The following is a 42860-nucleotide window of genomic DNA, read 5'->3' as shown; positions in this document are numbered from 1 at the left end:
ATATAAAAATTAAAATCTCTTGCTTTGCTTTCTTACCCCGATTCTAGTTTACATAACATTATTATGTATTACCGATTATCTATATCATTCAATAAAACATATTATTTTATAGTATAAAACATATTATTTTATAGTATAAAACATATTATTTTATACTATACGCATAATAATTTTAATTCAAACAATTCAGAATTAAAATCCAAAAAAGATAGAAAGTAAACAATCTTACATTATCATCTACTCCCTATCTCTTTTATCATCAATTATTTTTCAAACAAATAATACGTAATTTCTCCTGGATAATGTAATACAGTTACCTTCCGCTCCCCCTTTTTAAAACTAACAGTATGCCCGTTTTCCCCTAAGTTCTCCCATCCACTCGCCTTTGTAATTGGCATTACACTTATATATTGATAATCCTCTTCCTTATCATCGTTAATATGAATTGCTGACATTGGTACTGGAAAACCTTTAATTTTAGATTCTTTATTCATAAATATGAATGCAATTACACCAACTAATAACATAGCCATTGAAATACTTGAAACTAGTTTTCTTCTATTCATTTTCACTAAAAACCCTCTTTTCTCACATATAACTTTCATCATTTTACTAACTTTAATTATTTATGTATAGAAAAGACATAATTTAAATCATTTCCAACCTATTTTCTCTACTCCAAACAACATTATTGTTATATATTATAATTATAAGTTTTTAAATTTTGGAGGCGTTACATATTGCAGAAATTACTTTTTACTAAATGGACAGTTATTATTTCTATTTTCATCATTTTCGGTACAATTTTCTACGTTACTAATGTTAAAAATAACAACGAAAAAGCACCTGTAGAAACAGCGGATACAAAAACTTTCAAAACGAAATTACAACCTAAAATTAATGAATTGACTACTAATTATAATGAAATCATTGAAAAAGATTGGTTGCCTGCCTGGGAAGAGATTAACACGAATGGAGATTCAGTAGATCGAAATAAACTATTAGTTACAATGAATGCCGTTTCCAAGCAGTATGAAACAATTATGAACGAAATAGACACACTTAAAATTGAAGAAAACATAACAGATATAGATATACAAAAACAACTACTTCAATTCACAACTCAGTTTAAATCCGCATCAAATTTCATGAAAAATGCAGCAAATTTGATTATAGACGGAGCAAATAACTCTACTCCAACCAATGAAACTATTGAAAAAACAAAACAAGCTTTAGGACTTGCGGATCAACATATTGTCATCGCTTTATCTACTTTAAATGAAGTTGAAGATAAATTAGGACTTACAAAAAAATAAAACTATTTACTATTTTAAAATAAAAAATGATTGCAATTTACAATTTGTCTGTCTATAATATTTTTATTGATTTACAATCAATGTGTTTGTAAATTTTATAATTCGGATGAACCATTCAGGAGAAGGTCTATTGATCTACCGACGGGGCAAAAAGTTGTTATACCAACTTTGAAACTCTCAGGTCTTGGTTACAAGTAGAACTGCATGGGGACGAATCTCTGGAGAGACTCCCTCTCGCTTTTATAGAGCGCAGAGGAAAACGAGCACCGAAGGAGCAAATCCGCTACTATAGCGGATAATCTCTCAGGTAAAAGGACAGAGACAAGCGAAAGAAAATGCCGATTTGTATCGGTTTATTTTTCTATCCCTTGTTTCTCCAGAGACCATTTCATTTACTTGAAGTGGTTTTTATTTTTTTCTAAAAAAGGAGAATACAGATGGAGACAGTAAGTAAAGTGTTAGAACAAATCAATCACTATGTGTGGGGACTACCAACGTTGTTGTTACTCGTTGGTACTGGTATCATTCTCACAGTGCGTTTAAAAGGTTTACAGTTTAGTAAACTATTATACGCTCACAAACTAGCTTTTAAAAAATCAGAAGATACATCTTCTTCTGGAGATATTAGCCACTTCCAAGCGCTTATGACAGCTATGGCGGCAACGATTGGTATGGGAAATATCGCTGGTGTTGCAACAGCTGTGACAATCGGTGGTCCCGGTGCAATCTTTTGGATGTGGATTACTGCTTTGTTCGGGATGGCAACAAAGTATGCCGAAGCAATTCTTGCGGTGAAATACCGTGTTAGTAATGAAAATGGCGAATATTCGGGTGGACCAATGTACTATTTAGAACGTGGTTTAGGAAAGAAATGGCTTGCTGTTTTATTCGCCATATTCGGTACAACTGCTTCTTTCGGTATCGGTAATATGGTGCAATCTAACTCAGTTGCAGAGGCAATGCGAATTAATTTCTCTTTCCCCCCTGCTCTAACTGGTATATTGATGTCGTTTTTAATCGCTATTGTTATTTTAGGCGGAGTTAAAAAAATCGGGAAAGTGACAGGATATATCGTTCCTATTAAAGCTTTCTTTTATATCATTGCTGGCCTTATTATTATTTTCTATCACTACGATCAAATTCCAGAAGCATTTTCACTTATTTTTTCTGGTGCATTTACTGGTACTGCAGCTGCTGGTGGTTTTATCGGAGCAACAGTTGCATCAGCTATTCAAATCGGAATGGCGCGCGGTGTATTTGCGAACGAGGCTGGTTTAGGGAGTGCCCCTATTGCCGCGGCGGCTGCAAAAACAGATTCACCTGCAAAGCAAGCATTAGTTTCTATGACCGGTACTTTTCTAGATACGTTTATTGTATGTACAATTACAGGACTTGTATTAATTACAACAGGTGCATGGAAATCAGGTAAAACTGGCGTTGAAGCTACAACACTTGCATTCCAATCTGTATTCGGTACTGCTGGTAGTATGATTCTCGGTATCGCAATTATTTTATTTGCCTACTCTACTATTTTAGGCTGGTCGTATTATGGAGAAAAATGTGTAGCTTATTTATTCGGAGAAAGTGCTGTTAAATATTATAAAGCAATCTTTATCATCATGATTGCTATTGGTGCGAATTTAAAATTAGGCATCGTATGGACATTTGCGGATATTGCAAATGGACTTATGGCAATTCCAAACTTAATTGGTCTAATTGGATTAAGTAGTATTGTTGTCGCTGAAACGAATCGCTTTTTACAAGCAGAGAAATTAAAAGAAAGTCATAAAAAACAGGCAAGTTAATCAATAATAAAGGAATGACTCATACATAATGAGCATTCCTTTTTTTGTTTTCTTACTCAGTAAATATCATTAAAAATATATTTATATCAATCTTTCCCTTTTTTATTCCACTAAAAGTTTTTCACATAAATGACATAAATCGTATGGTCTAACTATATAGTTGAAAAGGAATGCGACATTAAAGCGTCGCTGAAAAACTTATCCAAGAAAAGGGAGGAAAAATCTTTTGAAAAACAAAATCATTGTTTTCCTATCTGTTTTATCATTTATTATTGGTGGTTTCTTCTTTAACACGAATACTTCAAGCGCTGAAACATCATCTACTGATTACGTTCCTAACCAATTAATCGTTAAGTTCAAGCAAAATGCATCTTTAAGTAACGTGCAATCTTTTCATAAATCTGTCGGAGCTAATGTCTTATCTAAAGATGATAAGTTAGGTTTTGAAGTCGTTCAATTTTCGAAAGGTACTGTAAAAGAAAAAATAAAGAGTTATAAAAATAATCCAGATGTAGAATATGCAGAACCGAATTATTACGTTCACGCCTTTTGGACTCCGAACGACCCATATTTTAAAAATCAATATGGATTGCAAAAGATTCAAGCTCCACAAGCTTGGGATAGCCAACGAAGTGATCCTGGTGTAAAAGTAGCTATTATTGATACAGGAGTTCAAGGCTCACACCCTGATTTGGCTTCGAAAGTAATTTACGGGCATGATTATGTTGATAACGACAATACATCTGATGATGGTAATGGTCATGGTACACATTGCGCTGGAATTACTGGAGCCCTTACGAATAACAGTGTCGGAATTGCTGGTGTTGCCCCACAAACTTCAATTTATGCTGTCCGCGTATTAGATAATCAAGGAAGTGGTACACTTGATGCTGTAGCGCAAGGTATTCGAGAAGCTGCTGATTCGGGGGCAAAAGTAATTAGTTTAAGTTTAGGAGCTCCAAATGGTGGTACTGCATTACAACAAGCCGTTCAATATGCATGGAATAAAGGCTCTGTTATAGTTGCAGCTGCTGGAAATGCTGGAAATACAAAAGCTAATTACCCTGCTTATTACAGCGAAGTAATTGCAGTTGCTTCTACAGATCAAGCAGATAAGAAATCTTCATTTTCTACTTATGGTAGCTGGGTAGATGTTGCAGCACCAGGTTCAAATATATACTCCACTTATAAAGGAAGCTCGTATCAATCATTAAGTGGTACTTCTATGGCAACACCTCATGTTGCAGGAGTCGCTGCTCTTTTAGCAAATCAAGGATATAGCAATACACAAATTCGCCAAATTATTGAGTCAACTTCTGATAAAATTAGTGGTACAGGTACGTACTGGAAAAATGGTAGAGTCAATGCATTTAAGGCTGTACAATACGCTAAGCAATTACAAGAAAATAAAGCTTCTTAAGAAAACTTTAATCAGTCGATCTACCATGAATGCGGAATAAAATAGAAGGAGAGACTTCTATAATTAAAGCCTCTCCTTCTTACAAACTATATTACTCTCCCTGCTTTTTAACCATATGTAAATACAGTACAAAATCCATCATTGTCGACGAATGACCAAGTTGACGAATCATCGCTGTTATATTTCCTCTATGATATGTACCATGATTTACGACATGTTGTACTAACTCTAAAATTGAAGTTTCTAATGCCCCTGCATATGGGTTCTCAATAACAAATACAGCATTCACGTCTTGTATTGTAATTAAAAAGTCTTTATATTGATTTGCCATGTTTTCAAACATTTTTTCTAATTCATGTAACGATTTAGTTTCAATTTGTTTTCGTAAATCTTCTCGGTCTTGTATTGCTTCATTCATACTTTTACCATGCAATATGTGTAACCACACTTGATCTGTAATATAAATATGCACAAAAGTATCCTTAATGGATGGGAATACACTCTGTATCTGCTCATTAAAAATTGTCTCATAGTTTGGTAACTCTTTTAATCGATTGAATAATCTAGTATTAGCCCAAGCATGGTAATCACACTGTTTTAATATATAATCTTTCAATTTATATTACCTCCTTATTGTATGAAACGAATGGTTTGTTTCTTCATTTCCGATTCTCTATCAGCCTTTGCAATCCCTTTTCCTTTCATTTCATGTTTATTTATCGTTTTATATTTTACATACGTATGAAATTCCGTTTGAAATGGAAATGGTGTAATCCGAATTGTTTCCTCGTCCACCCATTCAGCTTGAATAAGTTTCTCCTCCTTACTATTAAACATTTCTGTTCCTTCAAAACCATCTTTAAATAAATCAATTTCATCTTTCTTTTTTACACCAGGCTTATTCATACATACGTATAAAGAAAGTTCATCACAAAACTTTAATAATCTATAATATTTATCAAACATCGCAAACTGTTCCTTTGTTAACGTTTTCAAAATTCTTTTTTGTCGTTCTAATTCATGTTTATAAAATGACATCATCTCTTCATCTTCCTCGTTTAGTGGAAATGATAAAAAATGTTTACTGCAAAGCAATGCCCCGTATGGATTAGAATTTTCAATTTCATTCAAACCAATCGTATAAAAAACAAAACGTAATGGGCTTGGACAATCCATAAATGTATATGGAATATTTTTAGCATCATTCAAAATTGGTACTTTATCAAGCTCTATCCATCCTCTGTCATGCTCATATATTGCATCAACTGTTTCTTTTAAATATGTTTTACCTTCAAAAAAGTCCTCTTTTATATGCTTTGCAATCTCTCCAGCTAAAAAACCATGATCATGTTGACGAATTAATATACTTTCCTTCTCATTTTTTTCACGAAAAATCATTCCTATACTCCCCCTCATCCTCATACTTAAGCTTTTTATATGCATCGATTCTTAATTAATCCCTAAATAATAGAAGGGATTCAGTCTCTTGCAACGAAATTAACATAATTATATAGTATTCTTTCTAATCATAGTGATAGCTTTATCTTTACTATCTATTATACTAAAACATTCATTCCAAAAATTTTTTTATGAGGTGAAAACATGAACAAAACAGAATTAATTAAAAACGTAGCACAATCAGCTGATATTTCTCAAAAGGACGCTTCTGCAGCTGTACAATCCGTATTTGACACAATTGCTAATGCATTACAATCTGGCGATAAAGTTCAATTAATCGGATTTGGAACTTTTGAAGTGCGCGAAAGATCTGCTCGTACAGGACGTAATCCGCAAACTGGCGAAGAAATTCAAATCGCAGCTGGTAAAGTTCCTGCATTTAAAGCAGGTAAAGAATTAAAAGAAGCTGTTAAATAAACAAGAAACCAGCCATTTTATAGGCTGGTTTCTTGTTTTTATTTAAGCAATTGCTTTATATTCTCTGCATGGTACACTTCACAAATATAAAATACACATTTGCAGTTACTTACAATTTGATACTTTCTAGTTGGATACACATTCGCTGTAACAGAACATCCATCAAACAATTCGATAATATTTCCAGATGGCTGATATCCTTCATATAATACGTTTCTTCTTACTTCCATCTTTTCTATAAGCTTTTCAACAGGAATATTTCCACTCTCTAATTCACTCTTTATTGCGTCCGGTAAAAACGAAGTGTCTGCAAAAATTAGATTTTCAGATAAAACCTTACCTTTATAACTAACATTAGATACACGGTAAAGAAATGTTCCATCTTTATCAAAGAAATTCTTTGCTTCTTTCGGAATGTACTGTCTACCAAGTGCCTCTTGTTCAAGAACATCAAACTGAACTGTATCATTTAAAAGCTTTTCTAAAGCGTGAATGGATGATGTATCTCCAGAAAATAAAATATTTTTAATTGCTTGTATATTATAAGTGAATTCATTCTTTCTATTTTCCGCCACTAACATGAGGAACACCTCTTCTATAATTTTTTATTTAAGATTTAAAAGTGCTACCGCGTCTAATTGCGTAATTTCAGTCACTTCCTTACTGAATATTGCAACAGAAGCCATATAATCTAAACTAGGCCTTACATCTTCCATCATTGTATTATTTGCCAACTCTTGCTTATCCTTAAAAACTAACAATCTTGGAGGATTATTTGGAGCTGATACTGTAATATGTACTGGTGGAATCATTAGTCCTTCACCTGTCGCTTTCAACACCGCTTCTTTTCGAGTCCAATATGTTAAAAAACCTTCTATTTTCTGTTCATTTGGCAGTTTCATAACTTGTGCTATTTCAATGTCTGTTAATACACCTTCTGCCATTTTCATAACATCTACATTTGGATTCATTTGTTCTACATCTATGCCAACAGGTGCAGATTTTGTAAATGCAACGACAACCCACTCACCTGAATGCGAAACAGATAATTGCGGCATACCTTCTGGTAATTGTGGTCTTCCATGCTGCAATTTACATACGGAACACATTCGATCAATTGGTACTTGGACTGGTGACATAGAAAGTATCTTGCCGAGAACTAATCTACTAATTACGCAACCTATTATAAAACGAGCTCGATCTGCCGAATGATGATACGAATTTGCTTTCTCTCGCTCTATATTATTTAGTAAATTGTAATGCCATGATTGTAAATCTGAAATTCTTGCCCACCATATTTGACAATCATTCTCATTCAAAGTTGGAATAGAATCTACAACTTTACTTTCTATCATGTAAACTCTCCTTTATTCAACGAATATCAATTTTCATAAAAAAGCATACGTATATTGTTATTCATTGACAAGTACTTTCTCTTTTTCTGATACTGATAATGTTTTTTCTTTCTTCTTTGACATTACCTCTTTATCGGAAATACGTAAAGAAAATAGTAGTGCTATAAGCAAAAATATTGCTGATCCAATTAATGCTGCTTGATATGGTAAAAAATCGGATTGAACGTTATTACTTCCAAAACCAGCTAGTATACTAGCTAAAACAGCTACTCCTATTGCTGAACCTAATCGATTTTGCACATTGAATATAGTAGTCGCTCTCCCCATAGAAGGCGGCGTGATATTGTTAAAGGCAGAAAATTGAACCGCACCGACAGATTGACCTAAGAAAATACCAATGCCAAACAATAATGCCCGGATTTGCCACGGATTCGTATCGTGATTTACAAAACTCAATAAAACAAATATAACCGCCGTACATATTAATCCAATAGAAATTACCTTTCGAGCTCCTAATTTCTTATATGACCATGGCACAATTTGTGAAGAAATCATTAATCCAATCGCCTCTGGAAATGTCGTAAGTCCTGATTCTAGCGCGGAAACTCCTATCACATTTTGATACATAAGTGGAAAAACAAATAACATTCCTAATAAACCAGCTGATGAAAATAATGATATAATGCTCATCTTTCTAAATACTGGTTCTTTTAATAAGCGTAAATCTAACATCGGTTGCTTTACTTTCAGTTCTACGATTATAAACAACGCAATGAATACAAGCCCAGCTACCCCGGTACTCATAATTTCTGGAGAAATCCACCCTTTTGATGGTCCCTGGCTGAGTGCATATATGAGCATCGCAAATCCTGGTGCTGATAAAATAAAGCCAAGAGAATCAAAGCGACCAGCTGATTTTTCAACATGCTCTGCTAAAAATAGAAGTCCAAATAGCAATGCAACGATTCCAAACGGTACATTAATATAAAATGCCCAACGCCAAGACATTTGATCTACAAAGAAACCACCGATGATAGGCCCAACTGCTGGCGCTACAGCAATTGGAAGTACAATGAACCGGGAAATCTTCGGTCTTTCCTTTGGTGAAAATGTTCGAAATAACATCGCCATTCCGACCGGTGTTAAAAGCCCTCCACCAGCACCTTGAATGATACGAAAAATATTCAATGAAGTAATATCGTTAGCCATTCCGCATAAAGCAGAAGCGATTGTAAATACGAAAAGAGCAATTAAAAATACTCTTTTCGTCCCAAAACGATCTCCTAACCAACCAGAAATCGGAAGGAAAACAGCTAAACTAACTAAATACCCAACATTAACCGTCCCCATTGCAGATGCAGGTACTTGTAGTTCTCTACTTATCGTTTGCAGTGCTACATTTACAATCGTTGCGTCCATCGCAGCCATAAACATCGCAGTTATATACACGATACTTACAACTACTTTTGGATTTAGTTTTGCTTTCATTATCGTTTTCCTGCTAATGTTTTTTCGCGAACTTGATTACTTTTCGGATTCAAATCTTTCCAGTTATATTCAACATATTCCAAGCAGCTCTGCCTACTAGCTTCTTCATATACGACATTCCAGCCAATAGGTACATCGAGAAAAGCAGGCCAGAGAGAATACTGGCCCTCCTCATTTATTAATACTTTATATGTGTAATTATCATTTTCAAATGGATTCGTCATACTCTACTTACCCCTTTCTTATTCTGCAAATATTTCGCTAATACTTGTCCAATTTCCGTGAGTGGACCTGGCTGACATAGATCTTTATGTCTACAATCAATATCGTGCTGCACAATTTGCCCGTCTAAATAATTTAGCCACGTATTTGGAGAAATAGGATCAAACCAATCTGGTATAACAGTAGATCTAAAGAATAAGATATCTCCGTTATAAACTTTCGGTACATACTTCCCTAACAACCCTACTGAATTTACATATGTTTCTTTCAAATTCAATATAGTCTCTTCTTCAAGACTTGCTAATGCACTTCCATCTTTACGAAGGATTTCAACTGCACTTTCCATTGTAAGTGGTTTACCATCCATGTTATCTGGGTCATATCCGCCTAAAGCAAGTAATGCTATTAACGCTTCCTCTTCAGTAGGCGCTTCCGTATTCGGTAAGAAGTGTCCAGGATAAGAATCAAGCATAACGAGTAATTCTACTTCTTCCCCTCCATTTTGTAGTTGCGCCGCCATTGCATGCACAACATTTCCTCCAAGCGACCAGCCTAGTAAACGATATGGTCCATGAGGCTGTACTTCACGAACGTGTTTCAAGTAATCCGCCGCCATCTCCTCTAAAGTTTTTGGAAGTTCTTCATTTTTAGCAATACCACGTGCTTGTACACCATAGATTGGATAATCTGTTCCTAAAGATTTCATAAGTCCTGCATAGCACCAACTTAATCCACCTGCTGGATGTACACAAAATAGTGGTAATTGATCCCCGCTTGCTCGTAATGGAAGCAACACATCAAGTGCACTTTGACCATTCCCCATCTCAAGTCTTTCAGCTAACCCTGCAACAGTCGGTGCTGCAAATAAAGTGCCAATGTTTAGTTCCACTCCAAGCGCCTCTTTAATGCGGCTCATAAGCTGTACTGCAAGGAGTGAATGCCCACCAAGATCAAAAAATCCGTCATCAATTCCAATTTGAGGTACACTTAGCACTTCTGTAAACAAGTCACATAACATTTCTTCTTGCGGTGTTCTTGGACCACGACTAGAAGATGATGCGATAAATTCTGGAGCTGGCAATGCCTTTCTATCTAATTTACCGTTTGGAGTTAAAGGTAACTCATTTACTACTACAAAAGCGTATGGAACCATATAATCTGGTAAACTACCACTAGCAAACTGACGCATTTCATTCGTATCAATCTCTTCATCATTTGATGCGACGATATAAGAAACTAACCGTTTATCCCCTGGTTGATCTTCCCGTATAATAACGGCTACTTGCTCAACTTTAGGGTGCTTCATTATGACTGCTTCTATTTCTCCTAATTCAATTCGGAATCCACGAATTTTTATTTGATGATCTGCACGTCCTATATAATCTAGCGTCCCATCTTTACGCCAGCGAGCTAAGTCTCCTGTACGATACATTCTTGTACCTGGCTTGCCAAATGGATCTGCGATAAAGCGTTCAGCCGTTAATCCTGCTCTTCCTAAATATCCACGCGCAAGCCCTGCACCTGCAACATACATTTCTCCAACTACTCCAGGTGGCACTGGTTGTAAATAGTTGTCTAACACATACACTTTAAGGTCAGGTATACTGCACCCAATTAAACTATTTGCTCGTAAAGAGACGATAGTTTCATCTAATTCAATATAACTAACATGCACTGTCGTCTCCGTAATACCGTACATATTAATAAGCTTTGGTGCATTATGAGGATGTCGACTATACCAATCTTCTAAGCGACTTAGCTCAAGTGCTTCTCCTCCAAAAACAACATATCGTAAAGATAATTTTTGGCCAATCTCTTCATTTTCACGATCTGCTTGCATCAATTGATAGAACGCTGATGGAGTTTGATTTAAAACCGTAACCTTTTCTTTAACAAGAAGCTGTAAAAATTCTTTCGGCGAGCGACTTACAGTATGTGGCACTACAACTAAACGCCCTCCGTATAATAAAGGTCCCCAAATTTCCCAAACCGAGAAATCAAAAGCGTATGAATGGAACATCGTCCAAACATCGTTTCCGTCAAACTGGAACCAATGATCAGTTGCCCCTAAAAGTCTTACTACATTTTGATGAGGTATCATAACGCCTTTCGGTCTACCCGTTGAGCCTGATGTATAAATAACGTAAGCAATATGTGATGGAGATAATGGCTTAATTCGTTCCACTTCATCAATATTGTCTTCACTATATTTCTCAACTTCTGCTATTACTTTCACATCATCAACTAAAACTTTTAGTGCCTCGTCACATTCAATTTCCACTTCTGAATTCGTTAAAACACATGATGGTTTCGCATCGTGTAGCATAAATGAAATACGATCTGCTGGGTAATCTGGATCTAACGGAAGGTATCCAGCACCCGCTTTAAGAACAGCTAATAAGCTTACCACCATGTTTAATGATCTTGGCATCGCTAAAGCAACGAGTTGATCAGGACCAATCCCTTTTGCTATTAGGAATCGAGCTATTTTATTTGCTTTTCTATTTAACTCTTCATAAGTTAATTTCTTATCTTCAAAGACAACAGCAATAGAATTTGGATTTATATGAGACTGTTTTTCAAATAATTGTGGCAATGTCATTTCTGGTGCAATTTGAAAACCACCATTCCACTTTTCTAATACTGTATTTTTCTCTGCTAAAGTTAATATTTCTAATCTGCCAATGGATTGATCCGGATTTGTCGCCGCATCATCTAATAACAAAATGAATCGTTCTATTAGTTTTTGAACCGTTTCACGTTTATATAAATCGGTACTAAACTCTAGTAATCCATGTAAACCGTTCGGAGTACCATCATCCCCGTTACTCTCACTAATTTCAAATGTTAAATCAAATTTTGCAGAACCGACGCTTTGAATTTCAAGGCTCGCTTCTAAACCTGGTACATGAAACGTTGCTTCTGGTGTATTTTGAAAAGCTAACATAACCTGAAACAACGGGTGGCTGTTTCGAGTACGTACTGGATTTAACACTTCAACAAGCCTTTCAAATGGAACATCTTGATTTTCATAAGCTGCAAGATTTACCTGCTTCACTCTATTTAATAATTCTTTAAAACTTGGATCTCCTGAAGTATTTGTACGTAACACTAATGTATTTACAAATAAACCAACAATATCTGAAAGTACATCATCATTTCTTCCAGCAATGGGACTTCCAATTGGTATATCAGTGCCTGCACCTAATCTTGTAAATAGTGCACTAAGCCCTGCTTGTAACACCATAAACAAACTAACTCCATTTTTACGTGCAAGCTCTACTAACCTACTATGCATACCTTCATCTATATGAAAATGAATTGTTTCCCCGCGGTAACTCGTCTCAATTGGACGCTGGAAATCTGTAGGTAACTCCATTTGATCTGGTAAACCTTTAAGTTCTTCTTTCCAAAAAACTAATTGTGTTGAAATAAGACTCTCTGGTGTCGTTTCATCACCTAGCAATTGTTGTTGCCAAAGTGCATAATCTGCGTATTGAACTGGAAGTGTCTCCAGCTGAACTCTGTCACCTTGACATCGTGCTTTATACGCCGCTGTAAAATCTCTCGTTAACGGCTGTAATGACCAGCCATCACCTACAATATGATGTAATAAAATTAATAATACATGTTCGTTTTCACTCACTGTAAAAAGTTGCAAACGAACTGCCGGCTCAATATCGAGGTTAAAACTATATCTTACCGCCTCTGAAAGTACACTTTCTAATTCATCTTTACATGTTTTTGTTATAATCATTTCTAGATTTAAGTTTTCCATATCTAAAATTTTCTGATAGGAACTACCTAATACGTTAGGGAAAATTGTTCTAAGTGTTTCATGTTTCTCAACTACATCATAAAAAGCACCTTGTAATGCTTCCTCATTCAATATTCCATTCATACGAATGACTAGCGGAATATTATAAGTAGGACTTGGACCTTCTAAACAATTTAAGAACCATAACCTGCGCTGTGCAAATGAAAGTGGAACTTCATTTGGCCTACTTGCTTTCTGAATAGCTGGTCTTGCACTTTTTGCATGGTTTAATTGTTTCGCCAGTTCGGCAACAGTTGGTGATTCAAATAGTTTCCCGATACCTAATTCCACACTTAACGTTTCACGAATTCTTGCCATTAAACGAGATGCAAGAAGGGAATGTCCACCCATTTCAAAGAAATTATCATCAATACTAATTCGAGAAACACCAAGTACTTCTGCAAATAAATCACATAATATTTCTTCTTTCGGATTTCTAGCAACCCTCTCATTGTTCATTCCATTAAAATTAGGCGCAGGTAATTTCTTTCTGTCAACCTTACCATTTGGCGTTAATGGTAATTCTTCTAGCACAACAAATGCCGATGGTATCATATAATTCGCTAAACTTTCTGAAACATAAGAACGAATTTCTGAAAGATTAATCGGTTCCTTTTCTTCTGCAATGATATATGCAATGATGCGTTTATCATTTGGACGATCTTCTCGTACCATTACTACCGCTTGTTGAATATTTTCATGTCGTTGTAATACCGTTTCAATTTCAGCTAATTCAATTCGGAATCCACGAATTTTAATTTGATGATCTGCGCGACTAATGTACTCTAACGCACCATCACTACGCCATTTCACAAGATCTCCTGTACGGTACATGCGCTTCCCTGATTCTCCATAAGGATTTGCAACAAACCGTTCAGCTGTTAACTCAGGTTTTCCTAAATATCCGCTTGCAAGTCCTTCCCCTGCAATATATAATTCACCAATAACTCCAGGTGGAACTGGTTGTAACCCTGCATCCAATACATACACTTCTGTATTGGAAATTGGCTTTCCAATAGGAGGTATACCCTTTTCACTTTCATCAATGTTCATGAAAGTAGACCAAATCGTCGTTTCAGTTGGTCCATATAAATTAGTTATTGAGCAACCTAATTCTTTTAATTTATTTGCTAAATGCGCTGGAAGAGCTTCACCACCAACAAGTATGTTTAGCCCTTGTAGCTTCTCTGGATAATCAGTTACTAACGCCTGCCAAAGCGTCGGTGTAGCCTGCATAACGGTCACTCTTTCTTCTTGTAAAAGTGTCGTTAATGCAGAAGGCTCTTGTATGTCTTCTTTTTGCGCAATTGTTAAACTTGCACCACTAATAAGAGGTAAATAAATTTCTAGAGCAGAAATATCAAACGCAAAAGTTGTAACTGCTAATAAATGATCATTTTCATTTAACGAAAACTTTTGTTGCATAGCCATTAAAAAGTTACTTAAACCTCTCATAGGAACAATTACACCTTTTGGGTTTCCTGTTGAGCCTGAAGTATATATTGTATAGGCTGGGTTTAAAAGTAATACATCATTCTTACATGCTATATTCATACGAGAATATGTATGTAACGCTAGTTTCGTTTCTTCGCCATCTAATACAATTTTTTTCATACCATTTTCTATAACTAACTTAGATGAAACAGATGAATGTGTTATGATACAAACTGGTTTTGCATCATCTACTATATAATTAACTCTTTCTGCTGGGTATTCTGGATCTATTGGTAAATATGCTGCACCAGCCTTTAAGACTGCTAGCATACTAACTACCATTTCTATTGATCTAGGGAATACTAAAGCTACAAACTGATTTGGTCGTATTCCTTCTTCTACTAAATAATGTGCTAGTTCATTCGCTCGTTCATTTAGCTCTTTATACGTAAGGTTTATACCGTCACAAGTAATCGCTAGTTTATTTGGATTTTTTTGCACTTGTTTTTCAAATGATATAGGTAGACTGATTAACTCATCATCTTCCTTCGTTTCATTCCATTCCAATAAAACCTTATGATTTTCTTCAGGCAGAGTAATATTTATTTTTCCAATCGACTCGTTTTTCTCATAATTCTTTATTACTAATTCAAATAGATTCATAAATCTTTCTTTATGCAATGCTAGCTCCGCGCCATTATATACTTCGGGATTCGCATCAAAATGAATCATTAGCTCATTTTGATCAAAACGTTTATATACATTTATCGATAAATCATCTACAGGTCCTGCTGATAAGTTATGCGTAATACCACGATTTCCAGCAAAATTAAGCCCGTAATCAAAAGGCATAACATTCACTAACGGTCCAAACAACCTTTGATTTTCACCTAGTAACTTTAAGTCTCTTCTTAATTCCTCGTGACGGTATTTATGATGACGACGTACATCTCGGATTTCTTTAGAAACTTGCTGCAATAATTCCGCAAGAGTTATATTTGGAGTTACAGTGAGACGCAGTGGTACTAAATTCATTACCATACTTGGTGTATGAATAGATACAGAACCTAGACGCCCCATCATCGGTAAACCTAAAACAATATCATTTTCACCTGTTAATTTATGCATATAAATACTTGTTACAGCGACAATGAATTCCGGCCAACTTGTTAACGAAATATTGATATCTTCTAGTAAAGTTTTCGTGCTAGAACTAGATAAATAAGCTGTTTCTCGTGAAAATCCATTTGATGTTCTCGGTGCTCGTTCTGCCAAGCTTACAACTTCTGGTTCATCAGCAAACTTTTCTAACCAAAAAGTACGATCTTCCTGAAATTGTTTAGACTCACGATACTCAATATCTTCTTGTACAACTTTTGTAAGAGAACCAAATGGCTTTTCATTCTTGTTTGTTTCTTCTATAAGTGATGTATACTCATTCGCTACCTTTTGGCTAAGAAGTGAAAATCCATAGCCATCCATCACAATGTGATGGATGCGCTGATACCAAAAGAAACGATTATTTTCAACTTGAATAAGTGCTTCCGTAAATAAAATATCTTTTTTCAAATCGACGGGCATAGATAAATCATTTTTCATCCATACTTTAGCAGCTTCTTCAGGGTTTTCTTCTTTACGAACGTCAATAAAATGCATATAAAACTGTGATTCTTCAATAACTTGCCATGGGCCAATTTCATCCTCTTCGAAGCGAACATGAAGTGCTTCTGCTTCTATTACAACTTTACGTACAGCTAATTCGAAAATTTCTTGATGAATATTTCCGTTTATTTCTACATATTCCCCAGTATTATAAATTGGGTTAAGCGGATCTAATTGTTGCGCAAACCACATACCAGACTGCGCAGATGATAACGAATGACGAATCTTTTGACTGTTAGGCATTCTTTACTACCCCTTTATTATGTAGTCTATTTGTTACAGCACCTGTGCTGTTTGTGAAGATAGTAAACTGTACCAACCTGCAACAGTTGGATGTTCTGCTAAATCTGCAAAAGTGATTTCTTTCCCTTCACGACGCCACTTCTCTACTAAACTCATAATTCTGACCGAATCAAGTCCTCTATTTAATAAGTCCTCATCAAAATCAATACTTTCTATTGGCTCACGAAGTAGTTGTGCAACTAGTTCATGCACTTCCTGTATAGTGATTCCTTCACTCTCATCACCTTTTACACTTTGCAAATCGTTTAACAGTAGGTTTGTTGATGTCGTTACTGCACATCTATTAGATGCATACTCCAATGCTTGTTTATGATGCTCTAGTGAAAAATCAGCAACTGCATCTGCTACAAAGAAGGGCTCTATACCATCCATAAATGCTTCACAAGCTGTTAAAAGACAGCCAATATGCGCATAAATACCGCAAATAATAAGTTGATCTCTTCCTTGTTCATTTAAAATTTCTAATAGATTTGTCTTTTTAAATGCACTATATCTCCATTTTGTTAGGAATATATCATCTTCATCAGGAGTAAGTTCATCAACAATTTTCTTTTTATCCGGTCCAGCAGGAATACCGTCACCCCAAAAGTCTTGTAATAAACCTCGTTGTTCTAACGTTTGCCCACCAGGTTGTGCTGTATAAACAACTGGTATACCAAGTTCCTTACATTTTTCTCTTATCATTTTAATATTTGAAATAAGTTCTACTTTTGGTGATTCTTTATCGCTATATGCATCAAGAAAATATTCTTGCATGTCATGAATTAAAAGTACTGCACGTTTCGGATCTGGTGTCCAATTCACTTTATTTTTTGGTAGTTCTGATTCAATTGGCATTTTATATACTGAAATAGATGGGATAGCCATCTAATCACTTCCTTCCGGTTTTTATTATTGTTTTACTGTAATAAGTTTTTCAGCAATGACTTTACGTAGTTCTTTTTTGCTGACTTTTCCGACTCCTGTTTGCGGGAATGATTCAATAAATTCAATTCGATCTGGAATTTTATAAGCCGCTATACCACGTTCTCTTAAAAACATTTTTAATTCACTTACAGTTGGAACTTGTCCGCGAGCTATAACAAAAGCACAGGTGCGTTCACCTAAATAATCGTCAGGCATAGATACAATTGCTACGTCATGAACCGCATCGTGTGCTAATAGATGATTTTCAACTTCTTCCGCAGCAACTTTCTCACCACCACGGTTAATTTGATCTTTATCTCTTCCTTCTACAATGATGTATCCTTGTTCATTTACTTTTACAAGATCTCCTGTGCGATAAAATCCATCCTTTGTAAATGATCGTGCATTATGCTCTTCGGCTTTATAGTAACCACGAATTGTATATGGACCTCGTGTTAATAAACTACCTACTTCGCCAGGTTTTACATCGTTGTCATTTTCATCAACAACTCGTACTTCATCGTGTGCAGACATTGGTCTACCTTGTGTATGAATAATAATTTCTTCCGGATCGTCTAATCTTGTATAGTTCACTAATCCTTCCGCCATACCGAATACTTGCTGTAACGTACATCCAAATGTAGGGCGTATACGTTTTGCAACCTCAGCACTAAACTTAGCACCACCTACTTGAATAACCTCTAGGCTCGATAAATCGGCATTACGAGAAGATGCAGCATCAAGCCAAATCATTGCTAATGGCGGAACGAGCGCTGTAATTGTAACTTTTTCTTCTTCGATAAGAGCAAATGCCTCATCTGGGCTACCACCAGTTGCCAATACCACTTTTCCACCCGCATAGAAAGTTCCAAATGTTCCTGGAGAACTCATTGGATAATTGTGTGCTACTGGAAGAACTGTCATATAGACGCTTTCTGCATTCAAATTACAAATTTCAGCGCTAACACGTAAACTATAAATATAGTCATCATGTGTTCTAGGAATTAATTTAGAAAGACCTGTTGTCCCTCCTGATAATTGGAGAAATGCAACATCACTGGGCTGAACTTCTGGCAATGAGATAGGATCCATATACAGATCATTTATGTTCACAAACTCTTCCTCTTCTCCCACTACAATTACATGTTGTAAAGTTGGCACTTTCTCTTTCACTTCTCTTGCTAGTTTTCGATAATCAAAACCGAGGGCCTTATCTGAAATAACGTAAGCGCTCGCCTCACCAAACTCACAAAAATAACTAATTTCACTACTTCGATGTGAAGGCAGTGCAAAGACAGGAAGCGCTCCAATTCGAAATAGTGCAAAACATATTTCGAAAAACTCGATAATGTTAGGTAACTGGATTACAACTCTGTCCTCTTTCTTTATTCCTAAATTCAGTAAACCTGCTGCTAAACGATCTACCTTTTTATCAAGTTCACTGTACGTTACATGCGTCTTACCGCTTACAACCGCGATTTGATCTCCATATTTCTCAGCTCGCTCTCTTAACACTCCTCCAAATGTTTCACCAAGCCAACACCCTTCTTCTCGATAACGATCGGCAAATTCTTTTGGCCATTCCCTATAACCTACTAGCATTCTTTCTTCCCCCTATTTTTCATTAAGTGAACTATCTCTTAACCCTAAAGCTTTTAACATTGTTTGGAACTTAGCTGATGTTTCTGCTAACTCATCTTCTGGTTTTGACTCAGCAACAACTCCAGCTCCTGCATATAAACGAAGTGTATTTTCTTGTACTTCAGCACAACGAATTGTAACAATCCATTCTCCATCTCCATTTAAATCGCTCCATCCTAGCATTCCTGTAAAGAACTCGCGGTCAAATGGCTCAATATACTGTATAGCCTCTCTTGCCTTTTCCATCGGAGTTCCGCAAACTGCTGGCGTAGGATGAAGGGCAATTGCTAATTGTAAAGAAGAAGTATTTGGATCCTTAAGTTCACCTTTCACTTCTGTAGACAAATGCCACATCGCTTCACTATGAATAACTGATGGCTTTTCTGGAACATGTAATGTATGACAATACGGACGAAGTGCAGCGGCAACCGCTTCAACTACTACCGCATGTTCATGTAAATCTTTTGGAGAAGAAAGTAATTCCTCTGCTCTTCTTTTATCTTCTACTGGGTCCTCACTACGTGGCCTCGAACCAGCTAACGGGTTAGAAATAACTTGCATACCATTACGTGAAACAAGTAATTCAGGGCTTGCTCCAATTAGCGTCTTACTGTTCTCTTTTTCACCTTTCGGTAAATTCACAGCAAATGTATAACCATGCTTATTATGCTCTGCTAATTCTCGCAGAAGTTTTTGCTTATCAATCTTTTCGGAAGATTTAACATCTAACGATCTAGATAGAACGATTTTCTTCAAATCACCGTCCTGTATTTTTTTAATTCCTTGCTTCACACCATTCATATAAACTTCAGGTTCTGGTACTGGCGTCATTTCAAATGTTACGTTCTCATTTGTTTCAAGCTGATTGGTTGTATCCAATTGTAAACGCTCAGAAATTCTACTATATTCTGGTACGATAAGTTGGACTTCTTTTCTACGATCAAATGGCAAAGCACCCATAACAATAGGATTTGGATTTCCAGCTTGTTTCGCATTACTTAATGTCGCTTGCACAAGCTCTGGGAAACTTTCAATTTCACGATGCTTTACTGTAGTAAACTCTCCTTCTGCTAATATCGTTCGAGTTGGTGAAGCAAAAAAGAACGAAGATTCAGTCTTATAATCTTCTAAAAGTTTTTCTGACAATTCCTTTACAGCTGTATGTTCACTCATAATATAATAACCTCCTGATTTTTTATTAAACTCCTAACGTAGCACCGCCATCGACACATAAATTGTGCATTGTAATATGACTTGCTCTATCTGAAGCTAAAAATAACACTGCTTCAGCAACTTCTGAAGGTTGTGCAATTTTTTGTAATGGAATTCCGAGTCTATATGTATTTTGAGAACCAGCAATTATATTTTTAGCTCCATTCTCATCAGCCCATAGTAATCTTTGCATCTCAGTTTCAGTAGAACCTGGAGAAACTAAGTTGCAGCGTATATTGTATGCTGCAAGCTCTAATCCTAAACACTTCATAAACATCGTTGTTGCAGCCTTTGACGCAGCATACGCAGCCATCTCCATTCTCGGCGTATTTGCCGCATTTGAACCGACTGTAACAATTGCCCCTGATTTTCTTAACATCATATTTTTACTTACCGCTCGGGACATATTGAAAACCCCTGTAGTATTTACAGAGAATGTTTTATTCCAATCTTCATCACTTAACGAATGAATTGCTCCCATACGTAAAACCCCTGCAACGTTTACTAAAATATCTATTGGCGCTATTTCATTTGCAATATGATTTACAATGTCTTCAACAGCAGTGCTATCACTCACATCTAAACGAAACGTTTTCATACGTGTTTTATTTAATTCATTTTGATTTAAGAGTACATTTAACCCCTCTTCATTTTGATCAACCGCAATAACTGTGGCTCCTCTTTCTAAAAACATTTTGGCAACGACACTGCCTATGCCTTGTGCTGCACCTGTTACTAAAACTGTTTTCCCATCAAATTCCCCTAAGTTCATTTTCTCTATCCTTTCACATAAACATTAATTTCATTAAGTAACACCAATAATAATGATATTGATTTTCATTATCATCAGCGTTGTAAAAAATAATACACTTACTAAACTAATTGGTCAAGTGCGCATTACTTTAAAATCTATTTTATTGATAATGTTTTTCATTTACTATCTTACACCGAAATGATAATGTTTCTCAATAAACTTGTCAATCTTTTTTTATTTTTCAGATAAAGTATTTTAATGTTTCTTAATAAAATCATATGTAAACGCATTAAAAGTACTTATATTATAAATAAAATTCAAACTCCTCTTTTTAAAATTGAAGAAGATAAACTAGAGCTACGTTCATTAACAACGCTTTATGAAAAACTCAAGTATATATTTTCTCAATATTTTTCTGAAAACAAATCTTGCAAATACTAATGAATGTCTTCTTTGTTATTTAAGATTTAATATATATTTCGAATGCGATGTATTAATTTATTATATTCCAATATAATCCAAATAAGTACTTCACTCACTTTTACATCTATAAAAATCCAAAAAGTAATTTAACCTTGTTAAAATAACTCATAAAAAAAGCATCCTAATTAATAGAATAGGATGCTTTTTCGTAATCATAGTGTTATAGAAGATTTATATACTTATGCTACGCTGCGATACTCTTCTTCTTGTTCTTTTTTATGTTTAGGTGCTTGAATTAAAATTGCGATAATGAATGACACGACACATAATACACCAATCACCATGAATGTTGGTTTGAATCCACCCAGAAGTGCACCGATAAAGGAACCTGCAAGCGCCCCAAATCCAAATCCTTGATACACAATTCCATAGTTCTTACTATGGTTTTTCATACCGAAGAAATCACCAACAATAGCTGGGAAAATAGTGATATTTCCACCAAAGCAAAACGCTACACTTGCTACACATACGAAGTAAATACCATAATTTAAATCTACAAAACTTAGAACTAAAACTGAACTCGCCATAACAACAAAAGTACCAGTAACGATTTTTAAACGACCAATTTTATCCGATAACGGTCCTAAAATAATACGACCTAATGTATTAAAGATTGCAACCATAGCCACCGCATTAGCTGCTGTTGCTGCGCTAAGTCCCACAAGTTGAACACCAATGTCTTTTACCATACCAATTAAGTATAAGCCACTCATACATGATGTAAATAACATTATAAATAATAAGTATACTTGTTTTGTGCCTAACATTTCTTTCGTTGTGTATTCCTTAGTTTTTGTTTCATGAACTGCTCCTTGATCTGCGGCTTGATGGATTAAACAAGCACCAATTACAATCATAGCTGTAACAATTAAACCCCAGTATATAAATGCTTGCGATACACCAACTGATTCAATCAACTGTGCATTAACATATTTAAAAATTAAGCTACCTGAACCATATGCAGAGACAGAAATACCAGCAATTAAACCTTTACGCTCCGGAAACCACTTTATTAAATTTGATAGTGAAGTGATATATGCTGTACCATCTGCATAACCTACAACAACTCCTGCTAGTACATAAAGCAATATTAATGAGGACGCTTGTGAACTAAGTATTAAACCTAGTCCTAATGCTAATCCAGCTATCATAATAAGTTTACGAAGTCCCCATTTTTCTTGCAATTTACTCGCAAATAAAGTTGAAAATGCTAAAGAAAGACTAGTAATTGAGAAAGTTATCGCAACAGCGTTAAGACTCCAACCATATTTACTAACTAAAGGCTGATTGAATAAACTCCATGTATATATCGTTCCAAGCCCCATCTGTACTATAACTGTGCCAAGAACAACAAACCATGGATTAACAGTTGATTTTTTCATACCTTTCCGCCTCCTCTTTCTATTTCAATGCTATTCGCTAAATTTACTTTTTTTATGTTCATTTTGGTCACCTCTTTTGATTTAACACCTTCATTGTATAAGATGTTTCCGCCTATGTAAGCACTTACAAGATAGAGCGTCAAAAACATGGAATCAGTTACAGAAAACGAAGGACGAAATACAAAAAACTACTGATTAAATACATAAGTAGCTTTTATAATGTTTAGCTTCAATACAACTTACAACTGTTTTATCATCTTCTTTTATAAAAATTATGTCTCATGTTATACAATTGCTAAATTAAAATTTCCCTTTACAAGTAGAAAAAATTTTTATACTTCGATGTACCTTATTTTTTATAAAATCACAAATTTTTTTCCAATAAATAAAACTAAATATTCACTAATATATCTATCCGTGGTTTAATATATATAATAAAAAATATTTCTGTCTTTAAGGAGGTACTATGAAAGCAAACGTAGGGGATACTATACTTTTTCAACGAAACAATTTAAAGATTACAGGATCTGTACTAAAACTTTATACTGAATCGGTCTTAGTTGAAATTACAAATGTAAGCGGTGGTACTTTTGAATTTGATCGAACAATTGTAAATCATAAAAACTATAAAGTTTTAAATACAAATACATAAAACAACACAAAATAGCCCCTGCTCAACAGCAGGGGACATTTTATATAAAAATATTTCACTAGTTTATATACCCTAAAACATTAACAATCTTACTCGCTTTTAAATTGTTAATATGATAATAAATTTCTAAACCTCTTCTCTCTGCTCGTAACACTTTACCCTTCATTTTTGATAAATGTTGTGAAACAGTAGATTGCGGAATATTCAGTAACTCTGTTAATTGTGTTACATTACAAGTTTTTCTCGTACTTAATTCATTTACAATTTGCAGGCGGATTGGATGCGCCATAATTTTTAAAATATCTACATCTTCTTCTGAAACTAAAGTTTTTCTCATTTCACTCGTATATGTTGTCATAAGACATTCCCCTTTTATATGAATTCCATATTCATAAGATCTATTTCCAAATTTTTTAAAACCCTTGATTAAAACTTTCATATAGAAATAAAAGGATTTTAAATTTTTGAAAACAGAACTTACATTCACTTTATTTATTTATTTGGTACATATACATAATACAATGTTAATATGTGCTCTATGTGAAGTTCGCATAAATTTGTGATGAAGATTTATTTAGCCACTCGCATCCTACTCATCTAATTACCCACTGCATAAAATCATCAGTTATTTTAACACATTTTAGGCGTTTGTATATACTATTTATAAAACAACTTTTATAAAGGGGAATTCATATGCCTACAGCGTTACAAGAAGAAGTCGAAGAAGCACGGGAAACATATGTCAGTCGTATCATCTTAGTTGGAGGATCCGCTTTATTTTTAGTAGGCGGAGTTATCTCGGCAATTTCAGCCTTTAAAACTTATAATCGTTTAGAGAATACGCCGCCTTCTACAGATAATTCATAGATATTTTATAAAATAAAACGTCGTCTCCAATGAAGAGACGACGTTTTATTATTCATACATATGACACTAAAAGTATCGGTAGGTTCCCTACTCCATTTTCTAGGCTTACTTCACCACAAACCTAGTCTGACTACACCCATCCTTCTGCTTCGTTACTTCTAATACAGCCGGCATTGCGTTTTTCAGCTCTTGTACGTGTGAAATGACACCGATAAATCGGCCTGATTTTTGTAAGTCAATTAAGGCATCTACTGCTTTCGTTAATGATTCTTCATCTAATGAACCGAACCCTTCATCGATGAACATCGTTTCGATGGAAATACCACCTTCATATGCTTGAATTACATCTGCCATTCCTAGCGCTAAGCAAAGTGATGCGTTAAATTTCTCTCCGCCAGATAATGTTTTTACATCACGTGTTTGACCAGTGTATGCATCGTACACATCTAATCCTAATCCACTTTGACGGTTTCTCTTTTCAACTCGCTCACTTCGTTTTAAATAAAATTGTCCATTTGATAATTTACGTAGTCGTTCGTTTGCGATTTGAACAATTTGTTCTAAATACTCAATTAGGATGTAACGTTCAAATGATATACGACTTTCGTTATCACCTTTCATTACTTCATATAGATCAACAAGTTCTTGGAAAGCTTTCTCTTCATCGTGAATTTGTTCGTCAATACGTCTAATGTTTTCATGTAAATCAGAAATATATGTTACCGCATTTTGCGCACGTTGACGTTTTTCTTTAATTATATCGAGATTAATTTCTAGTTCTTTTATGTGTTCACCTAAAGATGTAATATCCATATACTCTTTATCTTTTAATTCTGAGTTTAACTCTTCAATTTGTTTTGCAAGCACTTCGAGAGATGAATAATAACCTTGAATTTCTTTTTGTAACATCTCCATCTGGGCATCGCTTAATTTGGCTTCTTTATACGTGAATTGATCTGTAAACCCGCTTTGTTCTAGCTCTTTCATAAAGCGTGCGAAAGTTTCTTCTTTCTTCAATTTTGCACTTTCAAATTGATTAGAAGCACCTTTCTGTTCAGCTTGAATACGTATATTTTCATTTTGCCAATGCTGATACGCTTCCTGCACTTTCTTCCATTCGTCCTCCATTAACCTAAGTTCCTGCATAGCTTGGTCCAACTGTGCTTTCCAAGCTTGTACTGTTTGTAAGTTTTCTGGAATATTTCGTTTATCATGTTCATATGACGTACGAAGTTGCATGCACTCCATTTCTGTACGGTGCTGCATTGTTTCTACTTCCCGTTTTTGTTTCTGAAGTTCTTCTATTTTTTCTTCTACGCTTTTCATGTTCACAGCAATCTGCTTACGTGTTTCTTCACTTGCTTTTAACGTATTCACGTCTGCTGCTAATTGTTTTCCTTTTTGAACAAGTGCACTATATGTTTCAGCTAATTTTTCCGAGTTGTAGCCGCGCTTCACAACTTCTTCTATCACTTGTTCATATTGTAGTCGATAAAAATTCCATTTCTCCTCTACTTGCACATTTAATTTTTCAGCAATGTTCTTCTTATCTCTTAAATCGTTTAACTCTTTTTCATCGATCGCATTACTTTGCTCTGTAGCTTTTTGTGGATGATTCGTACTACCACATACCGGACAAGATTCACCATCATGTAAATGAAGAGCTAGTATACCAGCTTGTTCACTTAACCAGCGGCGCTCCATGTTTTCATACGCACGAACTGCCACTTGCATTTTATTATTTGCCGCTTCTTTTTCTTGCTCAAATTTTTGTTTTTCTTGCCAAACATCATATGCTTGCTTTAAAACTTTTGCATCTTCTCGCATATTGGTTAGTTCTTCTACTTTAGCTACATATTGCTCAAGTGCTTGTTCTAATTGCTGCAATTCATCAGACATTCCCTGTTTTTGACTTGTATGCTCTTCTAGTTGTTGATCCAACTTTTGCATACTTTCTTTTAATTTCCCTATTTGAATTTCGGCATTTTGTAAATTCAGCTTTCTCTCAGCTAATGATTCAATGATCGCTTGTAACTCTTCTAATCTTTGAACAAGTTTTTTAGCCTCTTCTCGTTCAAGTTCTTTATTCTTTACTACTTCATACTTCTCCTGAGCAAGCTCAAAACTATTCATTATCTGTTCTTGTTTGACGATTATCTGTTTTAACAAACTTTCAGCTTTCTGCTCATTTTGCATCGCTTCTTCATACCATTGTTCAAATGGTAATAAGCGTTTTGCTTGTTCCGCACGTTTAAAGGATTTTTCTTTCCCTTCAATTGCTGAACGGTTCTCTTGTAAAGTGTTATATTTCTCATTCTTTTGTTGTAAATCTATAAATTTCTCATTTACAGATTTTGCTGCATGAAAACGTGTTTCTGCATCCTTTAATTGCTTCGTTTGAACATCTTGTTCTACTTGTAATTGCTCAACCTCTGCCTTATACACGGTTGTTTCTTGTTCTAACACTTCTACTACTTGATGCGTATTTACATGTTCTTGTGCCACTAATGTCTCTAATAATGCTCCATCACGGATTGGTAATTTAAAAACATTACGGAAATAGAGCTCTCTCTCTTTTTGTTTTTCTTGCAAGACGTCTTTCCATTGTTTTCTCTTTTGATCAAGTAACTCACGCATTAATTTATAACGATCCGTTTTAAAAATACGACGTAAAATCTCTTCTTTGTTTTCCGTCTCAGATGTTAATAGTTTTCGGAATTCCCCTTGGGGTAACATAACAATTTGGCTAAATTGATGTTTACTTAACCCAATTAAATCTTCCATTTTTTTGTTTACGTCTGTTACATGAAAACGATCGACGGCTGGAACGTTTTCTCCATCAATAACTTCATATAATTCTACTGCATGTCCTGTAATAGTCTTATTCCCTTGTTTTTTATGTCCAAGTTGTCGTTTTATTTCATAGCGTTTCCCTTTTAACTGAAAGGTTAGTTCAACACTTGTATAAACATTATCATCAGCAAATTGACTTCGAAGCATGCTCGTATCACTACGTTCTTCTCCGCTAGCCTCACCATATAATACATAACAAATCGCATCAAAAATCGTTGTTTTTCCAGCTCCCGTATTCCCAGAAATAGCGAAAATACGATGTTCTCCAAGATCTTCAAAATCGATTACTTCTTTCTGTTTATATGGCCCGAATGCTGTCATAATAAGCTGAATCGGTCTCATCCTCGTTCACCTTCCCGCTCTTGCACTGTTTGTAATACATCTATAAATAGGCGTTCTTTCTCTTCTGATAAATCTAACCCTTTCATTTCTTTATAGAAAGCCTTTAAAAGAGATAAATCATCCGTTTTATGTCTTGAAACAGTTACTTCATTTGTATCTGTGAGTTCTCGCCGTTGCATCGCTCTTTCAACGTGCATTGCATTTGGATATACAGATCGTATTTTCTCCATTGGCTGTAAGACAGGATTTTCGTCTAATAATTTTACAAATACGTAATCTTCACTTACTGGGTGCTGTAATAATTCATCTATTTTCGCTTCTACTGTTCGCATTTTACGACGTGGTAAAAGTAACCTTTTTTCAATCGCTACTTCACCGGTTTCATTCATTTCTACAATGTAATAACCTTTTTTATGTTTCTCTTCAGAAATAGAATAGGCAAGTGGTGAACCAGAATATCGAATCGTCTCATTACGTACAAAATGCGCTTGATGTAAATGTCCAAGCGCTGTGTAATGAAACTTATCAAAATAATGACTATTTACATATTCAGCACCACCAATTGAAAGTGGTCGTTCTGCATCACTTGTATTCTCCTCCGCTTCTCCTGAAGAAGTTATAAATGCATGTCCAACAAATACATGTCTAGCTTCTTTATCCATCGTTTCAGAGAGCTCATTCATAAAAATGCGCATCGCATCATCATGAGAACGTACGTCTTCATTTTTCAACACGTGTCTAACTATGCTTGGGTCTGCATACGGTATTAGATGGAAGTGAACCTCTCCATATTCATCATTTAGTACGACAGGTTCATACGGGAATTGAAATTGACCTACAATATGTAATCCCTGTTTTTTCATTAAACCACTTCCAAAATGGATACGATCCGGACTATCATGATTACCAGCTACTGCAATAACTGGTGTTTGTAATTCAATAACTATTTTTTGCAGCACATCATTTAATAAGTCTACTGCTTCTGTAGGTGGAATTGCTCGGTCATATAAATCCCCTGCAATAATTACGGCATCTGGTTTTTCTTCTTCAACCGCCTGTACAAACTGATCTAATACAATCTTTTGGTCTTCAGTCATATACACGCCATGAACAAGCTTACCTAAATGCCAATCCGCTGTATGAAATAACTTCATATTTTTCTACTCCTTTTAATTTACTGATTTTAGTGAAACGAGTTGATAGTTTATTGTAGTTTTTCCGTTCTCCCACTCTAGCTTCAATATCGTTGCACTTCCAATTCTTTCTTCATTTGATTTATATAAAGGCAATATTTCTTGAATTGTAAATAAGTGATAACCATCCAATATTAATTGAAATATATTTTCTTCAATATGTAATCTTACTTCTTTTTCATTTGAAATAATTTTTGTGTGCATCTCAAATTTCATGATAGATACAACCCCTTTTTATAATCTCTACATTTTAATAGTATAGTGGCTATGCAAGATTGACAAGTACATACACAGCAAAGTACACACTTTTCTATTGTTATATGTTTTATGTATTTTATATAAAATACGGTATGTGAAATTTTATATTTTCCCCAAAATAAAAATGTCTATTGTGACATCTTTATTTTTGTATAAAGTCTTTCATTACATAATATAAAACGGTAATTAAAACGATTGCGACGAAAAATGAGAACACTGCGACAATGTACCCATCTTTATTTAATAAAATACAGAATGAAATAGATATTATAAAAATCGGAAATACGAGACGTACTTTATCCTTCACTTCTTCTGTCGTATCTGTATGATGAAAATACTGCGTTATTCCTATCATTAAAAAAGACAAAATAATAACCGACAATAGTAAAGGTCCTGGCATTCCGATTTCTCCTTTCTCTATTTCTAATTCAGTGTAAAGTTTTTTATTACAATTGTACGATTCATTTTTTCTTCAAACACTCTTTTTAGAATTGATAATGAACAATTCACACCTATATAATAGCGCTTTTATTATTATAACTTCAAATAATTACACTTACAGTAATGTTGTAATATTCCCCCTTAGTCTCTGAAATCCTGCAAAGATAACTCGTCAAAATATGCGGTGACCAAATTAATATTTACCGTCAACTTTTGACAAAATTTATAAAGGACATTTCAATACATATCAAGAATTAAGAATAAGAAGATATGTAAGGGAGGATGCATTATGACTGAACACGTTTTATTTTCTATTAGTGAAAACGGCGTTGCAACAATTACTTTAAACCGTCCAAAAGCACTTAATTCTTTATCTTATGACATGTTACAACCTATCGGACAAAAACTTAAAGAGTGGGAACACGATGAGCGTATTGCACTTATCGTGTTAAAAGGTGCTGGCACAAAAGGTTTTTGTGCAGGCGGCGACATTAAAACTCTTTATGAAGCGCGTTCCAATGAAGTGGCATTGCAACATGCAGAACGTTTTTTTGAAGAAGAGTATGAAATTGATACATATATTTATCAATATACAAAACCGATTATTGCTTGTTTAGATGGAATTGTAATGGGCGGTGGTGTCGGTCTTACAAATGGTGCGAAGTATCGCATTGTAACTGAGCGTACGAAATGGGCAATGCCAGAGATGAATATCGGCTTCTTCCCAGACGTCGGAGCTGCATATTTCTTAAATAAAGCACCTGGATATACAGGACGCTTCGTTGCTTTAACAGCATCTATTTTAAAAGCTTCTGACGTATTATTTATTAATGCTGCTGATTACTTTATGACATCTGATTCATTACCAGAGTTTCTTACTGAACTTGAAAGTGTAAATTGGCATAAAGAAGATGATGTACATACTAATTTAAAAGAAGTTATTCGTACATTTGCAACTGCTCCAAACTTAGAAAGCGAGCTGACTCCTTCATTAGAAGCAATCAATTCACATTTTGCTTTCGATACAATTGAAGAAATCATCCATTCATTGGAGAAAGATGAAAGTTCCTTTGCTCTAAAAACAAAAGAAACACTGTTATCAAAATCCCCTATTTCACTAAAAGTAACCTTAAAACAGTTTATTGATGGACAAGATAAATCCGTTGAAGAATGCTTCGCTACGGACCTTATACTTGCTAAAAATTTCATGAGACATGAAGATTTCTTCGAAGGAGTACGCTCCGTTGTCGTTGATAAAGATCAAAATCCGAATTATAAATATAAACAGTTAAGTGACGTTTCAGAAGAAGATGTGAATCGTTTCTTTAACTTACTTAATGCATAAAATGAAACTGTAATGCGTGGGTGTTTTGTTCATCCCCCACCTAACTTCTTTGCTTCAGCTAAATCTTGTGCGGTGGAAATCTTACTACCCGCAAATAGCGGGATAAAATCGAGGCTATATAGTAGTGTAATTACAGCTACTATATAGCCTTTTTATTTAATGATTTTTAATAAGATTTAATTTTATTAAATCCACTTTTGTGCTACACTAATTTTAATCAAATATTCTAAAAATAAAAAGGAGGGACGGCTATGATAGAAAATTATCTTCTTTTCATCATTATGTCTATTTGTCTTATCATTTTACCTGGTCCAGATACAGCAATGGCTACGAAAAATACATTGATTGCCGGTAAAGTCGGTGGAGTAAAAACAGTGTTCGGTACATGTATCGCGCTATTAATTCATACTTTAGCTGCTGTAATTGGTCTTTCTGCACTTATTGTAAAGTCAGCTCTTTTATTTTCTATTTTCAAGTACGTTGGGGCTCTCTATTTAATATATATCGGTATTAAAGCCCTTTTAGCAGTAAGAAATAAAGAAGGCGTAGATACAAATGATATATCTTTAAATAATGAAAACAAACATACTTCTTGCTTTCGCCAAGGATTTCTAACGAATTTATTAAATCCTAAGATAGCAGTCTTCTTTTTAACTTTTTTACCGCAATTTTTAAATCCAAATCATAATACATTTATTCAACTTCTTGTAATGGGCCTTACTTACCTCGTTTTAACCGCCTTTTGGTTTGCGTTTTATATATTTTTAATTGATAAAATTAGTGCTTTTATGAAAAAACCGAAAACGCAACGTTATATTCAAGGGCTAACAGGAATCGTCCTAATTGGATTTGGTGTTAAACTAGCTTTTGAAAAAAGTAATTGATAAAAACGAAAAACACCACTATTAATAGTGGTGTTTTTCATTTCACAACTAATTTGACAGTCTACTCTTTATTAAAACCAGCGCTCAGTTACAACTTTTTTACGTGTATAGAATTGAACGCCATCTGTACCATTTGTACCTAAATCACCAAAGAATGAAGCTTTATTTCCTGCAAATGCGAAGAATGCCATTGGTGCTGGAACATTTACATTTACACCAATCATACCAGCATCGATGTTATCACGGAATGTTTGTGCATGTTTACCATTTGACGTATAAATAACCGCACCATTTGCAAATTTAGATTGATTTGTTAGTTTAATACCTTCTTCTAAATCTTTAACACGTACAATGCTTAATACTGGAGCAAAAATTTCATCTTGCCAAATTTTCATTTCTTGATTCACGCCATCAAAGATTGTCGCACCTACAAAATAACCTTCTCCAACTTCTTCATTAATTTTACGGCCATCTACTAATAAAGTTGCCCCATCTGCTACACCACTATTAATATAGCCTAAAACACGCTCTTTATGAGATTCACGAATTAATGGTCCAACATAGTTATCTTCGTTAAAGCCATCGCCTACTTTTAATTTTTTCGTTTCTGCTACTAATACATCAATGAATTCATCAGCAATTTCATCCACTACTGCTACTACTGAGCATGCCATGCAGCGCTCTCCACTACTTGCAAATGCAGATCCAATTACACCTTGTACTGTTTTCTCAAGATTGCAATCTGGCATTACAATCGCATGGTTTTTTGCACCCGCTAACGCTTGTACACGTTTTCCGTGTTTCGTACCTGTTTCATATACGTAACGAGCTACTGGCTCAGAACCGACGAACGAAACAGCTTGAATATCTTTATTTTCTAAAATGCTATTTACAACATCTTTTCCGCCTTGTACTAAATTTAATACGCCTTTTGGGAAACCTGCTTCATAGAATAATTCTACAAGTCGCTCCGCTAAAAGTGGCGTTCTTTCCGATGTTTTTAATACGAATGTATTACCGCAAGCAATTGCAAGTGGGAACATCCATAACGGAATCATCATTGGGAAGTTAAACGGCGTAATACCAGCAACAACTCCGATTGGGTAGCGCCAAATTGATCCATCAATTCCACTAGCAATATTCGGCAGCGCTTGACCCATCATTAAATTAGGTGCCGATGTTGCAAGTTCCACTGCTTCAATACCACGCTGTACTTCACCTGTTGCATCCGTTAGCGTCTTACCATTCTCTAGCGTAATGATTTTCGCAAGCTCATCTTTGTTTTCTTGTAATAGCTGTAAATATTTATATAAATTTCTTGAACGATTCGGAACTGGTACTTTAGACCACGTTTCGAATGCTGCTTTTGCCGCTTCAACAGCTTTTTCAACATCTTCTTTTGGAGATAGTGGAACGTAAGCGATAATTTTTCCAGTCGCTGGATTTGGAACTGCTTCTACTTCCGTACCTGTCGATTCAACCCACTCACCGTTAATGTGATTTTTTACTCGTTTAATTTCAGTTGTAATCATTGTATTCTCTCCTTTGTATAATTTATTTTTGATTAGAAATTAATTGCTCGCTAACTTTCTTATATAAAGCAGCCATATCGTTTTCACCATATCCAGCTTGACTAGCTTCGTCATATACGTTTAATAACATTTCGCTTACCGGTAAATGGAGTTCGCTTTCCTTAGCTAAGTCAACTGCAAATCCTAAATCTTTCTTCAATAAGTTCACAGTAAATCCTGGCTCGTAGTTTTCAGGTGCTATAAAACTTTTAAAATTACGTTCATAAATTCTACTTTGACCGTAACTTACATTTAAAATATCAAACATTTTATCTAAATCCATATTGTTCTTTTTCGCTAATGTTAAAGCTTCACTCACTCCAGCTGTATAAAAACCAATTAATAAGTTATTAATTAACTTAACAGTTGTACCACTATCAATCTGCTCACTAACGTGGAAAATGTTCGCGCCTAGTACGCCCATGATAGATTCCGTTTTCTCATATACCTCTTTTGATCCACCAACCATAAACGTTAATGTACGGTTTTCGGCTCCGATTACTCCACCACTCACAGGTGCTGCTAAAAAGTCTACTTTCTTTTCCTTTGCAGCTTCCTCTAATTGTTTGTTTAACTGCGGCGATACCGTACTTGTATCAATGAAAACTACATTCGAGTGACCATTTTCAAATAATCCTTCTGCTCCAAAATATACCGCTTCAACAGCACGAGGTGAAGGTAAACTTGTAAAAACTACATCACATGTTTCTGCTAGTTTTAAGATTGATAGACCGATAATTCCGCCTTCTTTTTCAAAGGACGCTTCTGCCTCTTTATTTAAGTCCACGCCATATACTGTGTAACCTGATTTAACTAGATTTTTTGACATCGGAAGACCCATGTTACCTAAACCGATAAAACCAATCTTTTTCATATCGCTTTCCTCCTATTTACACAATATATTTCCCACGATTTATAATAGCTTTCGCAATTTCTCTCTTCTTCATAAATACGTTCGTGTATAAAGGTACTAATAATTGACGGATTTCAGCTAAAATCACATGTCTATCTTTTTCTTCTGTGACAGCCGCTGAAAGTACAGAAATCGCCGCTTCTTCTACTTTACGATATCCTTCTTCACAAATAACATCCGTTATTTGTTGCTTCGTACGTTCTTTTTCCTCACCATTTTTACTTACTGCTTTTCTCGTACGTAAAAACGCTGATTCCATGACGTACACGTCCGTCAACATATTTGATATTACACGTGAATATTCTTGTTCTTGGTCGATTTTTAGACTTGGAGTTTTAGAGAGCGTTTTCAAAGATTGTTTCAACAATTTTTTCGCTAATAAAATGTAACGATGGTTTCTTTCGACATTTGCTACATCACTTTCTACTTCAGTATCTTCTAATTGTTCGATTTGCTTCATTAACATTTTGGCAACTGTTAATCTATTAATTTCGTTCGTTCCTTCAAAAATACGACTAATTCTAGCATCACGATACAATCGTTCTACCTCGTACTCTTGCATATAACCGTAACCACCATGAATTTGTACAGCTTCATCTACAATATAAGCAAGTGTTTCAGAAGCATTTACTTTATTTAGTGCACATTCAATTGCAAATTGAGACATTTTTTTCATAAGATCTTCATCGCTCTCATGAATTGCTTCATCAATTACACCTGCTGTACGGTAAGCTGCACTTTCGGCTCCATATGTAGCAATAATCATATTTGCAATTTTCTCTTGAATCATCGTAAAGTCTACTAATTCCGTTTGGAACTGTTTTCGCTCTTTTCCATATTGAACCGACAAACCAATTGCTTGTTTTGCTGTTCCAATATTTCCAAAAGCAAGTTTAAGTCTAGCAAAGTTAAGAATATTAAGAGCTACGTGATGCCCTTTCCCAACTTCCCCTAAAACATTTTCAACAGGGATGACAACATCTTCTAAAATAAGAGTCGCCGTTGAAGAACCTTTAATACCCATTTTCTTTTCTTCTAACCCAATGGATACACCTTCACATGTTCTTTCGACAATAAATGCTGTCATTCCTTTATTTGTCTTCGCAAAAACAACGTATACATCTGCCATATGAGCATTTGTAATCCATTGCTTCTCACCATTTAACTTCCAAGCTGTTCCCTCTTCATTCAATACTGCGCTCGTTTTTGCACTTAATGCATCCGAACCAGCATTTGGCTCAGTTAAAGCATAAGCCCCAATCCATTCTCCCGATGCGATTTTTGGTAAATATTTTTCTTTCTGTTCTTTCGTTCCGTAATATATGTAAGGCAATGTACCGACACCAGCGTGTATATTAAATGAAACGCTAAATGCACCAGCGTAACCCATTTTCTCTGCTACAAGACCTGAGACAGCCTTTCCTAACTCGAACCCGCCATAATCTTCTGGTACCTCAATGCCTAATAATCCAAGTTCCCCAGCTTTCTCAAATAATTGACGAGAAACTTTATAGTTATGTTGTTCAATATTCTCCATTTGTGGAACAATTTCTTGTTTAACGAATTGTTCTGTCGTTTTTGCGATTAAATCTTCATCACCTGAAAAATCTTCTGGTGTAAAGTAAGTATGATTTATATCTTTATTGAGTGAAAAAAATTCATCCCATGGTAACTTCGTTTTCTCCATATGTATCCCCCTATCATTCGGCTTTCATAGCTTTTTGCTTATGCTCGTCTACGATGAGTGGAATATCTTTTTTTGAAAATAGAAGGCGATGATTTTTCACATCAAGCATTTTATTTTGCCAAAGATGTATTTTCATCGCCTTCACTGCTTTATCTATTGATCTTCTGATAATACTGTTTTTGCAATACCAGTATCTAACTCTTCAAAGTCATGATATGAAATTGTTTCGTATAATTCACTTCTCGTTTGCATATTAGAAAGTGCATCTTTTTGAGAACCTGTTTCTTTAATCAAAGTAAACACATTTTCATACGCTTTCGCTGCAACGCGAAGTGAAGTTACAGGATAAATAACCATTTGAAAGCCCATATTCGCAAATTCCTCTGCACTATAATATGGAGTTTTTCCGAATTCAGTCATATTCGCAAGTAAAGGTGCATTTACCTTACTATTAAATAGACGGAATTCTTCCTCTGATTGAAGCGCTTCAGGGAAAATTGCATCTGCACCGGCTTTTACATATGCATTTGCTCTTTCAATTGCTTCATCTAATCCTTCAACGCCGCGAGCATCAGTACGTGCTACAATGTATAAGCTCGGTGCAACTTCTTTAATTGCTTTAATTTTTTGAACCAATTCTTCTGTAGTAACAAGTTTCTTACCATTTAAATGTCCACATTTTTTTGGTAATTGCTGATCTTCAATTTGGACAGCTGCTACTTTCGCTTCCATCATTTCTACAGCTGTTCTCGCTACATTTAGTACACCACCAAATCCTGTATCAATGTCAACAAGAACAGGTAAGTCTGTAGCTCTTACTAAATCTCTTGCTCTCTCAGCCACTTCAGTAGACGTCACGATACCTAAATCTGGTAACCCTTTACTTGCAGTATAAGCAGCTCCGGATAAATAAAGAGCTGAAAAACCTGTATTTTTTGCAACTAAAGCCGCCATTGCATCATGAGCACCTGGAATTTGCAAAATTTCATTTGCTTCTACTAAAGCTCGGAATCGATTCGCAAGCTCCTCTTGTGTTGACTGCTTTTTCACAACCCAAGCCATTCTAAATTCCCCCTATTATTAAATTAAGAATAGATCTACAAATTCGTTTACATTCATATTTTCTAGTTTTTCTTCATTTAAACAAACTTCATGAATTTGTTCTTGTTGCTTACTAGAATAATGACCTGCCATATTTGCAGTGAACTTTTGAACAACTTTTGGGATTGCTTCGTCTCTACGGAAACGGTGACCAAGTGGATATTCACATTCCACATTTTCTGTTACTGTGCCATCTTTAAAGTGAACTTGAACAGCGTTGGCGATTGAGCGCTTGTTCGGGTCAAGGTAATCTAAACTGTACTGTTTGTTTTCAACAACAACCATCTTATTACGTAATTCATCTACACGTGGATCGTTTGCTACTGCATCTTCATAATCGTCTGCAACGATATCTCCTTTTAATAAACCAATTGCCGTAATGTATTGTAAGCAATGATCACGATCAGCTGGGTTATTTAATGGACCTTCTTTATCAATAATACGAATTGCTGATTCATGAGTTGTAATTGTAATACGGTCAATTTCATCTAATCTCTCTTTAATTTCCGGATGCAACTTCACTGCACATTCTGCAGCCGTTTGTGCATGGAATTCTGCTGGATATGACACTTTAAATAATACATTTTCCATTACATATGACTCTAGTGGTCTTGCTAATTTTAATTCCTGTTTATTGAATAATACATCTTGGAATCCCCATCCTGGTGCAGATAGGGCCGTTGGATAACCCATTTCACCTTTTAGAGCAGTCATTGCAAGATGAACACCGCGGCTCGTTGCGTCACCTGCAGCCCATGATTTACGTGAGCCCGTATTTGGAGCATGACGATATGTACGAAGACTAGAATTATCAATCCACGCATGTGATAATGCATTAAAGATTTCTTCACGTGTTCCGCCAAGCATTTTCGCAACTACTGCAGTTGTTGCTACTTTTACATATAATACATGGTCAAGACCAACTCTGTTTAAGCTGTTTTCTAAAGCGAGCACGCCTTGAATCTCATGTGCTTTAATCATCATTTCTAATACTTCACGTACTTTTAAAGCTTCTTTTCCTTCTGAAATACGAACACGGCTAATATAATCTGCAACCGCTAAAATTCCGCCTAGGTTATCAGATGGATGTCCCCACTCGGCTGCAAGCCAAGTATCGTTATAGTCTAACCAACGGATCATACATCCGATATTAAATGCACCTTTTACTGGATCTAGTACATAAGACGTACCTGGTACACGTGTACCATTTGGCACGATTGTTCCTGGCACAACTGGTCCTAGTAATTTCGTACATTCTGGATATTGCAGTGCTAAAATTCCACATCCAAGTGTATCAAGTAATACGTAACGAGCTGTACTGAATGCTTCTGCACTAGTAACCTCTTTATTTAATACATAATCGGTAATCTCTTCTAATAATGCATCTTTTTGCTTAATTTCATTTGTTTTAATCATGCTATCCTTCCCTTTCTGTCGAAAATTCGTTATTATTAATGATGGGTGTCGGTCAAACACCCATCTGGCGGGCGGCGCTAACAACTCCCCAGTTGTTCTTATTTACTAAGTACATGTCGCTCGCCAATATAATTTACACGTGGACGGAACAAACGATTATTTGCATGTTGCTCAATAACGTGCGCACATAACCCCACTGTTCTAGAGCTAAAGAAGATTGGTGTATAAAGTTGAATTGGAATACCTAGCATCCAATATACTGGAGCTGCATAATAATCAAGATTTGGATAAATTCCTTTTTCTTTTTCCATAATCTTTTCTCCAGCTTCACACATTTCATATAGTGTATAATCACCTTTTACATCACATAACTGTTTTAAAGCTTCCTTCATCATAAGTGCTCTTGGATCCATCTTCTTCATATAAACACGGTGTCCAAAGCCCATAATTTTTTCTTTGTTATATAGTTTCTTCTGTAATAACTCTTCAAATTTCTCAACATTACCAGCTTCTAAAAGCATGTACATAACCGCTTCATTTGCACCGCCATGTAAACTTCCTTTTAAAGATGCAACTGCACCTGTTAAAGCACCGTATAAATCTGATTGTGTTGATGCAATAACGCGAGCTGTAAATGTAGAGTTTGGCATTTCATGCTCACTATATAAAACAAGGGAACGATCAAAGATCTTTTCCTCAAGTTCAGTTGGTTTTTTACCAGTTAACATATAGAAGAAATTCGCACTATAAGATAATTCTTTAAGAGGTTCAATTGGCTCCTCATTATTTAAAATATGATAGCTATTCGCTACAATGTTTGGCACTTTACTTAACAGCTTGTACCCTCGGCTTTTATTCACTTCTAACGAGCGGTTTTCGATATCATTATCGTAACCAGCTAACGCTGACACACCTGTACGTAATCCATCCATGGGATGCGTCTCTTTAGGCAATGCCTTTAGTACGTTGAATACACCTTCTGGTACTGCATATTCTTCTTTTAGTTTCTTTTCAAGTGTTGCTTTTTCATCTTCATTCGGTAGGTGTTCCTCCAATAAAAGGTGCACAATGTCTAAATACTCTTTTGTTTTTGAGAGTTCGATTAAGTCATACCCTTGAATTACAATTTCACCTTTTACTGTGTCAAGAAACGAAATTTTCGTCTCCGCTGCCACTATACCATCTAATCCCGGGGAAAATTTTTCTTCAGCTTTCATCATTATTTCCTCCAATCCTAATAGATCTTCGTGCACATAACTGTAAGCCTTTACAATATTGTGAAACTACATTTCTACTTCAATGTATCAGAGTTTTTAGAAGATTTCAATTTATTTTATAATGATAAGTTTCCTACACTTTTCTTACTGTAACAATACAATTTTTTGAAAATAATTCTTATGTTTTATAAAGAAAGAATAGACTTCTTTGCGTATTTTAAAAAACAAGATATAAAGATTTTTCATATAACACCGCCAAATATACAATTATTCTAATTTTATTTGAGAAATAAAAAAAACGAGCTATACATAAATACAGCTCGTTACTATATGATATTTATTTCACTATCTCTTAAATATAATTTTTATATAAAACTTATTCATTTTTAATAAAGTTATTATTTTACATAATTAAATTGAATTTCTTCCATTTCCTCATGATAACTTACAAATAAATCATAGTTTTGAAAATACCAAAGATCATCACAATCTACAAAAAATATAATACCTTCCTTCTCAACTGACACTATTTCTCCATCTGGTTTCTCAGCAACAACCCCTAAAGAATATCCGGGCTGAATTGAACTATCCCCTCCGTACCTTACAGTAAAACGTACAGATTCACCGTGCTTTATACGTAATTCTTCCTGGAACCATTGCAGAGCTTTACGATCAATTGAAATTTCCATCTTTATTCCTCCAGTTTACACAAACTCTTTTTTTCCTAATCGTTGTTTTACAAAGAAGACGAAAATAATTAAGGCTATCAATGCTGAAATTGCACTCCCTGAAAATAAAATACGATAACCAAACATTTGTGAAACAACTCCAAGTACAATAGCACCTAACCCGATTCCTAAATCAAACGCTGTAAAAAATGAAGCATTTGCAACTCCTCTTTTACTCGGATCGACAATTGTAAGCATTGCCGCTTGCAAAGCTGGCTGCGCTGAACCAAATCCAATACCGTATAATGTTGCTGCGATAATTACACCTATCAAACCATTTGAAATAGTTAAAACAACTATAGCTAAAATAGTAATACATAATGCTGGGAGTATGATGAATACTTCTCCACACTTATCTAATAGTTTCCCTGAAATTGGTCTTACAATTGTTAATACAATTGCATATACAAGAAAGAAAGTTCCCGGATTTACATGAATTGATGATGCAAATAACGGTAAAAAGGTTGTTATTCCTCCATATGCAAACGATAAAAAGAATACTACAATCGTGATTGTTAATACGGATTTCTCAAATAGCTGAATTTTTCCTTTTTCTTTTTGTAGCGTAAATGGCATCTTCGTTATTAGTGATAATACGACTGCCATAAAAGATAACAACGTCGCTAATAAAAATAGACCATTAAATGAATAATTTTGCACAACCCATAATCCAATCATAGGTCCGATGGCCATTGCAATTGTCATCGCCATCCCGTACCAGCCCATTCCTTCTCCACGGCGTGAATCTGGAATAATATCAGTTATTGCTGTTCCAACAGCTGTTGTAGAAACAGCCCATGTTACTCCGTGAATAACACGTAAAACAGCTAAAAGGACAATAGTCGATGCTATATTATAGGAATACATCGTTAATCCAAAAAAGATAAGTCCGAAAATAATAAAGGATCTTCTACCATATTGATCTAGCATTCCTCCAATAATCGGTCGTATTACTACAGCAGCTATCGTAAACATCCCCATCATGAGTCCAACTTGCGATTCATTGCCACCTATCTCTTTAATAAAGAGCGGTAGCGTTGGAACAAGTAAATAAAATCCTGTAAATAAAAATAACATTGCGAAAGTCATTTTAATAAATGATTTCGTCCATAATCGTTCCATAAAAATACCTCCATACACTCGTAAAATATTACGATTAACAACCTCATTGTACATTTTATTGATCTCTTTTCCCTCCGCAAATAGACGTATCTTTTCATATTAAATAGTCCACCATCAGCTTACATTAGTCTTAAGACTTTGTACGCATGTTTTAAACGAAAGTCCTATATATGTACCTTTATACGTGTGAAAAGAATATACTAATTTATTAACACAACTTAGGAGTGAATATTTTATGTGGGTATCATTAAGAGTAACTGCCGTAGTTCCTTCGACTCCTGGGATACATGTTCCTGCAGTTCATACAGCTAGCTCCGATGTAGGAATTGAACTTCCCGCAACTTGGCAACAATATCAAATTCCCGGTCAAGTTACCCCCTCATTTTGGCATCATGGTGCACACCCAAGTAGTACTACCATTTATAGCCATAGTTATCCTCCACTACCTCCGACTCAAGTCTTTTATCATTTCCCTTCAATTTATTTCCAAAATTTTTATGGTACGTTTAACATTTAATAGCTATCACTGTATTACCCTACATCTTAATAAAGCGAACCTTTAATCCAGTTTCAACATAAAAAGTCGAATTTCTTAAATAAGAAATTCGACTTTTTTATTGTTTTCCAAACGAAAGTAACCGTTAAAGAAAGACATTTATTAAAGACTTGAATATAATTCCCACTTATTTAATGCTTTATGTAATCCATTACAGTTAGTCCCTTTCCGGAATAACCCATACGTACAATCATTTCTCTCTTTACGTTACATTTCACATAAACTACATTCACTCTTTTTCTTCTATCCGGCCCTTAACATAAAATTTTCTATAGCAAAATGAAAAAAGCACTTAAGATTGTAAATTCCCACAAATCTTAAGTGCTTTTTTGAAAACTTTTCTATAAATTTTTCTTATTGTCCATTATTGGCAGGAACCTCTCCTGCATTTCCACCATTATTTGGTTGTACTGTTGCAGGTGGGGTTGGAGTTCCTTGACCTCCATCATTATTCGCTGGAGGTGTCGTTCCTTGGCCTCCTCCGCTATTTGCTGGAGGTGTCGTTCCTTGGTTTCCTCCGTTATTCGCTGGAGGTGTCGTTCCTTGACCTCCTCCGTTATTCGCTGGAGGTGTCGTTCCTTGGCCTCCTCCGTTATTCGCTGGAGGTGTCGTTCCTTGGCCTCCTCCGTTATTTTGTTC

At 35.2% G+C, this 42860-nt stretch carries 36 protein-coding genes, 1 pseudogene and 1 riboswitch; of the genes and pseudogenes, 9 read left to right on the top strand and 28 right to left on the bottom strand.

Translation table 11 applies throughout. The annotated features are described in order from the left end of the window. Positions 1 to 263: 263 nt before the first annotated feature. On the bottom strand, positions 264 to 608 hold the full coding sequence (locus MR167_RS16395) for a hypothetical protein (RefSeq protein WP_003278183.1): 345 nt from the start codon (positions 606 to 608) through the stop codon (positions 264 to 266). 132 nt (positions 609 to 740) lie between these two features. On the opposite strand from MR167_RS16395, the gene MR167_RS16390 reads away from it, so the two are divergent. The 3 genes from MR167_RS16390 to MR167_RS16380 all read left to right on the top strand — a co-directional run bounded on the left by MR167_RS16390 (position 741) and on the right by MR167_RS16380 (position 4541). Continuing rightward, positions 741 to 1316 (top strand): hypothetical protein, encoded by a 576-nt coding sequence (locus MR167_RS16390; protein WP_001170866.1) that lies wholly within the window; start codon positions 741 to 743, stop codon positions 1314 to 1316. Positions 1317 to 1524: 208 nt separating this feature from the next. Further along, a riboswitch (glycine riboswitch) is annotated at positions 1525 to 1645 on the top strand. Positions 1646 to 1753: 108 nt separating this feature from the next. After that, a complete protein-coding gene (locus tag MR167_RS16385; RefSeq protein WP_000451017.1) occupies positions 1754 to 3121 on the top strand; it encodes an alanine/glycine:cation symporter family protein in 1368 nt (455 codons plus the stop codon). Positions 3122 to 3347: 226 nt separating this feature from the next. Continuing rightward, positions 3348 to 4541, top strand: a complete 1194-nt coding sequence (locus MR167_RS16380; protein WP_000790929.1) for a S8 family peptidase — start codon at positions 3348 to 3350, stop codon at positions 4539 to 4541. 91 nt (positions 4542 to 4632) lie between these two features. On the opposite strand, the gene MR167_RS16375 is transcribed toward MR167_RS16380, so the two are convergent. Both MR167_RS16375 and MR167_RS16370 read right to left on the bottom strand, forming a co-directional pair. Then, positions 4633 to 5157 (bottom strand): DinB family protein, encoded by a 525-nt coding sequence (locus MR167_RS16375; protein ID WP_000656265.1) that lies wholly within the window; start codon positions 5155 to 5157, stop codon positions 4633 to 4635. A gap of 14 nt (positions 5158 to 5171) precedes the next feature. Then, entirely contained in the window at positions 5172 to 5939 is a 768-nt protein-coding gene (locus MR167_RS16370) for a DUF3891 family protein (protein WP_000577287.1), read from the bottom strand. A gap of 204 nt (positions 5940 to 6143) precedes the next feature. Between MR167_RS16370 and MR167_RS16365 the strand changes: the two genes are divergently transcribed. Further along, positions 6144 to 6416: an HU family DNA-binding protein gene (locus MR167_RS16365; RefSeq protein WP_001043905.1), complete on the top strand. Its 273-nt coding sequence runs from the start codon at positions 6144 to 6146 to the stop codon at positions 6414 to 6416. A 38-nt stretch (positions 6417 to 6454) separates the two neighbouring features. On the opposite strand, the gene MR167_RS16360 is transcribed toward MR167_RS16365, so the two are convergent. From MR167_RS16360 to MR167_RS16315, 10 genes are all read right to left on the bottom strand, one after another. Beyond that, positions 6455 to 6997, bottom strand: coding sequence for a hypothetical protein (locus tag MR167_RS16360; RefSeq protein ID WP_000959120.1), 543 nt, complete (start codon positions 6995 to 6997; stop codon positions 6455 to 6457). Between the two features lie 24 nt (positions 6998 to 7021). Continuing rightward, the gene (sfp, locus tag MR167_RS16355) at positions 7022 to 7771 is read right to left on the bottom strand and encodes a 4'-phosphopantetheinyl transferase Sfp (RefSeq protein ID WP_000573014.1); all 750 of its coding nucleotides are present in this window, start codon (positions 7769 to 7771) and stop codon (positions 7022 to 7024) included. Positions 7772 to 7828: 57 nt separating this feature from the next. Next, positions 7829 to 9259: an MDR family MFS transporter gene (locus tag MR167_RS16350; RefSeq protein WP_000644938.1), complete on the bottom strand. Its 1431-nt coding sequence runs from the start codon at positions 9257 to 9259 to the stop codon at positions 7829 to 7831. Beyond that, positions 9259 to 9483: an MbtH family protein gene (locus MR167_RS16345; RefSeq protein ID WP_000184057.1), complete on the bottom strand. Its 225-nt coding sequence runs from the start codon at positions 9481 to 9483 to the stop codon at positions 9259 to 9261. The genes MR167_RS16350 and MR167_RS16345 overlap by 1 nt, the downstream gene beginning before the upstream one ends. Then, positions 9480 to 16637, bottom strand: a complete 7158-nt coding sequence (locus MR167_RS16340; protein ID WP_242315007.1) for an amino acid adenylation domain-containing protein — start codon at positions 16635 to 16637, stop codon at positions 9480 to 9482. Before MR167_RS16340 ends, MR167_RS16345 begins: the two co-directional genes overlap by 4 nt. 33 nt (positions 16638 to 16670) lie before the next feature. Next, positions 16671 to 17564: an isochorismatase family protein gene (locus MR167_RS16335; RefSeq protein ID WP_001007261.1), complete on the bottom strand. Its 894-nt coding sequence runs from the start codon at positions 17562 to 17564 to the stop codon at positions 16671 to 16673. Between the two features lie 24 nt (positions 17565 to 17588). Next, the gene (locus MR167_RS16330) at positions 17589 to 19205 is read right to left on the bottom strand and encodes a (2,3-dihydroxybenzoyl)adenylate synthase (protein WP_000960110.1); all 1617 of its coding nucleotides are present in this window, start codon (positions 19203 to 19205) and stop codon (positions 17589 to 17591) included. A gap of 12 nt (positions 19206 to 19217) precedes the next feature. Beyond that, positions 19218 to 20417 carry an isochorismate synthase DhbC gene (dhbC, locus tag MR167_RS16325; protein ID WP_079245496.1) on the bottom strand — a complete coding sequence of 400 codons (1200 nt, stop codon included), beginning with the start codon at positions 20415 to 20417 and terminating at the stop codon, positions 19218 to 19220. A gap of 25 nt (positions 20418 to 20442) precedes the next feature. Then, entirely contained in the window at positions 20443 to 21228 is a 786-nt protein-coding gene (dhbA, locus tag MR167_RS16320; protein WP_001048427.1) for a 2,3-dihydro-2,3-dihydroxybenzoate dehydrogenase, read from the bottom strand. A gap of 644 nt (positions 21229 to 21872) precedes the next feature. Next, positions 21873 to 23075 (bottom strand): L-lactate MFS transporter, encoded by a 1203-nt coding sequence (locus tag MR167_RS16315; RefSeq protein WP_000750108.1) that lies wholly within the window; start codon positions 23073 to 23075, stop codon positions 21873 to 21875. A 466-nt stretch (positions 23076 to 23541) separates the two neighbouring features. Between MR167_RS16315 and MR167_RS16310 the strand changes: the two genes are divergently transcribed. After that, positions 23542 to 23727 (top strand): YkvS family protein, encoded by a 186-nt coding sequence (locus MR167_RS16310; RefSeq protein WP_000646793.1) that lies wholly within the window; start codon positions 23542 to 23544, stop codon positions 23725 to 23727. A gap of 58 nt (positions 23728 to 23785) precedes the next feature. On the opposite strand, the gene MR167_RS16305 is transcribed toward MR167_RS16310, so the two are convergent. After that, a complete protein-coding gene (locus MR167_RS16305) occupies positions 23786 to 24085 on the bottom strand; it encodes an ArsR/SmtB family transcription factor (RefSeq protein ID WP_000214801.1) in 300 nt (99 codons plus the stop codon). 335 nt (positions 24086 to 24420) lie between these two features. Here MR167_RS16305 and MR167_RS16300 point away from each other — a divergent pair, with 335 nt between their 5' ends. After that, a complete protein-coding gene (locus tag MR167_RS16300) occupies positions 24421 to 24594 on the top strand; it encodes a hypothetical protein (RefSeq protein ID WP_001141667.1) in 174 nt (57 codons plus the stop codon). A 105-nt stretch (positions 24595 to 24699) separates the two neighbouring features. Here the strand turns inward: MR167_RS16300 and MR167_RS16295 are convergent, their stop codons facing one another. From MR167_RS16295 to MR167_RS16280, 4 genes are all read right to left on the bottom strand, one after another. After that, a complete protein-coding gene (locus MR167_RS16295) occupies positions 24700 to 27789 on the bottom strand; it encodes an AAA family ATPase (RefSeq protein ID WP_150190150.1) in 3090 nt (1029 codons plus the stop codon). Further along, positions 27786 to 28943: an exonuclease SbcCD subunit D gene (locus MR167_RS16290; RefSeq protein ID WP_017763122.1), complete on the bottom strand. Its 1158-nt coding sequence runs from the start codon at positions 28941 to 28943 to the stop codon at positions 27786 to 27788. The genes MR167_RS16295 and MR167_RS16290 overlap by 4 nt, the downstream gene beginning before the upstream one ends. Positions 28944 to 28958: 15 nt before the next feature. Next, the gene (locus MR167_RS16285; protein ID WP_000667344.1) at positions 28959 to 29198 is read right to left on the bottom strand and encodes a DUF2584 family protein; all 240 of its coding nucleotides are present in this window, start codon (positions 29196 to 29198) and stop codon (positions 28959 to 28961) included. Between the two features lie 184 nt (positions 29199 to 29382). After that, entirely contained in the window at positions 29383 to 29640 is a 258-nt protein-coding gene (locus tag MR167_RS16280) for a hypothetical protein (RefSeq protein ID WP_001119404.1), read from the bottom strand. 330 nt (positions 29641 to 29970) lie between these two features. Between MR167_RS16280 and MR167_RS16275 the strand changes: the two genes are divergently transcribed. Both MR167_RS16275 and MR167_RS16270 read left to right on the top strand, forming a co-directional pair. Next, the gene (locus MR167_RS16275; protein WP_000134894.1) at positions 29971 to 31026 is read left to right on the top strand and encodes an enoyl-CoA hydratase/isomerase family protein; all 1056 of its coding nucleotides are present in this window, start codon (positions 29971 to 29973) and stop codon (positions 31024 to 31026) included. Positions 31027 to 31277: 251 nt separating this feature from the next. Further along, entirely contained in the window at positions 31278 to 31910 is a 633-nt protein-coding gene (locus tag MR167_RS16270; RefSeq protein WP_000572346.1) for a LysE family translocator, read from the top strand. A gap of 71 nt (positions 31911 to 31981) precedes the next feature. Here MR167_RS16270 and MR167_RS16265 read toward each other — a convergent pair whose 3' ends face one another. From MR167_RS16265 to MR167_RS16230, 9 genes are all read right to left on the bottom strand, one after another. Further along, entirely contained in the window at positions 31982 to 33442 is a 1461-nt protein-coding gene (locus tag MR167_RS16265) for a CoA-acylating methylmalonate-semialdehyde dehydrogenase (protein ID WP_000633339.1), read from the bottom strand. Between the two features lie 22 nt (positions 33443 to 33464). Next, complete coding sequence (locus MR167_RS16260) at positions 33465 to 34355, bottom strand: NAD(P)-dependent oxidoreductase (RefSeq protein ID WP_000719402.1); 891 nt, start codon at positions 34353 to 34355, stop codon at positions 33465 to 33467. 16 nt (positions 34356 to 34371) lie between these two features. Beyond that, positions 34372 to 36081, bottom strand: coding sequence for an acyl-CoA dehydrogenase family protein (locus MR167_RS16255; protein ID WP_000416004.1), 1710 nt, complete (start codon positions 36079 to 36081; stop codon positions 34372 to 34374). A gap of 13 nt (positions 36082 to 36094) precedes the next feature. After that, a complete protein-coding gene (locus MR167_RS32970) occupies positions 36095 to 36217 on the bottom strand; it encodes a hypothetical protein (protein ID WP_000690878.1) in 123 nt (40 codons plus the stop codon). Between the two features lie 17 nt (positions 36218 to 36234). After that, positions 36235 to 37143, bottom strand: a complete 909-nt coding sequence (gene prpB / locus MR167_RS16250; RefSeq protein ID WP_000312638.1) for a methylisocitrate lyase — start codon at positions 37141 to 37143, stop codon at positions 36235 to 36237. An 18-nt stretch (positions 37144 to 37161) separates the two neighbouring features. Further along, the gene (gene prpD, locus MR167_RS16245; protein WP_000598123.1) at positions 37162 to 38598 is read right to left on the bottom strand and encodes a 2-methylcitrate dehydratase; all 1437 of its coding nucleotides are present in this window, start codon (positions 38596 to 38598) and stop codon (positions 37162 to 37164) included. A gap of 98 nt (positions 38599 to 38696) precedes the next feature. Further along, positions 38697 to 39818: a citrate synthase gene (gene mmgD, locus MR167_RS16240; RefSeq protein WP_001987369.1), complete on the bottom strand. Its 1122-nt coding sequence runs from the start codon at positions 39816 to 39818 to the stop codon at positions 38697 to 38699. 395 nt (positions 39819 to 40213) lie between these two features. Further along, positions 40214 to 40504 carry a HesB/YadR/YfhF family protein gene (locus tag MR167_RS16235; RefSeq protein WP_000406140.1) on the bottom strand — a complete coding sequence of 97 codons (291 nt, stop codon included), beginning with the start codon at positions 40502 to 40504 and terminating at the stop codon, positions 40214 to 40216. 15 nt (positions 40505 to 40519) lie between these two features. Continuing rightward, positions 40520 to 41665 (bottom strand): MFS transporter, encoded by a 1146-nt coding sequence (locus MR167_RS16230; RefSeq protein WP_242315005.1) that lies wholly within the window; start codon positions 41663 to 41665, stop codon positions 40520 to 40522. A gap of 235 nt (positions 41666 to 41900) precedes the next feature. Here MR167_RS16230 and MR167_RS16225 point away from each other — a divergent pair, with 235 nt between their 5' ends. Further along, on the top strand, positions 41901 to 42182 hold the full coding sequence (locus MR167_RS16225) for a hypothetical protein (RefSeq protein WP_000270162.1): 282 nt from the start codon (positions 41901 to 41903) through the stop codon (positions 42180 to 42182). A 393-nt stretch (positions 42183 to 42575) separates the two neighbouring features. Here MR167_RS16225 and MR167_RS16220 read toward each other — a convergent pair. Continuing rightward, positions 42576 to 42860 (bottom strand): annotated as a pseudogene (locus tag MR167_RS16220) (penicillin-binding protein); the annotation flags it as partial.

The organism is Bacillus cereus group sp. BfR-BA-01355 (genome assembly GCF_022663675.1).
Taxonomy (GTDB): domain Bacteria; phylum Bacillota; class Bacilli; order Bacillales; family Bacillaceae_G; genus Bacillus_A; species Bacillus_A thuringiensis_S.
This window is presented reverse-complemented; position numbering and strand designations above follow the sequence as displayed.

Excerpts from the sequence above, each read along its gene's own strand:
- MR167_RS16395 (WP_003278183.1), bottom strand. The coding sequence starts at position 608 with ATGATGAAAGTTATATGTGAGAAAAGAGGGTTTTTAGTGAAAATGAAT.
- MR167_RS16385 (WP_000451017.1), top strand. The coding sequence starts at position 1,754 with ATGGAGACAGTAAGTAAAGTGTTAGAACAAATCAATCACTATGTGTGG.
- MR167_RS16370 (WP_000577287.1), bottom strand. The coding sequence starts at position 5,939 with ATGATTTTTCGTGAAAAAAATGAGAAGGAAAGTATATTAATTCGTCAA.
- MR167_RS16365 (WP_001043905.1), top strand. The coding sequence starts at position 6,144 with ATGAACAAAACAGAATTAATTAAAAACGTAGCACAATCAGCTGATATT.
- MR167_RS16360 (WP_000959120.1), bottom strand. The coding sequence starts at position 6,997 with ATGTTAGTGGCGGAAAATAGAAAGAATGAATTCACTTATAATATACAA.
- sfp (WP_000573014.1), bottom strand. The coding sequence starts at position 7,771 with ATGATAGAAAGTAAAGTTGTAGATTCTATTCCAACTTTGAATGAGAAT.
- MR167_RS16350 (WP_000644938.1), bottom strand. The coding sequence starts at position 9,259 with ATGAAAGCAAAACTAAATCCAAAAGTAGTTGTAAGTATCGTGTATATA.
- MR167_RS16345 (WP_000184057.1), bottom strand. The coding sequence starts at position 9,483 with ATGACGAATCCATTTGAAAATGATAATTACACATATAAAGTATTAATA.
- MR167_RS16340 (WP_242315007.1), bottom strand. The coding sequence starts at position 16,637 with ATGCCTAACAGTCAAAAGATTCGTCATTCGTTATCATCTGCGCAGTCT.
- MR167_RS16335 (WP_001007261.1), bottom strand. The coding sequence starts at position 17,564 with ATGGCTATCCCATCTATTTCAGTATATAAAATGCCAATTGAATCAGAA.
- MR167_RS16330 (WP_000960110.1), bottom strand. The coding sequence starts at position 19,205 with ATGCTAGTAGGTTATAGGGAATGGCCAAAAGAATTTGCCGATCGTTAT.
- dhbC (WP_079245496.1), bottom strand. The coding sequence starts at position 20,417 with ATGAGTGAACATACAGCTGTAAAGGAATTGTCAGAAAAACTTTTAGAA.
- dhbA (WP_001048427.1), bottom strand. The coding sequence starts at position 21,228 with ATGAACTTAGGGGAATTTGATGGGAAAACAGTTTTAGTAACAGGTGCA.
- MR167_RS16315 (WP_000750108.1), bottom strand. The coding sequence starts at position 23,075 with ATGAAAAAATCAACTGTTAATCCATGGTTTGTTGTTCTTGGCACAGTT.
- MR167_RS16310 (WP_000646793.1), top strand. The coding sequence starts at position 23,542 with ATGAAAGCAAACGTAGGGGATACTATACTTTTTCAACGAAACAATTTA.
- MR167_RS16305 (WP_000214801.1), bottom strand. The coding sequence starts at position 24,085 with ATGACAACATATACGAGTGAAATGAGAAAAACTTTAGTTTCAGAAGAA.
- MR167_RS16300 (WP_001141667.1), top strand. The coding sequence starts at position 24,421 with ATGCCTACAGCGTTACAAGAAGAAGTCGAAGAAGCACGGGAAACATAT.
- MR167_RS16295 (WP_150190150.1), bottom strand. The coding sequence starts at position 27,789 with ATGAGACCGATTCAGCTTATTATGACAGCATTCGGGCCATATAAACAG.
- MR167_RS16290 (WP_017763122.1), bottom strand. The coding sequence starts at position 28,943 with ATGAAGTTATTTCATACAGCGGATTGGCATTTAGGTAAGCTTGTTCAT.
- MR167_RS16285 (WP_000667344.1), bottom strand. The coding sequence starts at position 29,198 with ATGAAATTTGAGATGCACACAAAAATTATTTCAAATGAAAAAGAAGTA.
- MR167_RS16280 (WP_001119404.1), bottom strand. The coding sequence starts at position 29,640 with ATGCCAGGACCTTTACTATTGTCGGTTATTATTTTGTCTTTTTTAATG.
- MR167_RS16275 (WP_000134894.1), top strand. The coding sequence starts at position 29,971 with ATGACTGAACACGTTTTATTTTCTATTAGTGAAAACGGCGTTGCAACA.
- MR167_RS16270 (WP_000572346.1), top strand. The coding sequence starts at position 31,278 with ATGATAGAAAATTATCTTCTTTTCATCATTATGTCTATTTGTCTTATC.
- MR167_RS16265 (WP_000633339.1), bottom strand. The coding sequence starts at position 33,442 with ATGATTACAACTGAAATTAAACGAGTAAAAAATCACATTAACGGTGAG.
- MR167_RS16260 (WP_000719402.1), bottom strand. The coding sequence starts at position 34,355 with ATGAAAAAGATTGGTTTTATCGGTTTAGGTAACATGGGTCTTCCGATG.
- MR167_RS16255 (WP_000416004.1), bottom strand. The coding sequence starts at position 36,081 with ATGGAGAAAACGAAGTTACCATGGGATGAATTTTTTTCACTCAATAAA.
- MR167_RS32970 (WP_000690878.1), bottom strand. The coding sequence starts at position 36,217 with ATGAAAATACATCTTTGGCAAAATAAAATGCTTGATGTGAAAAATCAT.
- prpB (WP_000312638.1), bottom strand. The coding sequence starts at position 37,143 with ATGGCTTGGGTTGTGAAAAAGCAGTCAACACAAGAGGAGCTTGCGAAT.
- prpD (WP_000598123.1), bottom strand. The coding sequence starts at position 38,598 with ATGATTAAAACAAATGAAATTAAGCAAAAAGATGCATTATTAGAAGAG.
- mmgD (WP_001987369.1), bottom strand. The coding sequence starts at position 39,818 with ATGATGAAAGCTGAAGAAAAATTTTCCCCGGGATTAGATGGTATAGTG.
- MR167_RS16235 (WP_000406140.1), bottom strand. The coding sequence starts at position 40,504 with ATGGAAATTTCAATTGATCGTAAAGCTCTGCAATGGTTCCAGGAAGAA.
- MR167_RS16230 (WP_242315005.1), bottom strand. The coding sequence starts at position 41,665 with ATGGAACGATTATGGACGAAATCATTTATTAAAATGACTTTCGCAATG.
- MR167_RS16225 (WP_000270162.1), top strand. The coding sequence starts at position 41,901 with ATGTGGGTATCATTAAGAGTAACTGCCGTAGTTCCTTCGACTCCTGGG.